This window comes from Janthinobacterium sp. FW305-129, assembly GCF_020858115.1.
GTDB lineage: Bacteria > Pseudomonadota > Gammaproteobacteria > Burkholderiales > Burkholderiaceae_D > Janthinobacterium.
In genome coordinates this window covers 344,544-399,865 of the sequence record NZ_JACYMM010000001.1, presented here as the reverse complement: position 1 = coordinate 399,865, position 55,322 = coordinate 344,544, and the positions used below count along the sequence as shown (strand labels likewise).

The following is a 55,322-nucleotide window of genomic DNA, read 5'->3' as shown; positions in this document are numbered from 1 at the left end:
AACGAGGTCGTGCCCGTTCCCGCGCCGCCGGCGGCCGGGTCCGGCGCATCCATGGCGAACAGGCAGACGAACGCGCCTTGCTGCGCGCTGCTGGCGGTGGCGCCCTGTGGCGCCAGCACCGTGAATTGCGGCGCAGTCACCAGTTGCAGCACCGGCTTGGCACCGGTGCGCAGCACGCGGCGCGGCTGGCGGCGCGGCCCGGCGCGCAGCATGGCGGCCTGCAATTCCATCGGCAAGGTGCGCGCGCGGCCGCGCGCCAGGCTATCCAGGCGCAGCGCGCCGCCGCCGTCCCACGGCGCGCGGCTGTCGCTGCCGATGCGGAATTGCGCGCTGACGGTGGCGGAAAAGCCCACGGAAATGGTGAAGCTGAAGATGCCCAGGTCGATCTTGACGCGCAGGCTGATGCGCACCGAAGCCGTCACGGACAGGGGGATGGCGCGGTAGGATTCGTAGCCGATCTGCACCGACACGGTGATATTGACGAGCAGCGAAGCGCTGATGATCTTCAAATCCACTTCGCCGTACAGCATGCCGATCACGCCGAACGTGCCCGTCAGCTTGAAGTAGCTGCTTTCCTGGACGCTGCCGGATGCGCCGGCATTGGCCAGCGCGACGGCGTTGCTGCGGTCGTACGGATGGTAGGTGGCGATCACGCCTTCGATGATGCCGAACACGGTCAGCGCGAAGCCCGCTTTCAGCGGCCCCTTGACGAAGTTGTAGCCCAGGCCCAGCTGCAGGCCCAGGCCGAAGACGATGACGGGATTGAAATACCCAAGCTCGGTTTTCGGCACCTGCGTCGCCGTCGCGCTCGACAACTTGCCGAAATACACGCCGCCCGAGCCCATCACCGGCACGCCGTAGACGATGGCGCTGAAGCTGAACGAGCGCGTAAAGTCCATATTATAGGGAAAACCGATGTCGATCAGGAAATCGCCATTCGTGTAGATCTTGATGCCGATCATCGGCAGCACCACGCTGACGGCGCCGAAGTTCAGGTTGCGTATGCTGTCGGGGAAGGTGAAGTCGATCTGGAACAGGCCCACGTCGTCGCTGATCTTCTTGTACAGGATATCGACCACCAGGCCGGCCAGGCCGCCCATCTTGGGGCTGCCCAGGGTCAGGCGCAAGCCGTACAGGTTGGGATCGTTGAAGACGATCTGCACGTCGACGGCCCACACGCCGGCGGTCTGCAGCACGCCGAAATGCGCGGCGATCAGCCAGTTGCTGTCCGGCTGGTAATACGGCTGGCCCGGCACGCCGCTGCCCGGGTTGACGGGATTGTTCTTGCCCGTGGTGGGCGGCACGCCGGCCAGCGCGTCGATGACGGCCTTGGTCGAGCTGAAGTCGGTCGCGCCGTTGATGGCCACGCGCTGGCCCAGCATCAGCAGGAAGACCTTGAAATAGCTGGAACCGGCGCCCGGCACGCTGGGCATCTCTTCCACGTCCTGGCCCTTGGCCGGGTCCAGCAAGTCGCCCATGCTGCCTTTGAGCAATGGCGGTACGCTGGCGTCCAGCGCCAGGGTCACCTTGCCGTCCGTATTGCGCTTGAAGACGATGCTGCGGATGACGATGAACCCGAGGTTGAGCGGTGAACTGAGCGTGTAGGTGGCGCTGAGGCGGTTCTTTTCGCCGCTTTTCAGCGACACGTTGATGGACAGGCCGTCCAGCGTGACCTGGTTCAGCAAGTCCCACGGCGATGGCAGCACGAAATACGGATCGCCCAGCGTGCGCACGAGCGCCTGGATCAGGCTGCCCAGCGACCAGCCCGCCAGGGTGAAGCTGAGCATCTCGTTGCCGCTGGTATAGGTTGCCGTGAAGCCTTCCCAGCTCACGTACAGCGTGTGGTTCGGCCCCTTGTCCGTCGGCTGGAACGCATAGCCGAAGCCCAGTTTCAGATTGATGGCGGTATAGATCCAGACGGCATCGGCCTTGCCCGAGAATTGCTGCGCGGCCGGCTTGGCGCCGTCATACTGCACCGACAGCGTGGCTTTCTGCAAGCCGATCTCTTGCTGGCCAAGCAGGAACAGCCAGGTAAAGGTGGTGTCGACCGTGTAGCTGGTGGCCAGGTCCGTGCTGGGCTTGCCGCTGGGAATGACCGCTTCGATGGCGAACGCGGAAATCTTCAGGTTGCCCGGCAAGAAGACGGGGAAATCATAGATGCCGCCGGCGGCAAAGAATTGCTTGATCATCTCGCCCACGTCGAGTTCTTGCGCGAGCGAGGCGGAGAGTGTCCAGCGGGGCGGCGTTTCCTGGCTGCTGTAGGCCACGCTGACGGCCGCCTGCAGGCTGGCGCCCACGCCCAGCAAGCCGGAAATGGAACCGGCCCAGGCCGTGCCGGCGCCCGCCTTGCCGGCCTCGACCAGGGCCAGCGCGCCTTCCTGCTTGTCCGCGGCCACCGTGGCGCTGATGCCCGACAGGCTGATCTGGCCTTCCGAAATGCTCAGGATGGGCGCGCCGCCCACCGTCAGGAAGGACAGGCTGATGGCGTAGTCGCTGGAAAACGCGAAGGACTGGGCCGCGCCGTCTATGCTCAGCACGATATTCGACACCTCGGCCTGGATGCTGTCGGGCAGGCTGACGAGGCCGTTCGAGACGACGGACAGGAAGTCCGACAGCGTGGCCTTGCCGGGAAAGCTGGCCTGGAACAGCTGCGCCGAGTTGAACTGCACCTCGAATTCGCCGCCCGGCGTGCCGTCCAGATTGCGAAATACCGTGGGCAACAGGGTGAAGGTGGTGCCGAACAGGTATTCATAGCGCGACTTTCCGCTGGCCTTGCTCGCCAGCGGCTGGTACGCCGTCCAGTCGAGGAAGAACGAGGTGACGGTAAAGCTCAGCTCCGGCGTGGGCGCCGGGATGGGTTGCCAGCTCAGATCGCGCACGCTGCGCAGCTGCAGCGTGACCTGGTCCACCGTGGGCGCCGCCTTGGGCGGGATGCTGCCGCTGATGGTCATGCCGCCGAGGCCGAACGACGTCAGGAACTCCTGCAGCACGGCCGGGGTGGCGCGGAAATAGCTGGCGCCCCCGCCGATCAGGCTGATGGCGGCGCCGGGACTGAGGGGCGGCCCGTCGCTACCCGCTTCCAGGCTGACCGTGTAGTTGCCGTCGCCGTCGGCGTTCGATGGCTGCAGCAGCAGCGACAGCGTGTAGTCGGCGGCGCCCGCGCCTTCCACGCTGAGCGTGGCCGTCAGGGCCAGCGTGGCGGCCTGGTCGCCGTCGGCCGCTTCCTCGTCGGCCGGTTCGCCTTCGCCGCGCAGCAGCAGCTGCATGCCGCCGTCGAGCAGCAGGGCGTCGGGCGGCGGCGCATCGACGGGCGGCGGGATCGTCACGGTCAGGCTGGGCGCGGCCACGCGCAGGTAGCCGGCGAACGTACAGTCGAGCTCGCTGAGCGTGGCCGACAGCACGCCGCTGGGCATCAGGCCGCCCAGTTCGAACGTCTTGCCGTCGTACAACGCCATGTCCAGGTAGCCGCCGATCTGCAGCTTGCCCGGCGGCGCCGCCAGGTCGGAAAACAGTTCCAGAAACGGCGTCACGAAGGCGGGCAGGGCCACACTGGCGCTGAGGTTCTGCTTGGCGCCGCCCGTGACGGACAGCGCGCCGTCGCCGCCCCATGGATAGACGCCGTCGGCGCTGGAAAACACCAGCAGCGCGCCCGACAGCGGCAACTCGCTGAACGGCCAGCCGCCCATGAAGGGAAAGCTGCTGTCCCAGTTCCAGCCGGCGGGACTGGCGGCCACCTGCACCACCAGCACGGCCGCGTCATCCCCGTCGCCATCGTCGCCCGGCGTGCGCGCGGCGGCAGGCTGCGTGGAAAACACCAGCGTGGCCGGGGTGTGCAGCAGGCCGCCGATGAAGGGCAGGCTCGCCTTGCTGACCGTAAACACGCCGTCGCTGACGGCGCCCACGTCGGCTGCCGCGCAGCTGATCAGGAACTGCGCCGCGTCGATCTGGAAGGCCTGGCCGATGATGGCGTCGAATTTTTCGGGCGGCGCGACGTCCGGGTCGGCCAGGCCCGCTGCCAGGAAGGCGGCATCGAGGGCGAACGGGCCGCTGCTGGCGGCGTTGACGATGGCTTGCTGCAGGTTTTCCAGCGCGGTATCGGTGGTGGCCATACGAACTTGCTCCTTGAATCAGTCATGATGTCCGGGGCGGACGCTCGCACCCGCCCGGACGCTCTGTCTACAGCACGGCAAACAGCGCCAGGTGGTCGCTGGTGCTGCGCAGGTAGCCGTAATTGGCCCAGCCGTTCAGCGTGCGCGCCTCGCCCACGGCATACACGGCCGCCGGCGACTGCGGCCAGGCTATGCCGGCAGGCAAGTTCGTAAATTGCGCGGGCAGGGGGCGCGTGCCGGTGGGCACGCCAGGGGGCATGGCGCCCGCCAGCGCGAACGGCGTGCCCGAGACGGGATTCATCACCGTGAACTGGTAGTTATTCGCCGGCACCAGCGGATTGACGAGCATATTGTCGATCGAGAAAAAGTTGCTCACCATATCGCTGCCGATGTAGTTATAGCCCGGATACGGCGACGCCAGCAGCGGGCCGCCGGCCGTATTGTCGGACCACAGGAAGCGCGATTGCTGCGTCAGCTGCTGCCTGGTGCGCTTGGGGCGGATATGCGTGGCCAGGTAGCCCTGGTAGGCGTCCAGCGTCAGGTTGGCGGCCGCCGGCATGACGGGCGGCGGGTCCAGCAGCGGTATGTAGTTGATCGCGCGCAACTGGTCGTAGGCCGTGGTCCGTCCGCCCGCCGCGGGCGGCTGCGCGTAGATGGCGTTCAGGTTGAAGTCGCCGCAGATCAGCTTGATTTCATTGTGCGGCGCGCCGGCAGGCGCCGCCGCCACGTCGAGCACGCCGCGCAGCAGGATATTGATGAAATTGGTGGCGCCGCCGTGGTTGGGCGGCGCATGCACGGCAAACAGGGTCAGGTTGCGCGAGATCGCGTTGGCCTGGTTGGTTTCCACGAAACTGACCATGAAGGGCTGGCGCAACCCGTTGAAATTGACCAGGCCGCCAGCGATGGGCGGCGTGGCTGGCGCCAGCGCGGGCGCGAAGGCGATGCGCGCCGCCGCCATGCCCTCGGCCAGGCCGCCGTTGTACTGCGCGCCGGCCGGGATGGTGCGCGCCGGCTGGCCCGGCGGGTTGAGCAAATCCTGGATGTTGGACGCGCCGGCGCCCCCGGCCGGGTAGGCGGCGGGCACGGCGCCGGCCGCCACGGCCGACACGCCGCCGCCCGTCCACACGTTCGGCCCCGTGAAATAGCGCCGCACTTCCGTGGGCGTGCCAACCGTGCCCGATATGCCGCGGTACAGCACGGCGACCGATTCCGTGCGCCCGCCCGTGCCCACTTTCAGCGGCGGCACCATGCGCCAGGCAGCGCGGTTGGGGTCGGCGACATCGTTGCGCAGCTGTTGCAGCAGGAAGATCGCGCCCTGCAGGCCGCCCGTGTCGGGCGCCAGGTCGCCGGCGCCGGCCGCGCTGGCCGACACCTCGATCAGGACGAAGATATCGGGCTGCGTGGCGCGCAGGATGGTCAGGATGTGGTTGCAGCGCTGCTGCGCGGCCACGGCCGGCAGGTTGCCGCCGCAGCGGCCGCCTTCGCCATAGCGGGGCCGCTTGCGGCTGGGATTGTTGACCTTGTTGATGCCGAAGTTCTCGATATTCCAGTACACGACGTTGGTCATGCTGCGCTCCCCAATGAGATGGCGGGCAATGCCAGCGCGGACAGTTCCGGCTCCTGCCGGGCGGCCGCATCGGCGATGTACGCGGCATACCAGCCCAGGCTGCCCGTATTCTTCGGGTCGCCAAACAGGAAGAACTGGATGTTCGCGTCGGGCGGCAGCTTGGCAATGCCGAGAAACTTGATGGCGATGTTGTCGAGCCGCAGACAGTAATAATAGGAGTCGCCGCCGGGCACTTTTTGCCGCATCAGCCCGATATTGTCGATGGCCAGCTTGAAGATGCCTTGCAGGCTGATCAGCCTGGCGCCCGGCGCCGCGCCGGGCAGCGACAGGCCGACGAAGACGGCTTGCTCGTCGTCGCCGGCCGTGCTGGCGGGCGACCAGGCCAGCAGCAGGGTCGAATGGAAGCCGGCGGCCGAGACGAGCGCGCCCGGCCCGCCCATGGTGACGTCGTACACGATGCCGTGCCAGGGGCCGTCGAGCGTGCCCAGGTTCAGCGCCGTGCTGACGGGCAGGAAGCCGAAATCGGCCGGCTTTTGCCCGTCGGCGGCGGCGATAAAGCCCGACAGTTCCAGGCCGAAGCCCCTGAACAGGCTGTCCGGCCTGGCCTGGCTGGCGTCGAGGTCGTAGGCCAGGCTGGCCGTCACCTCGTCGAAGCGCACGGCCGACGGCGTCGTCTGCGGATAGCGCATGTCGATCACCAGGTTGGAAAAGGCCAGGCCTGCGCCGTCCGGCGGCAGATCCGGCGACAGCGCGCCGAACGACAGCAGGTCCAGCGCGGCGCCCGTGCGGTCGTCCAGGCTGGCGAAATCCAGCGTGCCCCACACGGAAAAACGGTTCAGCACGGTCGCGCCCGCGTCGGTGGTGCCCAGGCAGTTGAACTGGATGCGCTGGAACGCCACGTGGCGCAGCAGGTTGCTGTCGAGACTGAATATCGACGGCGTGGCTTGCTCGAAGATGTAGATGCCGGTGCCATTCTGGTCGATATAGCTGCCGTCGAGGACCACGCCGTTGTTCGGCATCGCATTGCCGCCGAAGGTGGTGGCCGTCACGCGCGAGCCGAGCAGGCCGTTGACGGCCAGCTGCACGTAGCTCTTGAAGGTCTTGATGGCGGCATTGTCGAACAGCACCTGCAATTGCAGCACGCGGAACGCATAGTTGTCGGTGTCGGGCAGGGCGATCGGCGTATCGGGCGGCAAGCCGTTGCGCTGGCCGGCGGCGAAGGCCGGGTCCTGGTAGTCGACCAGGCCGAAGGTGCTGGAATTGCCGTCGAGGGTGATGCTGCCGTCGCCATGCACCGTCACGCGGCTGGCCGTGAAGCCGAAATGGTGGGCGACGAAGCGCGTCAGGTCGAGGCCTGCCGCGATGCCCTGCAGGCCAGCCGGCAGGCTGGACGGATCCAGGTCCGCCTGCAGCACCAGCACGCCCGTCCAGGCGGGATCGCTGACCAGTTCCAGGAAATGCTGGTACGGCGATTCGGGCTTGTCCGCCGCCAGCACCTCGGCCGCTTCGATGAGGTCCTGCAGCCACTGCGACAACCCCGTGTAGGCGATGCCCTGGACGCCGGGACCGGCGCCGGCGGCCAGCGAAAAATCGGGCGCGCCCGACCAGGCGTTCGGATTGGCGACGCGGTCCCTGACACTGCCGCTGCAATACTTGAGCAGCATCACGTTGCGGTAGGACGTGGGCGTCACGCCGACCCCCACCTGGGCTTGCATGGTCCAGCCCGCGATGCCGACGGTATTGTCGAAGCGCGCGCCGCCGTCCGACAGGTGGGCCGCGTTGACGGCCACGAGGAACAGCTGGTTGGTCTGCAAGGCATCCTGCAAGGTGGCGTCCGGGAAGCGGAAGCCGAACGGCAAGACCTGGCCGCCGGCGCCCAGGGTCTGGCCCAGGGTCACTGACAGGAAGGCGTCCTGGTCCTGCGCCTGGCTGGACACGGTGGCGACGGCGCCCTGCGGCGTGGTGCGGTAGTGCGGCGCTTCCGCCACCGCCTCGCCGGCGGCCAGCCCGCGCACGCGGCGGCTGGCGGCCGCGCGCGCCTGCCAGGTGGCGCTGGCGCCGCCGGAAATGACGGCCTTGCGCGTGGCGGCCACGATGCTGCTTTCAAAGCTCGACAGCAGGGCGGCGTCGATATCCAGCGGGCCGCCGCTGACGGCGCCGCCGTACGGCAGCAGGGGAAAGGCGTGCGCGGCGCCCTGCGGCACGGGCAGCGCGGGCGGGGTCGAGGCGAGCACGGTATCGGCGGCCACGGCGCGCAGCAAGGCGGCCGCCCGGGCGGCCGGCGGCAGGCCGTACATGGGACTGCCCGCCGGCTCCGCATGGTATTGCGGCATGGCCGCGCCGCCCTTGAGCACGCTGGCCCAGCAACTGAGGTAATCGGCCGTCAGCGGCGTGGCCACGTTGCCGGAATCGGGCAAGTCCAGGGTCGCGGCCTGGAACGGGAAGACGGGCGCGAAGGCGGGCGAAGCGGGCACGAACAGCAGGCTGTCATTCTCCGGCGCGGCGCCGTCGTAGGTGGTCATGCTCAGCTGTTCCGAGCCGAAGATGCCGCATAACAAGTTTATCTGCGTCCCCGCCGCCTGGCCGCTGGCGCTCAGGCCGAAGCGCCCGGCCGGCGTCACCAGGGCCTTGCTGGTCGCGGGCGCAGACGGTGAGCGCGCGGCGCAGCCAAAGGCGAGGGCGCCCGACTGCAGGCCGATCACGGGCGGCTGCCCGCTGGCGGCGCCCAGCGGCAGCAAGGCCGTCGCATGGCCCAGCGCCGTGCGGTAGGTGGACGGCAAGGCGGGCCGGCCGGCCGGCAGCAAGCCGCAGCGCAATACGCCTTCCAGCCTGGCCTGGGCGGACAGCTTCTGATTGTAGGGGTCGAGCGGGTCGACCGTGCCGACCCAGGCCAGGCTGGCGGGCAGCGCGGCGGGCGCGCTCAGCGCCGGGTAGAACAGCTGCTGCAGCTGGCCGCTGGCCGTGTCGCGCGCGCTCAGGGGGAAGCCGACGGCCAGGCCGCTTGGGCCGAAGGTGACGGCAGGGTTGACTGTGGCCGTAAACGTCAGGCAGCCCGCATTCGCGCCCGCCAAAGGCACGAAAGTGCGGATCGTATTGCCGCTGCCCGTGACGCGTATGCCGATGTCGCTGGCGTTGCGCTGGAAGGCCAGGGCCGGCGGCGTCGCCAGCGGCGCGGACAGCCGCAGGCTGCCGTTGGCGGCGTCGATGGACAGGCCGACGCCGGACAGCACGTTGAACAGCAGGTCCTGTCCCAGCCGGAAATTGACGTTGGTGCTGGTGGCAAAGCCCTTGGTCAGCGGGTTATAGCTGTAGCTGCAGCCGTAGTTCTTGAAGGGATCGGCCGGCGCCGCATCGGCGTCGCGCAGCCACAGCAGCGCGTTCAGGTTCAGTCCCGGTGCCGACGACTGCTGGTCGATATACGCGGCGAGGGCGGTGATGAAGGGGCCGGGCGCCGCGTCCAGCGCCGCCGGACGGGCGCTGGCAAACACGTAGCTGCCCATGCGCTGCGGCGACAGGCTGTCGGCATAGCTGATGCTTTCCGGGGGCGTGGCCGGCGGCGCGACGGGCGGCAGCAAATAGCCGGCCCAGGCATGACCCGCCCGCGGCGGCGCTTCATACAGGCTGACCTTGCTGGCGGAATCGGTGGCGACGAAGCTGAAACCCATGACAACCTCCACTCAAGACGCGACTCGGGCTGCGATGCGGCGGCATGGCGCGCCGCGCGGCATCGCAATCGTTTACAACGGGTGGGCCCGGAAAGGGCGTCGGATGGCCAGGCTGGCTGGGTGCGGTGGCGGGCGGCCATCCAGGGCGCCCGCCCGCAGGCGGACGCGGAACTGCCGCTTACTGCGAGTTGGAGGTAAAGGTGGCCAGCACGAAGCCCGTGTAGGTGTACACGGTGCCGCTGTCGACGATGTCGCCGGAGAGCAGCACGTTATACAGCCCCGTGCTTTGCGGCGAGTAGGTGACCGTCAGGCCGGCTTTCCACGTGACGACGCCATTGCCCGTGTCGCTGGCCAGCTTGGCCGTGGTGAAACCGGTGCTGACGCTGGGATTCCAGTACGTGGTGCGGCCCTGGAACTGGAAGGCGATGCCGGTCTGGTTGTTACTGTCGCTGCTGGCGATGGACAGCGCGAGGCTGTTCGGCGTGGTGTTGGTGGTGACGCTTTGGCCGGCGGCCAGCGTATGGTTGGTGACTTCGACGCGAGGTAAGTTAGACATGACATTCTCCATGAGGTGATATCGGCCTGCACTTGCGGTGGGCGCCCCGTGGCCGACGGGTTCGGGGCAGTTGGGTAAGTCGGTGGAAAACGGTATGGCAACGGCTTTGCGACCATGCCATAAAAATATGGCCAGACAATACGCAATTTCAAATAAAGAAAAGACATTTGATATTCATCAATCCGCAATGGATGAATATATTTCTTATTTACTTATTCAAAAAAATAGTTTCCGGCTATTCGGATATAAGCATGCCGGTTGATGCGCATCACGAGTAGCGATTCTATGCTTATTTTTTTGCGCGATTCTCTCAAATTGTCGCAAAGGCAAGAATCATGCGGCATCCGGTCGCGGCGGCAGGCAAGCCGGGGCTAAGCCGGCAGGGAATGGAATTGAATATAAACGGTTTATTGATTTAAATAGAGGGCATGCGGGGATTTACTGCGCATTTGTCGACCGTTTATGGCGCGGTTGGCGCGAGCAGGGCCGGACAGCGCTCAAAAACGGCCACCACCTTGCCAGTCAGCGTGTACTGCGTGCCGTCATCGAGGATGGGGCCGTCGATGAGGATTTGATATTGCTGCGGACCGAGCGCCTGGAAACGCAGGGTCAGACCTTTCTGGAACGTCACGATGGTATCGCCGCGGTCGGCGTCCAGCTGCAGCAGGATGGTCGCCGTCGACAATAAAACCGTCCAGTACGCGGTGCCGTTGGCGCGCAGCGCCACCAGGGTGTTGTCATTGATATCGTTGCTGGCCGTGGCGACGGCGTCGCTGTTGACCGTCAGCGCCATGGTTTGCGGCGCCCGGCATGCGGGGGCCGGTTCGGCCAGCTGGCGCGCCAGCGCCGGGGCGTCGCCACCGAGCGATAGCAGCAGCACGGCAGCCAGCCAGGGGCCGCGCCAATTCAGCTGATACATGGTGGAGGTGGTGTCCCGCGCATGCGGCCCATCGTAGCGAAATTCTGGCGGAAGAGCAAACGCATGGCGGCCGCGGCGCGTCGCCACTGCCGCCATCCCCATCTGCTATCATCGTGCCGTTTTGGCCGCGCCGCGGGCGCCGGCCCGGTATTTATGCAAGGAAAAAAATGAATAATCGCATTTCCCTGCTGCGCCAGCGCGGCGCGCAGGACAGCGGCAAGGTGGGCATGATCGAGCTGTTCTTCGACCTCGTGTTCGTGTTTGCGGTAACGCAACTGTCGCATGGCTTGCTGGCGCACCTGAGCGCCATGGGCTGGTTGCAGACGGGCCTGCTGCTGATGGCCGTCTGGTGGGTGTGGATCTTCACCTCGTGGATCACCAACTGGCTCGACCCCGAGCGCATTCCCGTACGCATCAGCCTGTTTGCGCTGATGCTGGGCGGCCTCATCATGTCGGCCTCGATTCCCGAAGCGTTCGGCACGCGGGGCCTCGGTTTCGCCGGCGCCTATGTCGCCATGCAGGTGGGCCGGCCCCTGTTCGCCTGGTGGGCCGTGCGCCATGAAGAACTGTCGCGCCGCCGCAATTTCCAGCGCATCAGCCTGTGGGCCGTGTTGTCCGGCATTTTCTGGATCGCCGGCGGCATCGCCACGCCCGAACAGCGCATCTTCTGGTGGGGCGCGGCCCTGGCAATCGACCTGGCCGGCCCCTGGATGCGCTTCGGCGTGCCGGGCCTGGGCAGCTCGTCGACGGCCGACTGGGATGTCGATGGCAGCCACATGGCCGAACGCTGCGGCCTGTTCGTCATCATCGCCCTCGGCGAATCCTTGCTGGTAACGGGCGCGACCTTCGCGGGCCTGGAATGGACGGCCGCCAACTGGCTAGGTTTCCTGGCGGCACTGGCCGGCAGCATCGCCATGTGGTGGATCTATTTCGACACGGGCGCCGAGGCGGGCCACCACCGCATCGCCCACTCGAAGGACCCGGGCCGTATCGCGCGCAAGGCCTACACGTATATCCACGTGCTGATCGTGGGCGGCGTGATCGTTTCCGCCGTGGCCGATGAACTGGCGCTCGTGCATCCGGACGAAGCGAGCTTCGCCGGCATCAGCGCCTTGCTGGGCGGCCCGATCCTGTATCTGCTGGGCAATGCACTGTTCAAATGGGTCAGCAGCGAGCGCGCCGCGCCGCCGCTGTCGCATCTGCTGGGCATCCTGATCATCCTGGCGCTGATCCCGATGGCGTATGGACGGCTGTATTCACCGTTGATCCTCGCCTGCATCACCAGCTGCGTGCTGGTCCTGGTGGCCGTGTGGGAACATATGGCGCTGCGCCGTCCGCCGCCGGAGATTGATCCTTGACGTTTGCCTGACCTTAGCCGGGCGGTGTAATGCCGTCCGGATCGCTGCGCGCATCGAGCTGCAGCTGCAAAAACGCCAGGTCCAGCCAGGCGCCGAACTTGGTGCCCACCTGGCGCATCAATCCCACTTCCTCGAAACCCAGCTGCTTGTGCAGGGCGATCGAGCCGGCATTGCCCGCCTCGATGCCCGCCACCATCACGTGCTTGCCCAGGCCGCGCGCCCGCGCAATCAATTCCCCCATCAAGGCCTTGCCCACGCCGGCGCCGCGGCGGTCGGCGCGCACATACACGGAATGCTCGACCGTATGGCGGAAACCCTCGAACGGGCGCCAGTCGCCGAACGAGGCGTAGCCAGAGACCGTTCCTTCCGCATCGATGGCGACGAGCACCGGATAGCCGGCCCGCTCGCGGTCGGCCAGCCAGGCGGCGCGGTTGGCCGCATCGACCGTCCGTTCATTCCAGATGGCCAGGGTGTTGCTGACGGCATCGTTGTAGATGGCCGTGATGGCCTCGATATCGCCCGCGTGGGCATCGCGTACGTGCATGTTGATCTCCTTGCTAGGCGTCTACTATAATGGACAAATCATAGATTGCCGTCCATTTCTTGTCCAATAAAATCAAATAAATGTCTACTAAACCAGACGAATTAAACCAGCGCATCGGCGCCAGGGTGCGCACCGAGCGGGAAAGCCTGGGCTGGTCGCTGACGCAGCTGGCGGCCCGTTCGGGCGTGTCGCGCGCGATGGTGCACAAGGTGGAGCGCGGCGATTGCAGCCCCACGGCCACCTTGCTGGCGCGGCTGTCGGGCGCCTTTGGCCTGAGCATGTCCGAACTGATCGCCCGCGCCGAGATGCGCGAGGGACGCTTGCTGCGCCAGGCAGAGCAGCCCGTGTGGGTGGACCCGCAGAGCGGCTATGTGCGGCGCCACGTGTCGCCGGCGTCCGGCATGCCGCTCGACCTCGTGCATATTACCTTGCCGCCCGGCGCCGTGGTGGCCATGCCGGCCGCCGCCTATGTGGCGCGGCGCCAGCTGATCTGGACGCTGACCGGCAGCCTCGTCTTCCTCGAAGGGGACGCCCGCCACGTGCTGGACGAGGGCGACTGTCTGGAACTGGGGCCGCCGGCCGACTGCGTGTTCCGCAATGAAACGACTACGGCCTGCACCTACGCCGTGGCGGTATTGAAAAGCGCCTGACCCTAAGCCAGTGCCGCCGCGCGCAGCTGGGCGATGAAGGCGCGCGCGGCGGGCGCCTGTTCGTGGCGGCGGAAGGCCACAGCGATTTCCGAGCTGATCTGCGGCGCAGCCAGTTCGCGGAACACCACGCCAGGCAATTGCACGCTGGCCATCACGGAATGGGGCACGATGGCGCAGCCCACGCCCAGCGACACTTCCGTCAGCACGGCCACCAGGCTGCCCGGGCGCGACACCACCTGCGCCGCAAAGCCGCCGCGCCGGCTCACCTCCAATGTGCCCAGTTCCTGTTCCGGCACGATGAAGGCCTGCTGCGCCAGCGCGGCCGGCGCCGCTATTTCCGCCACTTCCAGCCGGGCGAGCGGGCTATCGGCCTGCACGGCCAGCACGAAGCGGTCGCGCAGCAAGACCACGCTGTCCAGTCCGTCCGGCAAGTGCAGGGGCGGGCGCACGAAGGCCAGGTCGACTCTGCCCTGGTCCAGCAAGCCGGGCAGGGCATCCATCGCGTATTCGCGCGCGCCGATGCGGATGCCGGGGTGGCTGGCGCGAAACTGCGCAAACTGTCCCTGCAGCACGCCGGCATAGGCGGCCGAAGCCACGTAGCCGATTTCCAGCCGTCCCAGTTCGCCCCGTCCCGCCCGGCGCGCCACGTCCTGCGCCTGCGCCAGCTGCTCCAGCGCGCGCGCCGCTTCCAGCACGAACAGTTCTCCGGCCGCCGTCAGGGACACGGCGCGCTTGCTGCGCTGGAACAGGCGCGTGCCCAGCAGTTGCTCCGTTTCCTGCACCTGCTTGGTCAGCGCGGGCGGCGAAATGCCGAGTTCCGCCGCCGCCCGCGCGAAGTGCAGGCTGTGCGCCACGGCCAGCACGCAGCGGAAATGCCGCAATTCCATGTCTTTGTCTGTATTCACCATAGGTAAATTATAAGGCGCTTGTCTTATAACAGGAAATAACAGCAGCCTGCTTAAAATACAGGCATGAAGAATACCAACTGGACCCTCTATACCTGCTCGGGCGTGTGCGCGCTGATCATGCTCGACACCAACGTCGTCGCCGTCTCGCTGCCGTCGATCGCCCGCTCGCTCAACGCCAGCTTCGTCGACGTGGAATGGGTGGTCAGCGCCTACATGCTGGCGTTTGCCTCGTTCCTGTTGCCGGCCGGCAGCATCGCCGACCGCCTGGGACGGCGCAAAGTGATGCTGTATGGCCTGGCCGTGTTCGCGCTGGCGTCCTTGCTGTGCGGCCTGGCGTGGACGCCGTTCGTGCTCAACGTGGCGCGCGCCGTCAAGGGACTCGGTGCCGCGCTGCTGCTCACGTCCGCGCTGGCCGTCATCGGCCACACGTTTCATGCGGAAAAGGAGAGGGCGCGCGCCTGGTCCGTGTGGGGCGCGGCCATGGGCGTGGCCATGACGGTGGCGCCGCTCTTGGGCGGCCTCGTTACGAGCGCCATCAACTGGCGCTGGATTTTCTACCTGAACCTGCCCGTCGTCGCCATATTGATGTGGCTGGTAGGCAGGCACGTGGACGAGTCGAAGGACGCGTCCAACGCCAGTTTTGATCCATTGGGCGCGCTGCTGTTCTCCGCTGGCCTGTTCTGCATCATCTGGGGCTTGATCGACGCCAGCGTGGCGGGCTGGTCCAGCCATGCCACCATGCTGCGCTTTGCGGCCGGCGCCGCGCTGCTGGCCGTCTTCGTGCTGGTGGAACGGCGCCAGCGCGCGCCGATGGTCGATTTGAGCCTGTTTGGGAGGCGCGTGTTCGTCGGCGCCGTGCTGGGCATGTTCGGCTATGCCATCGCCGCGCAAGTGATGATGACCTTCTTGCCGCTGTACCTGCAGAACGCCTTCGGCTTTTCCGCCGTGCTGGCCGGCTGCGCCATGCTGCCGTTCGCCGTCGCCATGGTGGTGCTGTCAAGGCTGGCGCCGCGCGCCATGCGGGTGCTGGACGACCGCGGCATATTGGTGACGGGCTTGCTGATCGTCGCCGTGGGCAACGTCGCCACGGCGCTGGCCGCCGCCAGCCTGCAGTACGGCTGGGTGGCAGCCGGCATGCTCGTCACGGGCGCGGGCGCAGGATTACTCAACGGCACGACCCAGAAGGCCATCCTCGCCTGCATTCCGCGCGAGCGCACGGGCATGGGTTCCGGCATCAGCACCACCACGCGCTTCGTCGGCATCGTGCTGGCCGTGGGCGCGCTGGGCGCCGTGCTGGCCATGCGCACGGCCGCCTCGTTCGAGAAACTGGCGTGGCTGCACGGCTTGAAAGCCTCGCCCGAGATGATCGGGCGCATCGTCGCCGGCAACGCGACCGACGCCTTCGGCCAGCTGCCGCCCGCGTTGCAAGCCGTGGCTCAGGAAGCGGCCCGCCACGCCTTCATCGACGGCTTTGCCAGCGTGCTGTACCTGGCTGGCGGGCTGGCGGCCGTGGTGGCGGCGCTGGTGTTCGTGCTGGCGCGGCCGGTGAAAACCGTGGAGAAACAGCTGGAAAAAGTGTAACTCTTCAGCAATATTCAAGTAAACGGCCTCTGCTTGTAATATGATGCCATCGAGCAATACATGGCAATCATATAACTATCGCAGGGAGTAGCATGCGCAGAAAACGCATTATCGTGACCAGCGTGCTGGTCGCCGTCATCGGCGTGGCCGCGCCCCTGAGCCTGGCCTTCTACCTGTCGTCCGTGCGCGCCGAGCAGGGCGAGCAGGAACGCCTGCGCCTGCTGGCCGGCTACGCGCTCGAGCGCGCCCACCGTTCCATCGCCTCGGCCAGCGCCGCCCTGCGCAGCGCCGATGCGCTGGACCTGGCGCCATGCTCGGAGGCGCATATCCAGCAATTGCGCCGCATCACCATCACCACGCGCAGCATCGACGATATCGGCTACGTGGAAAACGGCTTGCTCAAGTGCACGTCCACGGGCATCGAAGAGGCGCGCATCGCCGTCACGCCCGCCGATTTCACCTTGGCCAACGGCATGGGCATCGATTTCAACCTGCGCCCCATCGTCAGCGGCGGCAAGCGCATGGTGGGACTGTCCCACCGCGCCTATAAAGTCCTGATCGATCCCGTGCGCTTTTCCGACGTCATCGTCGACAGCGACATCCAGATGGCCATGGCCATCGGCAAGGAAGGCGTGCTCGACACCTTGCACCATCCCGATCCCGCGCTGGTGCAAAGCTTGCTCGCCGGGCTGCCGGCGAACGTAGACGCCGCGCACGACGGCCACATCCATGCGACGCTGTACCGCGATGGCTTGACGGCCGTCATGATCGAGCCGCGCAGCAAGCTCAACGACAGGCTGCGGCGCGAACAGCTGCTGCTCCTGCCCATGGGTTTGTTGATGGCCGCCTTTATCGTCGGCATCGTCGTGTGGCTGTCGCGCCGCCGGCTGTCCTTGCGCGGCGAACTGGAAACGGCGGTCGAGCGGCGCGAATTCTTTGTTCATTATCAGCCGATCATCGCGCTCGACACGGGCGTGTGCGTGGGCGCCGAGGCGCTGATACGCTGGCGCCGTCCCGACGGCAGCATGATACGGCCCGACCTGTTCATCCCCGTGGCCGAGGAAAGCGACCTGATTCTGCCCATCACGGACCAGGTGATCGCCTGCGTCATCGCCGACATGCGCGCCGCGCTGCTGGCCGACCGCGAACTGCACATCGCCATCAACCTGTGCGCCAGCGATATCGAAACGGGCCGGGTGCTCGACGTGCTCGAACGCGCGCTGGCCGGCACCGGCATCGAGGCGCAGCAGATCTGGCTGGAAGCGACGGAACGGGGCTTCATCAACGTGGAAGCGGCCCGCGCCACCATCGAAAAAGCCAGGGCGCGCGGCCATGCGGTGGCCATCGACGACTTCGGCACCGGCTATTCCAGCCTGTCGAGCCTGCAAAACCTGCCGCTCGACGCCCTGAAAATCGACAAATCCTTCGTCGACACCATCGGCACGGACGCGGCCACCAGCAGCGTCACGCCGCACATCATCGCCATGGCCCGCACCCTGAACATGCTGATCGTGGCCGAAGGCATCGAAACGCGGCAGCAGGCCGATTATCTGCTGGAACGCAAGGTGGAATTCGGCCAGGGCTGGCTGTTTGCGAAAGCGCTGCCGGCTGCCGAATTCCTCGCCTTTTACGCAACCCGCCGCCTGCCATCGTCCACATGAAACAGCCGCGCTTTCCCTATCCATTGCAGCCGCTGCGCGTGCCGGGCGGCTGGCACCTCACCGTCAACACCCTGTTCGAGGTGGATCCCGGTGCCGATACCATGCAGTGGTTCAGCAGCGCATTGTTGCTGTGGGGTCATTGCCGCGACAGCGGCTACTGCTTCAATTCGCATTTCGAGCCGGAAGACGATCCCGATGGCGAGTTCGTTGTCGAATTTTGCAAAGTCGTATTTGATAGCCAAAGCAAGAAAAAAGCGAATTCTGAAGTATTTATGGGCGAATTTAGAACAAAATCCCGACTTGAATTGATAAAAGTAATCGAAAGCTATATGCTTGATGGTGAAATCTCAAAGGCATCATTGTAGACGACAAATATTCTTTCTTATCACCCTAAAATTTATTAGATTTCAAGTCCAATTCAGATGAAAATTGAAGCCCACGATAAGCAAATACAAGACATTTTCTCATTAGGATATTTCCAGATCCCGCGTTTCCAACGACCTTATTCTTGGGAAAGAGATGAGGTGGAAAATTTTTGGAACGATATAATTAATGATGTTTCAGAAAATTATTTTATTGGATCGATGGTCGTTTATCAGGAAAGAAAGCCATATTTTGGAATTGTCGATGGTCAACAGAGATTAACGACTATTACTCTTATGCTGTCTGCAATAAGAAATTCCTTTTTGAGACTGGGTGAGGACAACCTGGCAAAAGGTGTGCATAAATTTGTTGAACAGCCAAACATAGATAATGAGGCAGAGTTTATCTTAGATGCCGATACATCATTTCCTTATCTTCAAGATCACATTCAATCTTTTAATGGCTTAAAAATAGATTGTGATGTTGGCATTGAGGAGCAAAAGTTAAAAAATGCATTTGAGATTATTTGTGCGCGATTGGAGGACGAGGTTCCAACCTCCAATTCCGAAAGCGGCGGTCAAATAAGTATGTTTCCTGTAGAAGTTCCTGATCCCATTCTGAAGTTGAAAGAAATTCGGGATAAGGTACTATCTTTGAAGCTTGTTTTTATTCAGCTAGACAATAAAAGTGATGCACATCTGATATTTGAAACCTTAAATGCTCGGGGCCGTGATTTGCGCACGTCGGATTTGGTGAAAAATCTATTGCTAAGCAAGATAAAGGAAGGTAACGCGAAGTTAGATTCAGCAAAAGAATCTTGGAATTCATTGATTAGAAAATTCGATGATGCAAGTGAATCGGAAATAATTGACTCATTTCTGTTACATTTTTGGATATCCGAATATAACTACACTACTGACAAGAAATTATTTTCAGCAATTTCAAAATTTGTATCCGAGGATGAAAAAAATGCAAATGATTTGCTTAGAAAATTAAATCATGCGGCAGCTATTTATTGCAAATTGATCGATCCTGGTGCCCATGAGTGGAGCAGGGAAGAAACTGATGTCAAAGAATCCCTTAAGACATTAAGATTGTTTAAGGTAAAACAACAATCATCTATGACGCTGGCTCTGTTGCGAGCCTATTATGAAAAACGGCTCACCCTAAGAAATTTAAAGACATGTCTTAGAAAACTAGAATATTTCCATTTTGTATTTAATGCTGTTACTTCGCAGAGATCGTCAGGAGTTATCGCTACGACTTATTCAAGTCATGCGATTTCGCTAACCAGAGCGAAAGGGAATGATGATATTCAGGCTATTATATCAAGCCTCTTTTATTCCTTGAAGACAAAATTACCGCAATATGAGGAATTTGAGGTGAAGTTCTTAGAGTTGTCGTATTTGTCTAGCAAAACAAAAAACAAAGGGATTATTAAGTATTGCCTATCAAAGCAATTCGGCGATAAGTTCGGCGGAATTGATATTAATCATGATGCAATGAGTATTGAACATATAATTTCAGAGTCGACCATGAAGGATGGGAAAAGTTCTGATGTTGTTGGCAGCATAGGAAATCTACTATTGGTAGATGAAAAAACAAATTCAGAAGAGCTTATGAATTTAACAGTTTCTGAAAAAATTAAGAAATTAAAGGGGAATGGTTATCCATTGGCTAAGGCTTTAGTTGGAGAAGAATTCTCCGAAAATTCCAGAGTCCAAGATAGGGCAAGAAGTATTGCGCAACATCTTTATAATAGTGTTCAACTCTAGAAATTGTCTTTTTTATGCAGCGAAATGAATTATTTTCATTGTGGTCAAATATTTTATTTTCTTAAACGGTGCGTAGGAAGTAATTCATATCTAGTATTTATGCATTAGCGTGAGAATTGCTTAAAGATTGCAGATATAAGACCAAGCCTACAGACGAGGCTTGGTCTTATTACTCCTTGCGCGGCAAGATCACGTCCTGTCCGCCTTGCCTGAGCACGGCGCCGCCGACCTTGCCCGCCGCATCGCGCGTAAAGGCCAGGTCCGCCTCGATGGCGCGGAAGAAAAATTGGTCTTTCGCGCTGGCAAACAGGGGCGCCGAGCCGACACCGGTGCCGGACGCTTCCAGGCCATGCTTGCCCAGGCTCACCGTCAACGTGAAATCCTTGTCCAGCGGATACTCGCCCACGTACTCGGCCAGCGCGGCGCGCGGCAGCTCGATGGCGACCGGCGGCTTTTTCAGCGGCGGCAAGGGCGTGCCGGGCAGCAAGGCGGACAAGCCCAGCGCGTCGATGGTGCGCGCCGTGTTCGTCAACACCACCACGCCCCGCTTGCCATCCGTCGTAAACGCCGCATAGCTGGTGTAGCCGCCCGTCTGGCCGCTGTGCCAGGCGTAGCTTTGTCCCTGTTGCTGCTGCAGCAGCCAGGCCAGGCCGATGTGCGTGTCGCCGTCGGGCGCCAGCGGGCGCTGCGGCTTGATCGCCAGCGCATACGGACGCAACGGCCTGTGCATGTAGGCTTGCAGGTAGGAAATCATGTCGCGCGCGCTCGAATACACGCCGCCGGCCGGCGCCACCACGTTCAGCTCCCAGACCGGTGTGGGCTCGCCCGACAGCAAATGGCCGGGCGCCAGGCGCGCCAGCATGCCGTGCGTGGGCGTGTTCGACGTCGAGCGCATGCCCAGCGGCACGGTGATGCGCTTTTGCAGCAGCGCTTCATAACTGCTGCCCGAGCGCGCCGCCAGGGCCGTGCCCAGCACGGCATAGCCGATGTTCGAGTAGTCAAATGCCGTGCCCGGCGCATGCGGCAGGCGATAAGCGGCGAGAAACTGGCGTTGCTTCGCTTCCGTGTAGTCGGCATACGGATTGGCGGGGTTCTTCGGCGCGAAGTTGTCGGGCAGGCGCGGCAACGCAGAGTAATGCGTGGCCAGGTCGAGCAGGCTGATCTGCTTGCCCTCGAAGGCAGGCACCGTGTAGCCCGGCAATATTGCCGCCACCGGCTCGTCGAGTTTGACCTTGCCTTCGACGACGGCGTCGGCCAGCAGCAAGGCCGTCATGGTCTTGGTGACGGAACCGATCTGGTAGACGGTGTCGGCGCCCGGCTTGGCGTTCTTGCCGGCATGCACGCTGCCAAAGCCGTAGACGGCGCTGTCCCTGCCGTCGATGACGGCGATGACGATGCTGGCGTGCATGCCCGTGCGCGTGAGTTCCTCGGCGCGCTGGCGCACGGCGTCGTCGAGGGTGGGGGCGGCCAATGCGGCGCTGCCGAGCAGGCAAAGGGGGAGGAGGGCGAGGCGTGCGGTCATGGGAACCTGTCAAGTGATCGATGGAAAAGGCAAGTTCACGCCAGCCCCCGGATAAAGTGGCTGGGATGAATGCCGAGCATAGGCCGGTTACATGAAGGTTGCCTGAGTTTTATGTCATTATTGCTATATCATAAAGTTCCCGGCCGCAGCCGTGTCCAGCAAAGCGGCCAGCTGCGCGCGCATGCCGGCGGCCATGCCCTGCAGCAATTCGCCGCGCCGGCGCGCATCGGCGCGTTTCTTCGAGGGCACGTCGGCCAGGTCGGGTGCCCGGTAGGGGGCGCAGGGCAAGTGATAATTGCCGTCGCGCATGGGCAAGGCGTGCAATTCCTGCCACGCCAGGTCGTAATCGGCGGCGATATGGCGTCTGCGCCGGGCATTGAGGGCGATGCGGTTGTCATTGCTGATCAAGAACAGGTTATTGCAGGCAAAAAAATCGCCGAAATCGCGCAGGGCCGTGACCATCAGGTTTTTCGGGCGGCAACCGTGCAAGGCCCGCGTGGCTTCCTTGACGGCCAGCTTGCCCGCCTCGGAACGCAAGCCTTGCAGCGCGCCCAGCTGCAAGGACACGCCATCGGCACGGGGCAGGAACAGAAAGCTGGCCAGGTACAGGGGCTGGCCGTCGCGCGTCAGACGCAGGCACAGTTCGCCTTCGCGGTAGCTGTCGTGGATGGCCGTCAGCTGCAGACGGTACAGCGCCCCATCCTTGCCTTCAAACGCGGCCAGCACCACGGGCTGGCGCGCGGCCCGCTCGACCAGTGCGCGCGCGCCCGCTTGCCACAGGAAGCGGTAATGTCCTTCCAGCAATGCCAGGCGATCCGCGCAACCGAGCTGGCGCGAGGCGTACGGGCGGTAAATCTTGAAGCGCAGGCAGGGATGCAGCTGCGCCAGGGAATTCAAGCCGGGCATGCTGCCCAGAAACGCTTGCCAGCGCGTACGCTGGCGGGGAAAGAAAACGGCCCCCAGCGCCGCTTTCAGGCGGTGTCCGCTGGCGGGAGGTGGAGCCACGGCGGCGCCGCGGTGCAAGCTCAAAGCGATGTCATTCATGGTTCTGCCGGAAAATGGCAGGCGCTGCACAATGAGAGCCTTGCCAAGCTGAATGCTACGCGGGCCAGGTGAATTTCATATTAAGAAGCTATGCCCATGGGTATTTAGAGGCTGACAACTAAACATTTGCCTTCTGGCAATATAGACGGTTATGCTCGCGGCACTGTGACCCGATGAAATGATTGCATCCCATGAAACTCCGCCATTTGCTTGCCATCCCCGCACTGCTCGCCGCGCAGGGCGTCCACGCGCAGGAGCGCACGACCGATCCTCTGGCGCCGCTGGCACAATGCATCAACCGCAGCGAGTTCCAGTTCAAAACGCAGGACCGCTTGCCGGCCAGCGCGACCACGCGCGTCGTCAAGATGGCGGCGGGGGAGCGCCGGGTCTCGACGGCCGATGGCTACCGGCTGATGTTGTTCCGCAAGAGCAGCTTGCCCTTCGTGAACCTGAAGATCGAGCGCAGCGCGGATGGCCAGTTTGCCGCCGACCGCGAGACCATCGTGGCGCAAATGCAGCAGATGTCGGCCAGCAGCAAGCTGCCGCATCAGGTGCCGCTGGAAACGGACGCGCGCCAGGGCGTGGAAGTGCTAGGATCGAACAACGCCAGCATCGCGCAGGCGCAAGGCATCATCAGCCTGTATTCGCTGCTGCACGCCGCCAGTGGCACGGTCGCCACCGCCTACCTGCTGAACCAGCCCGCCGACCCGCGCGACTTTGCGACGGATGCCCAATACCAGGCCTTGCGCGACCAGTTCCTTGCCTCGCTGGTCAGCTGCATGGCCGACCCCGCGCAGTAAGGCAAGCGCACAGGAAGGAGAGGTGAACCATGAAAAAAGCAGCAGCAAGCACGCCGCCCACCGACGAAGCGGCAAGTACCGCATCGGCCGCCAGCCAGATCGACGCGAAAATCGCCTCGCTGGCCGACTGGCGCGGCAAAACCCTGGCCGCCGTGCGGGCGCTGATCCACGCGGCGGACCCGGACGTGGTCGAGGAAGTCAAATGGCGCGGCGTGCCCGTCTGGTCGCACGCGGGCATGATTTGCACAGGCGAAACCTATCAACTGGCCGTCAAGCTCACCTTCGCCAAGGGCGCCGCCTTGCCCGATCCGGCCGGCCTGTTCAATGCCAGCCTGGACGGCAACACGCGCCGGGCCATCGACCTGCATGAAGGCGAGCACCTCGATACCGCGGCGTTCAAGGCGCTGATACGCGCCGCCGTGGCGCTCAATACGGCGCCAAAACCAAAACGGACCCCGACTTGAGACATTATCTGTATATCTGGCACGCCCCGGCCGAGCGCATGATTGTCGCTTCCGGCATCGAATTCAAGGATGTGATGCACGCGCTGCTGGACGCGGACGGCATCGTGCTGCGCAAGGGCGGCGCCGGGACGGCCAGGAAACCCGCCGCCTGGCAGACATTGACGCAACAGCAACTGCCGGCCCTGGCCCGGGAAGACCTGTACGCCTGCGGCAGCCATGCCTGGGCCGATTACCGGGGCGCGCCGCCGGCCTCGGGCGACGCGGACGTCGCCGCGATGCTCGGCCACCGTGGCCCACCCGGGCCGTTGCCCGCCTTGCGCGGCCGCTTTCTCACCTTTGCGCACGACGACGGCTGGTACTTGAAACTGTTGTATGCGGCATGGGACGACGCGGCGGCCTTGCTGGCCCGCGCCATCGCGCCAGCGCTGGGCAAGCTCGACATGGACGCCCTGCAACAGGGAGGCGACGGCTACTGGCTGCAGGACGGCATGGTCGACCTTGAACTGGCAACCCACGATATCGACAGCGTGCTGAACCGGCGCCTGTGAACCATGAAAACGCCCATGAATAACGCACCCGCCATGGGCCAGATTCGCCCTTTCATCAGCACGGATATGGACTCCTGCACCGCCATCCTGGCCCTGGCCGGGCGCGCCACTTTCGGCCCGGTTGCCGGTAATGCCGCATTCACGGCCGCGACGCAGGGCGAAGACATCCTCGTTGCCGAGCGCGACGGCATCGTCGCCGGCTTTGCCGCCGTGTACACGGGCGACGCGCCCGCGTACTTCCTGCACCACCTGTACGTGCACCCGGCGCACGGCGGACGGGGCATCGGCACGCGGCTGCTGGCCGCCGTGGCGGCGCGCTTCGGTCCGCATCTGAGCCTGAAGACGCAATTGAGCAATGGTGGCGCGCGGCGCCTGTATGCGCGCGCGGGCTGGATCGAGGACGCTGGCGACGGCGGCGTGGACGCCATGGGCGCGTGGATACGCGTGCGCTACCGTCACCGGCAAGGGCTGTGACGCTCCAGGTGGAATGTGGCGCGCAGAGTAACCATTGCGTCTCGCAAGCGCGCAGCACGCCGGCAGGCAGCGCATTCTGCCCCGGCGGCTCCTGGAAAACGGCCATATAGCATGGCACGCCCGCGTCCGACTGCGCCAGCAGCGTCGCGTTGATCGGCGTCAAGGTGAAATGCTGCGCATGGTCGTCCCCGTCGGCCGTCATCGGGCAGGCGAAATAATGGGGCAAGCCTTGAAAGCTGGCCAGGCCCGTCCTGGGGCCGTCATGGAGATCCAGGCCATGCAGACGGGGTCAAACGGCGCGTTTCTCTTGGCTATCCATGAGCAGGGCCAGCCTGGCCGCCATGCCGGCATTGTCGCGCAGCAAGCTGTCGCGCTCCAGCGCCAGCGCTTCGGCGCGCTGCTGCGTTGCCTGCGTATTTTCCGCCAGCATGTCGAGCTGGCGGTCTTGGGCGGCCAGCGCCACCTTGGCGTCGTTCAGCGCCAGCAGGGCCGTGTCCAGCTTGGCCAGCAGGGCGTCCGCGGACGCGGCCGCTTGCAGATACTGGAATTCAAACTGGTCGCGCTCGGGACGCACGGTCGCCAGCGCATCGCGGTCGGCGGCCGCTGCGCTGGCCAGGCGCGTTTGCTCCGCCTGCAGTTGCGCCAGGCGCATGTCCTGCTGCACCAGGGTCGCTTGCTGGCCCTGCAGCCGTTGCTGCAGCTGGGCATTATCCTGTTCGAGACGGCTGATCTGTTGCTGCGCCTGCGCCCGTTCCTCGCTGCGCTGCGCGGCTGATGCCTCCTGGTAATGATCGAACTGCGAGCGCACCTGCGCCAGCTGGCGGTTCAGGGCGGCGATTTCCTCGCCCCGGTCGGCCAGGCGCTGCGTCAGGCCCGCGTTGTCGCTGTGCAGGGTGGCCAAGGTGACGGCCCGGAAATGGTGTTCTTCCTTCAATTGCGCCAGCGCATGCTGGGTGGCGCGCAATTCCTGGGTGAGGGCGGCGCGCGCCTCCATCAGTTTTAATCGTTCGCTTTCCGTCTTCTTCAGTGTTTCCAGCGCCGCGTCGCGTTCGGCCCGGTGTTGCTGCATGCCCGTTTCCAGCTGCTGCGCCACGTCGCGCTGCTGTTTTTCATAGACGCCGCGCATCGCTTCCATCAGCTCGGCCGGCAAGCCTGCCTCCGTTTTCACGGCGCCCGCACCCTGAAACTCTTCCTTCCAGCGCTTGAGCAGGGGCGCGATGGTGCTTTTGCTGCCCGTGCTGCCCAGCGCTTCGCGCACGCTGTCGACCGTGGGATTGCGCCCATCGGCAGCGACGATTTGGGCTGCTTTCATAACATCAGAGTACAGAATGCCGGTGCGGGCCATGAAATCACCTATAAGCGAAATTTAGTAACGTATTACATGATACGTAATATCGAATAATATTACGATATAAATTTTGATGATTTTTGAAAAATATAAGCCGCGATAAGATCGCTTATCGCGTGTTATGGGGGTGTCTGGCATGCTATTCTGCGTATCTCTTAGTACAAAACTGCGATTTCGCTGCCGCCATGCCCGATTTGCCCCTGACTAAACGCCGCCTTGCCGTGCCGAAAAGCGCCGCCCTGGCGCCTGTGCCGTTACACGGCGCCCTGGTCGATGCCGAACTGGCCGCGCGCCACCAGGCGTTTCTGGCCGCCGCCACGTCCGACAACACGCGCCGCACCTACCGCAGCGCCATCCGCCATTTCCAGGCCTGGGGCGGGGCGCTGCCCGCCGACGAATCGACCGTCATCCGCTATTTGATGGCGTATGCGGACAGCCTGAATGCGCGCACGCTGGCCCTGCGCCTGACGGCCCTGTCGCAATGGCATGTGTACCAGGGCTTTGCGGACCCCGCGTCCACGCCCACCGTGCGCAAGACCTTGGCCGGCATCGCGCGCCTGCACGGCAAGCCGAAAAAGAAGGCGAGGGCGCTGCCGCTGGAAGACCTGGAGTTGATCGTCGCCAGGCTGGGCGCTTTGGGCACGAACAAGGCCCTGCGCGACAACGCCTTGCTGCAGCTGGGCTTTTTTGGCGGTTTCCGGCGCAGCGAACTGGTGGGTTTGAAGCTGGAAGACGTGAGCTGGGAGCCGCAAGGCCTGGTGATCACCTTGCCCCGCTCGAAAACGGACCAGTCGGGCGAAGGCATCGTCAAGGCGATCCCGTTCGGCGACGGCGTCTGCTGCCCGGCCACGGCACTGCGCGCCTGGTTGGGCGTGGCGGGCATCGCCAGCGGCCCGCTCTTGCGCACCGTCAACCAGTGGGGCCATGTGGGAGGGAAGGGGTTGCACGCGAGCAGCATCAACACGATATTGGAAGGCTGCGCCCGGCTGGCCGGCCTCGATTACGTGCCGGAACTATCGAGCCACAGCTTGCGCCGCGGCATGGCCACCAGCGCGCACCGGGCCGGCGCCGATTTCCAGGCCATCAAGCGCCAGGGCGGCTGGCGCCACGACGGCACCGTGCATGGCTATATAGAAGAGGCGGGGCGCTTCGAGGACAATGCGGCGGGGAGTTTGTTGAAGGGGAAGAAGAAGGCGGCGGGCTGAGGCTGCGCGGCAGCAGCTTGCGGCGGCGCGCCGGCAAGGGTTTGAACAGTGGGTTGCGTTGACCATTCAACTGATGGCATACCCCAGCAGATACAGGAGAACGGTAAGGACGGTCAGCAGCAAGAGTCTGCGCAGTTTTTTTAATGCGGTAACGCCGGGCCGTGCGCTAAGCCATCCCGTCACCGTAAAAATGAACGATGGGCCAAGAAGATAGGCTACCAGCGCGGCAATGACCCACCAGGGCACCGAACACGGCCCAATTTCGTAGCAAGCTCCCGCGTCACGGTGCAGTAGCTTGAAATGAAACCTGAACGACATGTGACTGCCAGCGACCAATGCAGCCCAGGTTGTCAATAGTCCGGCAATGAGAAAGCCGAGCGACAAGCCTATGCGTTTCACTCGACCTCCTCAAACAGGATGCGCCTCACCTTGCTCAAGTCCGGGCAGCCAATCGAGGAGCAGGGAACATGAACGCTTGATACGCCAATTCTTTTGCCCGTCAGCGAGAAAAAAAGCATCCTGGTGCCTGTCTAGTGAAAAGCTTGAAAATCATGGGTGTTGCTGCTTGTAGAGCAAGCAGGTCAATACTGCCATGACAAGCAGGGAGAATAGCGCACTGGTGAACAATATGCGTATTGCATGAGGCTTTCCTGTCACTACGCCCAAAAGCCCGCCCCACATTATCGGCAAGGCCGCATAGATGACGACTGACACGACTTTCAGCAAGCTGGAGCATGATTCGCGACAAACGCTGGTCTTTGCAAGGATCTCAAACGCATGCGGCAGCATGGCGAAGGCGATGCCGGCCAGGAATCCGAGTGCCATAAACACTACCCTGTTAAGCATCCTTGCGCGCGATGCCGGCGGCGGCGCTGGCGCGGGCCAGGCTTGAGCGCGCGCCAGCCACGGCGCGCAGGCGTTCTTCCAGGTAGGCGCTTACGCGCGGATGCTGGCTGAAGGCGACGTTGAAGCGGATGTGCTGGTCGGGCGTGTCGTTGGCCGAGAACGCGGCGCCGCGCATCAGCAGGATCTTGTTGCGGTAGGCGTCCTGCACCAGCAAGTCCACGTCCAGCCCTGCGGGCATGCTGCCCCACAGGAAAATGCCTGCGTCGCCGGGCTGCTCGAACAGCACGCCGGCCGCGCTCAGTTGCCGCGTGCTGGCGTTGCGCGCCACCATGATCTTGCGTTGCAGCCGCTCCAGGTGCTTGCGCAGGTTGCCGGCCTTGAGCACTTCCAGCAGCACGTATTCGTTCAGCGCAGGCAAAGTCATGATGGAATGGATCTTGGTACGCATCAGCGGCTTGAGCAAGGCGGGCGCCGCGGCCAGGTAGCCCATGCGCAGGGCCGGGCTCAGCGCCTTGCACAGGCTGGAGTAGTAGATCACGCCGTCCAGTCCGGACAGCGATGCCAGCCGCGTGCTGTGGCCCGGCTGGAAATGGCCGTGCACGTCGTCTTCGGCGATCAGGAAGCCATACTGCTGCGCCAGGATCAGCACCTTGTGCAGGTTGGCGGCGCTGCTGCTCCACCCGGTGGGATTGTGCAAGGCCGTCTGCATGAACAGCAGGCGCGGACGGTGCGCGCGGCAGGCCGCTTCCAGCTCGCCCAGGTCGAGGCCATCGGGACGGCGCTGAATCGGCACCAGGCGCACGCCATCCTGGCGCAGCCGGCCGAACATCAGGAAGTATCCGGGGTCTTCCACCAGCACCGTATCGCCGGGCTGCAGGAAGGTGCGGCAGATCAGGTCGATGGCATGGGTGCCGCCGAACGTGGTGAGGATGTGGCCGGCGTCCGCGGCGATGCCGATGCCGCGCAGCAGCAGCGCGATCTGCTCGCGCAGTTCGGCCAGCCCTTGCGGCGGGCAGCGCGAAGCCATGCCGGCCGCGCTGCGCGCCAGGCCGCGTTGCACGGCGGTCGCCGGCAGCGCGTCCTGCAGCCAGGTGGGCGGCAAGGCGCCGCTGCTGGCCAGCAGCACGCCCGGCCGCTGGTCGTTCACTTGCTGGCTCAGCCAGACCGGCTCCTGCTCCTGTCCCGCTTCCAGCGCCACCTCGTCGGGAATGGCGCGGCTGGCGTCAGCCGGCGCGCAGACGAAGAAGCCCGTCGTGCCGTGCGTATCGATGACGCCGGCGGCCACCAGCCTGTCATACGCCACCACCACGGTGTTGGTGCTGACCGCGAGCTGCGTGGCAAGCTGGCGGATCGACGGCAGCCTGGTCCCGCCAGGCAGGACCCGTTGCGCGATCTGCTGGCGCAAGGCGGCCTCGATCTGTTTAAAGAGGGCGATAGGCGAAGAGCGGTCGATGGCGAACATGGTGCCAGTCTAGCGTAAAAACGTCACGGCGAGGACCAACAGGACGGCCCCCATCGCCAGATTGAAGATGCGCTGGTTGCGGGGAGCTTTCAGCACGCTGCGGATCGAGACGCCGAACAGCGCCCACATGGCGTTGCACGGCGTGCCCACGACGGTGCCGGTCACGGACACCAGCAGCGCGCTGGCGAGCATGTTGCCCTGCGCCGGCATGAAGACCGAGGCCATGGTGATCGCCTTGAGCCAGCTCTTCGGGTTCAGCGCCTGAAACAGCGCCGCCTGCGCAAACGACACGGCCTTCGGCGCGCTGCTTCCCGCCACCGAGGCGCCGGCCAGCTTCCAGGCCAGGAACATCAGGTACAGCGCGCCCGCGATCCGCAGCAGCTGCTGCGCCATCGGGTACGCGACGAACACGCTGCCCAGTCCCACGCACATGAGCATGGTCTGCACGAAGATGCCGGCCTGGATGCCGAGGATGACCGGCAGCGCGCCGCGATAACCGAAATTGGCGCCGGTGGTGGCCAGCATGACGTTGTTGGGCCCGGGCGTGGCGGACATCACAAAGCAATAACTCATCAGGGGCAGAAGTTCGGTCATGGCAGGCAGTCGCAGCGTGGAGAAGGCCCCAGTCTAGAAGCGCGGCACGGCAGCGACAAGACACAAGGCGGCGCGTACACGCACATGCTGTATCAGCCGGACGACTGCTACAGCGGAGAAACCGGAGCCCCGTATTTCAGACATCCTGGCCAAGCCAGGCAGACGTGGACACCGTGTCCGTCAGCCCGGGGAACTGATGCGCTTGTCCAGCGGCCTCGCATTGAGCGCATCGGCGGCCCGGTCCACGAATTGCCTGACGTCTCCCACCTCGGCAAACAAGCCGGCATAGGCCGCCCGTATCAGCACCGTGCACTGCTCGAATTTCGCCAGTTGCGACAAGCCTTCATCGGTGGGCATCAATAGCCGTCGCCGGGCATCATGGTCGTCGTTCCGATACCGGATGAGGCCCAGGCGTAGCAGCTTTGGTATCTTTTGCATGACCAGCTGGTGCGAATGTCCGAGTTCGCGCGCCAGATCCGAGGCGGAGGCCGAGCCGAGCGTTGCCAGAACAGTCATCAGCGAACAGGAGCGAACCGGGATGACGATCCCCATCGTATCGAAGACCGTCTTGGATTGCTCGGCGATCAGGACGCTCAGCCGTTCGACGGCGCGGCCGAGGAACACCGCGTCATCGATCTCGGCCGGGTGAAGTGTCTCTTTAGTCAAGGCGCTTGTACCTCTGGATGCTGCCATCCTTGTTCACGCGTTCCAGCTCCGTCACTTTCCCGCTTGAAACATTCAAGCGGTATCGAAAATCTGACACGCCTTCCACCGCGAACAGGTTGGGGCCGATCGGCTCAAGCGCGACCCGAAGCCGTTCGCGCCAGAGATAATAGAGCGTGCCATTGTCCAGAATGATCTGGCGGCCTTCATATTTTCCGGCCGCTTTCGCCAGCATCCGGGCATCGGCGTGCGGGCGCTCGATCGCTGCCGTCAAGCTGGGGAGCAGCCAGGCCAGTTCGGTTCGCCTGGCCTCATCGTTCTTCGCCAGATTTTCAAGCGCCAGCTTGTGCGCCAGCGGCAGCGCGCGAATCGAGGGGCTGGCGATATCGGGTTGCACGCCGGTTCCTTCGAAATCGCCATGGTCCACGGGATCCTGGATCTGACCGATCGGCACTTGCACGAAAAAATCGTCGTTGAGCGGCTTGCGCGCGACCGGATGCGCACCGCCGGCGGTCCGCTCCCCGATCAGGGTTGCGCGCCCGAGCTTCTTCATCGCATAGGAAAACCATTCTGCGGAGGAAAACGACGTGGAGCCGGTCAGGATATAGACGGGCTTGTCCACCATGCGCTTGCCCGGCAAGCCCGGCAGCACCCATTGCCCGCGCTGGATACGCTTGCCATCCTCATTATAATAATAGTCGAAGAGCAGCTGGTCTTTCTCGCTGGAAAAGAAATAGCTCGCCAGGAATTGCGCCATTTCCAGATGTCCGCCATTGTTATAGCGCAAATCGATGATAACGGCATCCGTATTGCCGACGAAACGCATAACGGACGCGGCCGTATCATAGGCAAGCTCGGGATCGGCAAAATAGCTGAACCGTATATAACCGATATTTCCCTTCAGGCGGGCGACCTCGTCGAAACCGAAATTGGTTTCCTCCAGCCTGCGCGATTCTTCTTTTCGTATACTGGCCTTGAGCGCCGGATCGGCCTTCGCCTTGAATTCGGCGATCCACTTCGCGTCGGCACCGACGAAAAAATGCAGGTCGCCGCTGACTTTGACGAGATCGTCGGTCAGCTTGCCCGCAAACTCAGCCTTCGTGGCCGCCGCGTCATAGTCTCCCTTTTTCAGACGCTCCTGAAGCACCGGCGCAATTTTTCTTGCGATGTCCGGAAACGGGTAGTTCGCATTCAGGGCGCTATCGAGGGAGGCGATGACCGCGCCCTTTTCGTCTCGCGAGATGCCCGGTGCCTCGGCAAAAGCGCTTGATGCGCAGACGATGGACAGTGCCGACAGCGTTTGAAGCAGACATAAGTGATAGCGCATTCTAATGTTCCCCCCCACGGTGAAAGCCGATCATACAATATATTGCGCAATATGTTGTATAAAATATGCGAGGTGCGCCCGGGGCAGGCTGGTGTTCGTCAAGCTCTGCTTCCGGCGGCTTGTGTCCATTGCTGCCGCCCGCAGTTAAGTTGACAGTGAAATTTGCTGTAACTTTGCTTCGATCTGATTCAACGCATTGAGCTTTTCTTCGCGATGAGACCAGTTCCCGGCGGCCAGCGCCCGGGCTCTTTGCTGCCCAATACAGTCCAATGCCAGTTGTCGCGCCTGCTGGTCGCATGCCGCTCTTAGCTTGATATCGGCAAATGCGAGAGCAATCGACGCTTCGCAGCGCACATCATCGTCCATGGCGTTGATGTCGGAGTATCCCCACTGCCTTGCCAGTTTCTCAAGGAATCGAATTGGCATGACATCCTTGTGCGTCTTGCGCCAATCGCGATAGCTCTCCAGAAGATCGGCTCCAGTATCATTGCCGTTCGGCGAGAAATCATCCGCGCAGCTCCAAAAAAATGGATCATCGAGAATTTCGCGTGCTTTGGGATGAAAGTCCTCCCAATCAATTCCCAACGCCTCCCAGGGTGACATTGCATCACGCCGGGCTTGTGCTGCTGCCTCCAGCCCCGATGCAAGGAGTTGCAGAGCTTCGCCCGAATGCGGGACGCGTTTCTTGGCGGCTTCACAGTGGTCTAGAAATCGCTCCAGGCTGAAATCATCGGTGCGCTTCAATCGCGTTCGCAATAGCCCGAGTGCATGGATGACTTCATCAACACCTGCCTTAAAAAGTGGCAAAGACAATGTTGGAGAGCGCGTCCAGTCCCGACCTTCCATCAATTCGCTGGCGATATCGATCTCGACCTTGCCCTTTGCTCTTCGATAAGTGATCTTGGGTAGCGTTGAGCGGAAACTATTGTGCGTCTCCAGGAGCGATTCCAAGGTCTTCTTTGCCGGACCAGAGTCTCCAAAGTGAAGCGTGACTGCAATTTCCTTAATCGCGTCGCCAAAACTGCCACCTCCCGCCAGAAGAAAATCCCCAATCGGAGACAACGTCGTGTGACCGCCGTAGCAATTATAGGATTTAGCGCTTACATGGAAATCCATTCGATGGTGCCTTTCATGCAAAATTCCAACCTTTCTGAATGTCGATACAGCTGAAAACTGCACAAACTAATGCCGGGCCGTATCATGCGGCCGCTTGTTCCCTGGGGCGGATGATCATGCAGGTGGCCGTCGCGTGCGCGTAGACTTTACCCGCTTCGTCGCGGATCGTGCCTTCGGAAATGACCAGGTTGCGTCCCGCATTGATGACTTTGCCTTCCGCAAAGACCGTCACGTTGAAGGGCAGGGGACGGCACATCTTGATGTTCAGGTCCGTCGTGCCATAGCTTTCGCCGGCCGGCAAGACAGTGTGCGTGGCGCAGCCCGTGACCGTGTCGAGCACGGTGGCAGCGAAACCGCCATGCACGCCGCCCATGGGATTCGTGTGGTTTTCATTCGCCGTGGCCGTGAAGATCACGCGGCCGTGCTCGATCGTATGCGCATCCATGGGCATGGTCTTGGAAATGCCGGGCCGGGGGAACAGGCCTTGCGCGAAAGCTTGCATCAGTTGCAAGCCGGTCATGTCGTTGGGGTGCATGGTAACTCCTGTGGTGGGTGGGGATCGGTCAGACGTCCTGCGCAAAACGCAGGCGCGAGGCGTGCAGCAGGAAGCGGGCGACGATGGCCAGTTCTTCCTCGCTGAAACCCGCTTTCAGTTGTTCATTCAGGCTGTCGAGCAGGGGCAGGGCGGCGGCCAGCACCTCGCCGCCCCTGGCCGACATGTGCAGGGTGCCGGCGCGCGCATCAAGCGCCGACTGGCCGCGCACGATCAGGCCGTTTTCTTCCATGCGCGCCACCAGGCCCGTGACGGCCGAGTTTTTCAGCTGCAGCGCCCGCCCCAGATCCTTCAATTGGCAGCCTTCTTCGCCCTTCAGGGCAAACAGGGCGACCACTTGCGTGCCGGAAAATCCCAGTTCGCTGCTAAACACGGCATCGGCCGAGCGAAATAAGTTCTGGCGCGCCAGGTTGAGCAGATTGAACAGGCGCGGCGAACGCTCGCCCAGCGGGCAGGCAGTTGCTGTATCGGGGAGGTCGGATTGGGGGGAGGTATTGGTACGCATGCGGAGTATACTACTACGTATGCGTAATAAATCAAGCGACTATTTTAATCGCGCTGATGGCGCCCCACGTAGCGTGCGCGCGGACGGATCAGGGCCGCGCTGTCCGCTTGCTCGGCGGCATGCGCGATCCAGCCTGCCGAGCGGGCCAGCGCAAACACCACCATGCCCGCGCCCTCGGGCCAGCCGAACGCCAGTTCCATCGCGGCCAGCGCCAGGTCGGCATTCGGGCGCGCATCGAGCAACTGGCCCGCCGCCGCGCAAACGGCCAGGATGGCGGCCAGTTCCGGTTTCTCGTGCGCCATTCTCGACAGGATTTCCAGCAGATACGCTGCGCGCGGGTCGCCGCCTGGATACAGCGGGTGGCCAAATCCGGCGAATTCCGGCGCGACGGTCTTGTAACAGGCGACGATGGCGGCCCCGGCGTCTGGTGCGGCCAGCGCCTGCGTCAACATGCGCCGGGCCGCCGCGCTGCCGCCGCCGTGCTTGTCGCCGGACAAGGCCGCCAGCCCGGCCATCAGCGCGGCGGGCAGGCTGGCGCCCGTCGAGGCGACGCAGCGCACGGCAAAGGTCGATGCATTCAATTCATGGTCGGCCAGCAATATCAGCGCGGCGCGGATCAATTCTGTTTGCTCCGCGTCGGCTTGCCACGCCCGGGCCAGCTGCAGGTGCAGCGGCAAGGCGGACGGCGCCGTCCGGAGCAAGGCGGCGGCCAGGATGCGCATCAGGGCGGGGCCGGATGGCAGCGAGTGTGCCATGTCCGCTGTCGCCAGCATGGCCAGGGCGAGCATGGCGCGCGCCAGCGGCGGCCCGTCCGGCGCGCCGGCCAGCCCTGGCGGCAGGGCAGGCGCGTCCTGCTGAAAATAGTCGCTCGCGTTGTCGTCCCACAGCAGGCCGGCGGCAGCCTCCAGCGTTGCGGATTCGGCCAATGCCGTCGCATCGCAGCCCCGGTACAGCAACCGTCCATCGAGAATATGGGAAATCCGCGTCTCCAGCACGGGCAAGCCCCAGTTTATGGCCGCCATGGCCGTCTGGCCACCGCGTTTGGCATCGTTCTTGCGCGCCGCCAGGCGCAGCACGTCTTCCCGCGGATAGCGCTTGCGGCGCGATGCCCCATTGCTGACGGAAGCGAGCAAACCCCGGCTCACGTAGGAATACAGGGTGGGCAGGCTGACGTTCAAGAGGCGCGCAGCCTCGGCAGCGGACAGATCGTTGTTCATGGCGGCCATTGTAGCGGCTGTCGCTTTATATTGATTGATGGAATCAAGATTGACGGGCCGGGCGGCGCGTCACTAGACTCATGCCTTTCCAGGAGTCTCCATGAGCATATTTACCATTCGCACCCTGCGCCCCGGCGATGCCGCGCCCTTGTTGGCTTTCGAGCAAGCCAACCGGGCCTGGTTCGAGCGCCATATCGACCGGCGCCCCGATGATTTTTACAGCCTCGACGGCATTCATGCCCACGTCGCACAATTTCTGGACGAGCACGCACAGGGCCGCATGCATCCCTGCGTCATCGTGGCTGAACACGGACGATTGATCGGGCGCGCCAACCTCAAGGACATTGACCGGGAACAACGCGTAGCCGAAGTCGGCTACCGCATCGGCGAGCAGCAGGCGGGCAAGGGCCTGGCAACGGCCGCGCTGCGCCATCTGATTGATCTGGCGCAAGACGAATGGCGGCTGGCCAGTCTGTGTGCCTACGCCATCGACGGCAATGCGGCGTCGATCCGCGTGCTGGAGCGCTGCGGTTTCGTGCAGGGAATGGCCGTGCCCGATATCGCCATGGTGGAAGGCAATGTTGTCGATGGCCATGCCTATGCGCTGGATTTGCGGGCGGCTGGGGTAGACTCTATCCTGTGAGAAATAAACAATTATCAGAGATGAATCAGGAAAGCCTCAAACGTCCAGCACGCATCGTCGTCATCGGCGCCGGCATCGTCGGCGCGTCGCTCGCCTACCACCTGGCCAGCAAGGGCGCACAAGTCACCGTGGTCGAGGCGGGCGGCGTCGCGTCCGGCGTGACGGGCACCTCGTTTGCGTGGATTAACGCGTCCTGCGCGGGGCAGGACCCCATCGCGGCCCTGCGCGGCGGCGCCATCGCGGCCTGGCGCCAACTGGAAACGCAGGTGCCGGGCCTGACGGTGCGCTGGCACGGCGCCTTGTCGTATGGCACGCAGGATGGGCGCGTGTCTTCGTCATCCATCGTGCTGGACCGCTCGCGCATCGCCCGGCTTGAACCACGTCTGCGGCAGCCGCCGGAACAAGCGCTGTACGAGCCGGAGCAGGGCGCGCTCGACGCCGTTGCCGCCACGCACGCCTTGCTGGCAGCGGCCCAGGCGCTCGGCGCGACGGTCCGCACGCACACGCCAGTGCTGGGTTTTACCGCCAGGGACGCGCAGGTGACGGGCGTGGAGACGGCCGCGGGCCGCATCGGGGCCGATATGGTCGTGCTGGCGGCAGGCACGGGCACTGCCCAACTGGCCGCGCAACTGGGCGCCAGCCTGCCGATTCACGCCTCGCCCGCCATCTTCCTGCGCTACCAGGCGCCGCCCGGCCTCGTGCGCGCGATTATTTCCAATCACGCAATGGAAGTGCGGCAAGCCGAGGACGGGACCATGCTGGCAGCGGAAGATTACCTGGACGACGCGCCGGAAAACCAGCCGGCCGCCATCGCGCTACGCACGGCCAGCGCGATCCGGGACGAACTGGAGGGGGCGGAGGCCATCGCGCCGGCATTCGCCGGCATCGGCCTGCGCCCCATGCCGCTTGACGGCGTGCCCGTCATCGGCTACCTGCCGCAGGTGGGCGGCGTGTACGTGTGCGCCATGCATCCGGGCGTCGTGCTGGCGGCCATCGTGGGTCAGCTGGCCAGCGGGGAAATCGTCGATGGCCAGCCGGCTACGGCCCTGGAGGCTTGCCGGCCCGCGCGTTTCCTGGCGTGCTGATTCCTACGGCACTGGCACCACGAACACGGGCAAGATGAACGGCACTTGCTCATCGCCGTCCTCCGACGGGGCCTGCATATAGTGCTCGTTGCGCCAGTCCCCGTTCACCACGCGTTCGGCGATCAGAGATAAATCCTGCGTTTCCTGCAGCGCGCAACGAAACGGCAGCCGGCCATGCGAGCGCGACACCAGGCTGAACCGCAACTGGCGGCATTGCGCATCGTGCCAGCAATAGAACAGCATGTCGTCGCCCTGGAGCGCGCTGCGGCGGGCCGCGATCACCTGGCCGATGAAGGCAACGATATCGGCCGCATGAATCTGCGGCGTTTCCTCGTCCGTGGGCGAAAAGCTCCACATATTGGTTCGGGCTTCGTAATTGATATCGTCGGGATCAATTTCCACGGGATCGTCTTTTGCCATGGCGAGCCAGCTGCTTACGACGGTTGAGTGCATCATGTAACGCTTTCAGTGCTTATCAATATTTTTTATTTACGCATCACCGGCTTGATTATGTCGGCGCATCCATTCATCCGCGACATCGCCCATGTTTTTGACGGCGCCATCGCCGATCCAGGCCATGAATTCACGGTCAAGCTTGAACTTTGGCCCGCACTGGGCAAGCAGGAAGCGCCTGACGTTTTGGGTGTTCCTGTAGTTGGCGTCAATGACCGTGTGCCGGGTGATGGTACTGCCATGCCAATCGAAATCCATGCTGCAATCCTTCCTGACATATGAAGCCTGGGTAGAGAACGACCTGCAGGTGAGCTTGCTCTTGAACTCAGGCCTTGGAAATACATCAATGCTCAGTTCAGCCTCATCCGACTGCAGATTCCGCATATACTATTCTAAAACCATGATGCTGAGATTGTAGTTTAATACATAATCCTTGATGAAAATTCTCCTGAGTCAAGTCATTCACAATGCAATACAAGTCAAATCCTGGTGGCCGAACGATCAATGTCAGTTGATAACTTAGAATTTCTTCATTTTTCTCGGAATAATATGTCTTCATTGCTGTGTTTTTTACATATACTCCGGATTTTCTCAAGGCCTCATTAATCAGATATATTATATTGTCATCGAGCGTCACATCTAAATTGTCATGGCCATTATATTCGCATAGTATTGACATTGGAAATTCCACCGCAATTTCAACTTCTCTTGCATAGTCGCAGCTTATCTTCATGATTTCATGCCTTGCTGGTAATTTGATTTTAAATGAGATATCAATCGTTCGAATGAAGTTCTACAATTCAAAGGCTGGCGCCGACTTTCCATGCCAGCATCTTGGTCGAGCTTTCGCCGCCGGCGTCGTCAAGCTCCGCCATGGCCACTAATCACCCCCGCGGCCCATCCGCCAGCAACTCCGCCAGCCTGTTCGTCAACCACAAACTCGTCTCGCTGAGCTTTTTCCCATGTATCGACAGCCGCCGCACCGGCAGCCTGGATAAAGCCAGCGCAGGGCAGGGCACTTCCTGCAAATACCCCTTGTAATTGTCGTAATTGGCGATGTTCAGGGGCAGAATCGCCCAGCCCAGCTCGTCGGCGACCATTTCCGCGATGCTGTAAAAACTGTCGGAGAACCAGACGGCGGGGCTGAACGCGTGTTCGCGGTTCAGCTCGGAATCCATGATCAGCTGGCGGTAGCGGGTCAGCTCGTTGCGGCTCACTTCCTGGCCGTGCGCCATCGGATGGCCTTTGGCCACGAACACGCCTTGCGCCACGCTGCCGATGTGCTGCTGTTCCAGCACGGGAGAAATCGTCCCGCGGTCAAAATGAAAAGCCACGTCGGCTTGCTGCTGCTCCACGTATTGCGCCACTTCGGACGCCGTGGCGTTGAGCATCACCAGTTCCAGCGCCGGATAGCGCGCCGCCAGCTCTTTTACCAAAGTGCCGATGGCCAGGTAGGGCAGGGCTTCGTCCAGCGCCAGGGTCAGCTGGGCTTCGGGCGCCTCGCTCAGCAGCTGGGCGCGCAGCTGCAAGCGCTCGGCCTGGCGCAGCAGTTCGCACGCTTCCAGATGCATTACCTTGCCCGCTTCCGTCAGCACGGCACTGCGGCGCGAGCGGTCGAACAGTTCCACGCCGAATTCCGCCTCCAGCAAGCCGATCGAGGTGCTGACCACCGATTGCGCGCGGCCCAGCCGGCGCGCCGCGCCCGAGAAAGAACCGGCCGCGACAGCCGCTTCAAAGTAACGCATTTGTTCCAAAGTCCATTGCATGGCATCCACCTATCTGTTTTACAGATGGATTTTAACTTGAATGCCATTCAGGGGCGACATAAAATGCTTTTACTAATTCAATAACACGAGATCCGCCATGAAAAACGCCCAAGTCCATACCCCCGCCATCAGCTTCAGCTGGTGTCACGACGCCAGCGCCGAAGATGCGCTGTGCAAGCTCTACCTTGATAACGTCAGCGCCGACTATATCTCCCATTCGGAACTGCAGGGCGAACGCGCCGACGCGCCCGGCAACTGGCGCGCGGACTTGCCTGAAGTCATACGCGGCGAAATCCGCGCCGCCCTGTCGCACGACTGGACGCATGGCGATTCGACCCTGCTGGCCGTCGCCACCGCAGGCGACGCCATCGTCGGCATGGCTTTGGTTTCCATCGATACGCGCCAGCGCGCCTCGAAATCGTTCGCCGCGCTGGACGACCTGGTCTTGCTGCCTTCCGTGCGCGGCAGCGGCATCGGCAGCTTGCTGGTGGAGTGGGTGGCCGATGAGCTGCGCAGCCACGGCATCGCCCGTTTGTTCCTCGAATGCGGCGCGCATAACCTGACGGCGCAACAATTCTTCCAGGGCCGCGGCTTCAAGCAAGTGTCCGTCGTCATGCTGCGCGAACTCGACGCAACTACAGCGAATGCCGCCGTGGATGACAAGGATGGCGACCGTGGCTGACGCCCGCCGCCCCCGACAAGCCCAGGCCCGTGGCAGCCTGGAACGTAAATATTTGCGCAGCACCAAATTTATCCAAACCGATAGTTGTTAAAAGTTACACTAAAATACATGAGTTGTTTATGCATCCAATGAAAAAATGGCTGACGCTGGCCATCGTCTCCAGCGCCCTGTTCCTGATCGTGGTCGACATGACCGTGCTCTACACCGCCTTGCCCGCGCTGACGCGCGACTTGCAGGCCACTTCCTCGCAAAAACTGTGGATCATCAACGTCTACGCGCTGGTCGTCTCCGGTCTGTTGCCCGGCCTCGGCACCCTCGGTGACCGTTTGAGCCACAAACCCGTTTTCCTTGCCGGCCTGGCCGTGTTCGGCGTCGCCTCGCTGTGCGCCGCGTTTTCGCCTGCCGCGGAATGGCTGATCTTTGCCCGCGTGCTGCTGGCCGTCGGCGCCGCCTTGATGATGCCGGCCACCTTGTCCATCATCCGCCTGACGTTTACCGATAACCGCGAGCGCTCGTTCGCCATCGGCGTGTGGGCGGCGATTGCCTCCGGCGGCGCCGCGTTCGGCCCCGTGCTCGGTGGTTTCCTGATGGAACATTACTGGTGGGGTTCCGTCTTCCTGATCAACGTGCCCATCGTGCTGCTGACCCTGGTGCTGGCCGCCGTCGTCCTGCCGAAACGGGCCGGTAACCGCGACAAGCCGTGGGACTTGAAGGGCTCGCTGCAAATCATGATGGGTCTGCTTGGCGGCGTGTATGCGATCAAGGAGCTGGGCAAGCCGCAGCCGTCGTATGCGCTGGCCGCCTTTGCTTTCGCCGTGGGCGCCTTCTTCATGCTCAAATTTGTGCGCCGCCAGAAGCGGCAAGCCAGGCCGCTGATCGACTTCGCCCTGTTCCGCGAACTGCCGTTTTCCAGCGCCGTGGCCGCCGCCATGGTAGCGTCCGCCGCCCTGATCGGCATGGAACTGGCGCTGAGCCAGCACATGCAACTGGTGCGGGAATTGTCGCCGCTGGAAGCGGGCTTGCTGCTGTTGCCGCTGCCGCTGGCGTCCGTGTTTGCCGGTCCGCTGACGGGTTTCATGCTGCCGCGCGCCGACAAGGCCAAGGTCCTGTGGGGTTCGCTGCTGCTGTCCGGCATCGGCATGGCGTCGTATCTGCTGCTGCATGACGCCGCCGTCTCGGCGCAAGTGGCCAGCCTGGTGATCCTGGGCCTGGGCCTGGGCGCCGTCATGACGGCCGCATCGAGCGCCGTGATGCTCAACGTTGCTCCCCAGCAAGCCGGCATGGCTGCCTCGATCGAGGAAGTGTCATACGAGCTGGGCGCCGTGATCGGCGTGACGGTGCTGGGCACCATCATGTCGGCCGTCTACAGCGCCACCCTGGTGATCCCGGAAAGCGCGGGCCTGTTGCCGAACGCCCATGACACCCTCGACGCGGCGCTGCTGGCCGCCGAGCAATTGCCGGCCGAACTGCGCTTGCAAGTGTCGGAACTGGCCCGCTCGGCCTTCGACAAGGCATTTATTGTCGTGCTGGCCACGGCTTCCGCCATCCTGATGGCCGCTGCTGCCACCATCCGCCACCTGCATCTGCGGGCACGCCGCGCGGTTTAAGTGCTCAACGACTGAGCAGCGGCGCCACCTGGCCGCGCAAGACCGTCCATTGGGCGTCCAGCACGGCCTGGTTGGGATCGTGCCCGGCGCGTTTTACCACCGTAAAACCCTTGGCCGGCGCCGTGATGCTGTCGAAGTAGGTGCGCGCAATGGCGGGCGAAGTCAGCAGATCCGCTTCGCCCATGATGAAGAACACGGGCAAGTCGAAGTGCGTGCCCAGCGCGGGCAGGTCGACCTTGGCAAACATGCCGTCGCCGCGCATGCCGATGAACTGGATGTACGAGTAATCATCGGCCGCCTCGGCATCGGCCAGCGCTTGCGGCGTGGCATAGAACGGCGCCGGCTGCCACCAGTGCTTCGGCGGCGCATCCGTTGCCAATCCCTCATATTTGCGGTCGAAGCGGCGCAGGATGCCGAAGTTGCGCGGATCGGTCCATGGCGGCGCACCGAGCGCCGTCAGTTTATTCACCGTGGCGCTATCGCCGGCTGCTTGCGCCAGCGCAAGCACTTCCCGGTACATGCCGCTCTCGTTGTCGCGCGCATTGACCACTTGCGCCGTGCCGATGTACGCGTGGAACAGGTCCGGCTGCGCCTTGGCCATGTGCACGCCCAGGATCGATCCCCAGGAACTGCCCATCAAAATGACTTTATCCTTGCCCAGGTGCTGCTGCAGATAGCGGGCCACGGCGATGCCGTCGTCGCGCATCTGTTCCACCGTCAAGGGCACATCGTCCGTTGGCCGCTGTTTCGCATACGTCATGCCCGCGCCGCGCTGGTCCCACTGCACCAGCGTGTAATTCTGTTGCCAGCCCGCATAGATGGCGTCCGCAAACGGACTCAAGGCATTGCCGGGGCCGCCATGGATGAAGAGGATCACGGGATTGCCGCAGGCGGCGCCCGTGACGGTGATCCATTGCCCGATGCCATTGATGGGCACATAGCCCTGTTCGCGCACGGCTTGCGCAGGCGAGGCGCAGATGGACGGCGAGGCGGGCGCCGCCTGCGCCGTGCCGATACAAGTTAACAACAGCAATGCCAGGCCTGTGATGCGCATATCGTCCTCTTCTATATAGTGTGGGGGAACTACAGCGTGCAATCCTGTGCCTGCTTGCCGGCAATAAAGCGGGCGCTGGCTTGTTCGAAACAGGCGGGCGCCGTCCACAGGATGAAATGCGGGGCGTTGTGCACGGTGGACAGCGACACCTTGCCCGCCTTGCGCTGCGTCAAGGCCTGCACTTGCGCCTGCGCACCCGCGTATGGCGTCTTCGGGTCCAGCGTTCCCTGCAGCACCAAAGTTGGCGGCACTTTCGCCGGCAGGGCGCCGAAATAGGCATCGCGCGGGTAGGTGGGCAAGCCGCCGCCCAGCAGGATGCGGGGCAGGGGACTGGTCAACAGCAAGTCCGCCTCTTCACGGTCGAGGTCGGCGGCCGTCCAGTTCGGGCGCAAGGACGGCTGCAGATTGTTTTCCGAATTGCTGATGATGCTGACCAGCGGAATCGACAGCGGCGACTGGGGATAGCTGCCCAGGCCGGCCGCCGCCTGCGTCAGGGTGGCGCGCACGGACGCCAGCTCCCCATCCTTGCCCTGGTCCAGGTCGCGCAGCAGATACGGGATGCGGGCGCGGGCGGCCGGCACGTCGAGCATGCCGCCGAGGAAGTTTTTCAGGCTCTTGCCGGGAATCTGCGCCAGCAGGGCGGGATCGGCTTGCGTCTTGTCCAGCACGCGGCGGTACAAGGCTTCGGCCGGCTCGCCCAATGCCGCATGGCAAGCCGCATCCGCATCGCAGCGGGCCAGCACCTGCATGCCGACCTGGTTGACCACGTGCGAGCGCTGGCTCAAGTCCCAGCGCGCATCCGCTTGCGGCGGCACCAGCGAATCAAAAATGACGCCCTGGACGGGCAGCGGCCCCAGCTGCAAGGTGCGCAAGACCAGCTGCGTACCATACGACACACTGTATACATACACGGGCGGCTGCTTGTGCTTGCTCCGTTCCCCCTCGATCAAGGCTTTCAAGTCGCGCGCGGCCGTGGTGATGGAAAATTGCGCCGCGTACTCGGGCATCAGATTGATGCCCTTGAAGCAGCTGGCCCATTCGGCACCTAGCAGCGCGCGGCCGGCTGGGCTTTGTTCCGACTCTTCCACCTTGCACAGGCGCGACGAATGGCCCGTGCCGCGGTGGTCGGGAATCAGGAATTCAAAGCCGGGAAAACTGCGGCGCAGGGTGGGCAGCAGGCTGTAGAACGAGGCGCCCGATTCGCCGGGGCCGCCCGCCACCAGCCACAGCGTGCCCTTGGCGGGCTTGCCGGCAGGCACATCGGCGGCAAACTTGCGCACGAAGACGTGCATGGCATCCGCCTCGCCGACGGCGCGGCCCTGGGCATCGTAGCTGCCAGGCACGTTCAAGCCCGAGCACAGGCTGCCGGGCATGGCCGTATCGGAGCAGGGCGTGAAAAACATCGGTTCGGCGTGCAGCGAAGCTCCTGCCAGCAGCGTGGCCAGCAGGGTCAGGCGGGGCAGTAAGGTCATCGGCTACTTTGGCGAAGGTGGAGATCAGCCGCCAAAGTAGCGTTTTTTATAGCAATTGTCCAGATGGAAATATTTCTGACAGGATTTAGTTGCTCTTGCTGCCACGCAACAAGCGCAGTCCATTCGCCACCACCAGCAGGCTGGCGCCCACGTCGGCGAACACGGCCATCCACAAGGTCGCCGTGCCGGCCAGGGCCAGGCCAAAGAACACGGCCTTGATGCCGATGGCAAAGCTGATGTTTTGCACGAGGATGCTGCGCGTGCGCTGGCTCAGGCTGATGAATTCAGGCATTTTCCCCAGTTCATCGTCCATCAGGGCCACGTCCGCCGTTTCGATGGCCGTGTCGCTGCCGGCCGCGCCCATGGCAAAGCCGATGTCGGCCTGCGCCAGCGCCGGGGCGTCGTTGACGCCGTCGCCCAGCATGGCGACCACGCCGAACTGCTGCTGCAAGGCCTTGATTTCATCGAGCTTGTTTTCTGGCAGCAATTCCGCCTTGACCAGGCTGACACCGACTTCATCGCCGATGCGCTGCGCCGTCAGCAAATTGTCTCCCGTCAACATCACGGTGGTCACGCCCAGCGCATTCAGGCGGGCAATGGCGGACGCTGCCGTCGGACGCAGCACGTCGGCCACGGCGATCACGCCCAGCGCTCCGGCCGGGTTGGCCAGCACCATGGCCGTGTACGCTTGCTGTTCGAGCCGCGCCAAAATCGCTTGCAGTGCCGGCGTCAAGAGCTTCAATTCCGTCATCAGGCGCGCATTGCCCAAGTAATATGTCTGGCCATCGATATTGCCTTGCACGCCGCGTCCATGCAGGGCGGCAAACTGGGTGACGGGCAAGTGGCTGCCGGCGGGCGGACCCGCCTTGACGATGGCGGCGGCCAGCGGATGGGCCGAATTGGCGTCCAGGCTGGCGGCCAGCAGCAGGATGGCGTCGCGGTCGCTGCCTTCCAGGGCCACCACGTCCGTGACGGCAGGCTTGCCCATGGTCAAGGTGCCCGTCTTGTCGACGGCGATGGCCTTGATCCGATAACCTGTTTCCAGGAATTGCCCGCCTTTCACTAAAATGCCGCGCCGCGCGGCCGCCGTCAGGCCGCTGACGACCGTGACGGGCGTGGAAATGACGAGCGCGCACGGACAGGCGATCACCAGCATGACCAAGGCCTTGTAGATCCAGGCCATGAAGGGCTGGCCCAGCAGCAAAGGCGGCAGCACGGCCACGAGGATGGCGAACACGACCACGGCGGGCGTGTAGTAGCGGGCGAAATTGTCGACAAAGCGCTGCGTGGGCGCCTGTTTGCCCTGCGTTTCCTCGATCACCTTGACGATCTTCGCCAGGGTGCTGTTGCCGCTGTTGGCCGTCACGGTGACGTCGAGCAAGCCCCGTTCATTGATGGTACCCGCATACACGACGTCGCCCACGGCCTTGTCCACCGGCATGCTTTCACCGGTGATCGGCGCCTGGTTGACGGACGACTCGCCGCTTTGCACGATGCCGTCGAGGGCGATGCGCTCGCCCGGCTTGACGCGCATCACCGTGCCGATGGCCACCGTGGCGACGTTCACCTGGCTCCAGGCGCCGCTGGCGTCGGCAACGGTCGCCGTGTCGGGCGCCAGCTGCATCAGGCTTTGCACGGCATTGCGCGCGCGGTTCAGCGACAAGCCTTCGATCAACTCGGCGATGGCGAACAGGAAGATGACCATGGCCGCTTCCGGCCACTGGCCGATGGCGATGGCGCCGAAGACCGCCAGGCTCATCAGGAAATTGATGTTCAGGGTGAACGTTTTCAGCGCGATCCAGCCCTTTTTCAGGGTCGGCCAGCCGCCCGTGGCGATCGACAGCAGGGCCAGGGCGATGACGAGGGGCGAACTGTCTGCGTGCGTGGTCCACGCCAGCGCCTCGGCGCCGGCGGCAGCCAGGCCGGAGACCACCAGCAAGCCCTTTTGCATGCCGGACAGATTGCCTTCGTTCGGGTCGCGCGCGACGGCAGCGTCCGCTTCCATGGGAATCGCCTGCATGCCGATGCCGTGCAGGGCCGCTTCCACCGTGGCCAGCGAGGCCAGGGTGTGATGCACGTCGAGCACGCGGTTCATCAGGTTGAAATCGAGGCCCACGACGCCCGCCATATTGGCCAGCTTGTTGCGGATCAAGCGTTCTTCCGTGGGGCAATCCATGTTGGCGATACGGTATTTGGCCGTGTTGGCGCCCGCGATGGGAGCGCTGGGCAGGGCTGGCGCGGCCGCAGGCGTGGACGAGCACGCATGCTGGCTGGAACAGCAGCTGGCCGCCTTGGGTGCAGGTGCATGCTCATGCTTATGGTCGTGCTCGTGGGTATGATCGTGGCTATCGTGCGGCATCGCATTCGTCCTTCCGGTTTCGTGTATGCTTCCATTAGAAACCCTGTAGCCGCTACAGGGTCAAGCGGAATTTGCAAGAAAGAATGAAAAGGGGATGCCATGCGTATCGGAGAACTGGCCAAACGGACAGATTGTGACGTGGAAACCGTGCGTTACTATGAAAAGGCGGGCTTGCTGCAGGAACCGGGGCGCAACAGCGCCGGCTACCGCGAATACCGCGAAGAACACCAGGAACGGCTGCAATTCATCCGCCATTGCCGCTCCTTGCAGATCGGCTTGACCGATATCCGCGCCTTGCTGGAATTTAAGAACAATCCCGCCGAAGGCTGCCAGAGCGTCAACGAATTACTCGACCACCATATCCTGCGCATCGCCGAGCAGATGGCGAATTTGCAAACCCTGCAGCAGCAACTGGTGACCCTGCGCCACCAGTGCGACCAGCCCCAGCCGTCGCAAGACTGCGCGATTTTGCAAAACCTGTCCGAGGCGGCCAGCGGCCACGACTGCGCCTGCCATACCGAACTTCATTGAACCGATTGCTGCATGCTGAAACTGTTACCTAAAAAAACTTTACTGACTTTATCCCTGCTGTCGCCGCTTTGCCATGCGGCCGATGTTCCTGCCGCCGCCGGCCATTACCTGACCCTGTACGCCGCACCCGGCGTGCCGCAAGACGATGATCCCTATACCTGGAGCACGGTGGGCGGCAAGCAACTGACGAAAGGCGTGACCAAGGCGGACGGCCGCGCCTATCTCAAAGGGGAAGAGGGCGAAGAAAACTATATCTTGAAAACCGTCAGCATGCGCTGGCAGCTGAAGGTGCCGGCCCGGTGCTGGCAGGGCTCGCCCGAGGCTTTCCTGGACTGCGTCAAGCTGGCCAAGACCACCAGCCGCTATGACGAGGAGCAAGAGGCGCTCAAGCTGGCGGAACAGCAGAAAGAATTGAAAATGCAGGCCAGAATCGCCGCCTATGCGGTGGAAGCCCAGGCCAACGACGATGCACTGGCCTGGCTGGGCCGCTTGCCTTCGAGCTGGACCCTGGAAGGCTATGGCAAGCGCCTGCTGGGCATCGGCGACAAGATCTCCAGGTACATCGCCGACGAAGTGCCGCAGGACGGGCCCGACGCGCGCCAGTTCGTCTGCCGCGCGCCGGCCTTCTATGGCCCCGTGCCGGACCAGGCAGCCGTCGAGGCCTGGCTGGGATCGCCTGATGAAGTGGGCAAGGTACGCACCGGCCCCGCCTGGGATGCGCTGGTGGCGGCAGGCGAAAAGGGCAACTGGATGGCCCGTCTGGAACTGTATTACGCCTTGTCCGGCGCCAATGTCAGCGAACTGAGCCTACTGGAACAGTACCGCATCGTGCAATTGATGGAATGGCTGCACAAGAAGAAGATTAGCGGCCTGTACAGTTATTTCATCGGCGCCATGCCGGTCGCTCCCGGCAGCAACTACAGTGCCGTCTGGCGCAGGCGGGATCAGGTTTTCCTGTATTCCGCGCAACTCGGTGATTACCATCAACAATTCCGCATGGGCAATGTTTTGCGGCGGGAAACCGACCCCGCGCTGGTCGAGACAGGCAAGGCCATGCAAGCCTGTTCCCGGGCCGCCATGCCGCACCGGCGCTAACGCGGCAGCAGCGGCGGGCCACCGTCGCCCAGGCGGAAGGCGTCGACCACGCGCAATAGATCATGCGCCTGGTCCTGCATGCTTTGCGCGGCGGCCGCCGATTGCTCGACGAGGGCGGCATTGCGCTGGGTCAATTCATCCATTTCCGTGATGGCATTGTTGACTTCCTCGATGCCCTTGCTCTGGCGCTGGCTGGCCGCCGTGATGTCGTTCATGATTTCCGTCACCTGCTGCACGGAGGCGACAATATCTCCCATGGTGCGCCCGGCGCTGTCGGCCAGCTCGCTGCCTGTTTCTATCCTGGCAACGGAATCCTCGATCAGTTGCTTGATTTCGCGCGCCGCCGTGGCCGAGCGCTGCGCCAGGCCCCGCACTTCCGTGGCGACGACGGCAAAGCCGCGTCCCTGTTCGCCCGCGCGCGCCGCCTCCACGGCCGCGTTCAGGGCGAGGATATTCGTCTGAAACGCGATGCCGTCGATGACGGCGATGATGTCGACGATGCGCCCGGAGCTGGCCTTGATCGAGCCCATCGTCTCGACCACCTGGCCCACGACGCGCCCGCCTTCCAGCGCCACGTTCGAGGTCGACAGCACCATCTGGTTGGCCTGGTGCGCATGGCTGGCGTTTTCCTTCACGGTATCGGTCAGGGCATGCATGGATGAGGCTGTTTCCTGCAAGGAATGGGCTTGCGACTCGGTGCGGGCCGACAAGTCCGCATTGCCGAGCGCGATTTCGCTCGCTTCCACCGTGATGGTGGAGCCGGCCTGGCGTATGTCGCCCAATAAGGTGTTCCAGTTTTTCAGCACGGTGGCCAGGGCGCGCGACAGCTTGCCCACCTCGTCGTTGCCCTGCGCCTCGATGCGCATGGTCAGGTCGCCGGCGGCCAGCGACTCGGCAGCGCGGCAGGCTTCATCGATGGGGCGCACGACGGAACGGGCCACCCAGGTGGCGATCAGGGCCAGCAAGGCAAAGCCGATGGCCATGGTGCCCAGCGACAGCCAGCCCGCGCGCTGGCCCGCATTTTTTGTCTCCTGCAGCGCGTCGACGGTGCGGTGGTCGAGATTCTGCAGCACCTGGCGCAGCTGGCCCCGCACTTGCTGGTAGTGCGTGGCGGCATTTTGCATCGCCGCCACGCCCGTATTCGGGTCCATCGACGCCAGGTCCAGCGCCTGCGCCACGCTGGCGCGGTAGCGCTCAAGGCCTGGCAGGGCCTGGGCCGCTTCCGTGGCGGCGCCCGAGAATTTCTGCAGTTCCTTCAATCCTTGCGCAATGGCATTGAGCTGGCCATCCGTTTGCGTGCCGAATTGCTTGAACTGTTCGTCCGACAGGCTGGCGGCGATGGCGATCTTTGCAAACGCATCGGCATGCACCTGGCCCAGGGCAATAGCTTGTTGGTTGGCAAGCCGCTCGGCCGTCAGGGTGACGTCTTTCAGGTCGCGCATGCGGCTTTCGTTTTGCTGCATGGCGAAGTAGGACAAGGCCCCCATGGCCAGCAGGCAAGCCAGCGCAACCACCGGGACGATCAACATCTTCTGTGCGATTTTCATCGGAACCCATATCGTCAAGAGAGCGGAAAACCATCCCGGCGCTGGCGGCGCGGCGGCTGGCTACAGGTAAATGCCGCCGCAGACGACGGTGTCGGCCAGTTTTTCGCAGTACATGGCCTTCGGTTCGATCTTCTTGTTTTCCGGATTCGTGAATTTGTATTCCTGCCAGAACGTGCCCTTGCTCTTGGCCAGGTCGACTCTTTCCTTGACGAAGGCCTTGCCGTCGATATCCTTGAGTTCGATCAAGTTCTTGCCCACCATTTTCGGGTTGGCGCCATGCGCGACGACCGTGCCGTCGAGTTTATACACGACCAGGTACAGGTCGTGCAGGATGAATTGCGGCGCCTTGGCCGTGATCTCGCCATATGCCTTGGCGTCGCCGGCGCTCTTGATGTAGGACACGCCTTTCTTGACCATGGCTTCGGCGTCGGCGCGCGTGGCGCCGCCTTCGGCAGCGCTGGCCGTGCTGGCGGCAACGATAAGGGCCAGGCAAAGGGCGGGGGTGAACTTGGGCATGAGTGTCTCCTTCAAATTGCGGCAAAGGGATGCCGGCGGGGAACCGGCGCGGTGGGGGAGTGCCGACGGTTCATGGTAGCGCGATGCCAGCGGGCATGCGCTGGTGCAACAAATTTTTTTTCAGTGGGGCGTTTTCGCAACATCGCGTGCACGTTGCCGAAACGGATCTTTCATAGGGGAAAGGCCACTACGGGCTATCGATACGCTAGTGTGGCATCCGCACCGCGCTACCAGGTGGATTGGTCTTCCGCCGCCGCGCGCGCCAGGTCGTCGCGCCAGTCCTGCTGCACCAGCCGGTAGATATCGGCAAAAAAGGCGCGCGGATCGGCCATTTCATCCCACATGGCGGGCAGGGCGTGCGTGCTTTCGGGGTCGTGCTCGAGGATGGCCTGGAAATCGTAGGCGGGGTCTTGCAGCGCCTGCGCCAGCACGGCCACCAGCGCGTGGCGGTGGCGGTAGCTCAGTTCCTTGTATTGCGAGGTGATGTCGCGCCGTATCAGGGCCGCGCGCTGGACCGGGTCGTTCATGTCCCAGGTGTCCAGCTCCACACCCATGGTTTCTTCGCGGTCATACACGTCGAAAGGGCCGAGAAAATGGTGGAGCGTGGGAAGATAGGGAGCGTCGCTCCAGGGGCCTCGCAGCATGGGAGTCTTTCGTTCGATTGCTAAATGTTTACGCGCATTCGGGCAAGGTCCAGCCTTCGTCGCCCATGTCCGTCGGGTAGATGGCGCGGGTCTGGTTCTGGCCCCAGCGCGCATGGTCGAGAATGCCGTCTTCATGCATGTCCAGCACCCATTCGGTGCTTTCCAGCAAGGTGCCATCCTTGTGATAGACGCGGAAGAAGGTGGAAGTGCTGAGGGCGCGCACGATGTTCTGCGGCACGCCGTCGCCATAGTGGGGCACATAGGTCTTGATCACGCACGTGCCCTGGTCATTCCATTCCTGGGCATACACGGTGGCATTGCGCGCCGCGCTCACCTTGATGAATAGCCAGGCTGCCAGCAAAATGGCGAACAGGAGGGCGGCGGCGATCAGGCCGGTTTTCTTGAGTAGCTGCATGTGGTCATGGCGGAGCCAGAAACTGAGTTGCCGCATTGTATGTCAAGTGCGGAAATACTTGCCGTACAGCACGTACGGCAAGCATTTATCCGTTTATTGCCGGGTATGGCCGTCTATTTCGCCAGGGACGCGTGCAGCGCGTTGGCCATTTCCAGATGATGTTGCAACGCTGGCAATGTTTTCGCGGCAAAGGCCTTGATGTCGGGATCGCTGGCCTTCTGGCTGGCGTCCGTGAACAGCTTCACGGCTTCCTTGTGCGCCGCCACCCCGATGCTGGCCGCATATTCCTTGTCGAACTGCGCGCCTTCCAGGCGGCCCAGCTTGTCGAGCTGCGCCTGGTGCTTCTTGCCGGGCTGGTCGCTGACCTCGATCTGCTTGCTGCTGGCCAGCTGTTTCAGCTCGTCCGCCACTTTCGTGTGATCCGTGACCATGGCATCGGCGAATTTCTTCACTTCCGCATTGCTGCTTTTACTTTGCGCCACTTTGCTGGCGGCAATTTCCGTGCTGCCCGCGTCGGCCGCCTTGCTGAGGAATTGCTTGTCGTACGCACCGGGCGCGGCGGCGGCGATGCTGTTGATGGCGATGCCGCTCAGCAGCGCCACGGCAGCGCCGATGGCGACGCTTTTCAGCGAGGGCGCGCGGGAACTGGTGGTCGAAATGCGCATGGGAACTCCTTTCGGGTATGGTTTTTAATGCAAGCTGAGGACAATGTTAAGCCAGCAGCCCGCGCACACCCATAGGACACTTTCGAAGCTGCCAGTAGGACTAGTCCTGTTCGTTAGCGCACAGTTCGACTTGTTTCAGGGCAAACAAGGCGGCGATGCCCGCATCGCGGCGCCAGGCGGGCATGCCGATATCGAGCCATTCCGCCATCGCGTCCAGGTGCGATGGCTCCGAAACGCTGTGTTCGATTTCATCGAGCACCGTGTCGCGGTCAATGTACAGGCTGTCCAGCCAGGCGTCGAACGAGGGCGCCAGTTCCATCAGGCCGTGGGCGCGCTTGCCCGTCCAGTCCGGCAACTCCTGCACATAGGCCAGCACGCGGCCGCCGCCTTCGTCCGTCAAGTCCAGGTAAAGCATGGAATTGCCGCCATCGCGGGCGAAGGGCAGGATTTTCACGGGCATGTCCGCATGCTGGCGCGCCGCGCGGATTTCGCCGACCAAGGTTTCATCGCAGAAATCGCCTTCGTCGGCGCTGAAAAAGGTATTGAAGCCCATTTTTTCCACGCCGCCATTGCCGTCCGGCACATCCGTGGTGTAGTCGAACCAGGCGCCGTTGGCCGCTTGCAGGAAAGCCAGGAAGGCGGGCGGCAACGGTGCTTCCAGCAAGGTTTCGATGGCGGCGATCTGCTGCGCCGTGGGGGCAGGCTTGGCGCCCTCAAGCGCCAGGTGGCGGTACTGCGTGTAATAGGTCATCGATTATCCTTGTAATTTTCTTGCGGCCGCCACGCCATCGTCGCAGCCCGTCTCCACCTTGGCCAGTGCATCGACGAGGCCGGCCCGCAGCACGGCCATCGAGCGGGCCTTGTCATCGATCTGCGCGATCTTCGTTTCCAGCATGGCCCGCTTGGTGGCCGCATCGAGCGCATTTTCCTGCCATACAGCAATGACTTCGGCGATTTCCTTCAAGGTAAAGCCCAAGGCCTTGGCGTGGCCGATCAGCTCGATCCGCCGCAGGGCCTGCGCCGAGTACTCTTTATAGTTGTTCGTCATGCCCGGCTGCGGCGCTTCGTCCAGCAGCCCCTGGCGCTCGTAGAAGCGCACCGTGTCCTTGCTGACGCCCGTCAGGCGGGTGATTTCTCCGATGCGCATCGATTTCCCTTGACCGTAGACTAAAGACCACAGTTTACATTAGAAACACTTTCAACTACGACACTTTTGCCATGCTCCCATACGACTACACCAAGCAGACCGTGCTGATCACGGGCGCCTCGTCCGGCATCGGCCGCGTCTTTGCGGAAACTCTGGCCGCGCGCGGCGCGCATTTGCTGCTGCTGGCCCGCTCCGGCGCCGTGCTCGAGACGCTGGCCGCCGACCTTGCCAAGCGCCACGGCATCCGCGCCCACGCGCTGGTGGCGGACCTGAGCCTTCCTGGTGCCGCCCAGAACGCCCATGCGCAGGCCTGCGCGCTGGGCATGCCGCCCGACGTGCTGATCAATAATGCGGGTTTTGCCACGCATGGCAGGTTCGAGACCATCCCTCTCGCGCGACAGGCGGCCGAAGTGACCGTCAATTGCACGGCCCTGATGGAACTGACGCACTGCGCCTTGCCGCACATGCTGGCGCAAAAGCGGGGCGCCATCATCAATGTGGCGTCCACGGCGGCCCTGCAGCCCGATCCCTACATGGCGGTCTACGGCGCCAGCAAGGCTTTCGTGCTGTCGTTTTCGGAAGCGCTGTGGGCGGAAAACCGCAGCCGCGGCGTGCGCGTGCTGGCCCTGTGCCCGGGCGCCACGGAAACGGCCTTCTTTGACGTGGTGGCCGCGCCCGAAGCTGCCGTGGGCAAGCGCATGGATCCGCAAGCCGTCGTCGACGAAGCGCTGCGCGCGCTGGACCGTGGCCGCAGCAGCCACGTGGCGGGCCGTCCCAACCGCCTGCTGGCATGGCTGCCGCGCTTGCTGCCGCGCCAGACCGTGCTGGGCATCGTGGAAGGCATGCTCAAGCCACGGACTTGATGCGCATCAAAACGCCATCGTGGCGAACATGGCCAGCACGGCCGTCGCCATGACGCTGGTCGCCAGCCAGCCCAGCGCCCGCAGGCGGCGCGAAATGGTGAGCGTGCCCATGATGGCGGGGCGCGACGCCATCACCATCATCAGCACCATGATGGGCACGGAAATGACGCCATTGATGACGGCGCTCCAGTACAGGGCCTTGATGGGGTCGAGCGGCGAAAAGCACAGGGCGGCGCCCAGCATGGTGGCGCCGATGATGATGGCGTAGAACTTCTTGGCGGCCCGGGGCGCCAGTTCCAGGCTGTTTTTCCAGTGAAAGGCGCCCGCCATGGCGTAGGCGGCCGAGCCGGCCAGCACGGGAATGGCCAGCAAACCCGTGCCGATGATGCCCAGGCTGAACAGGGCGAAGGCGAACTCGCCCGCGATGGGGCGCAGGGCGGAAGCGGCCTGGGCGGAGGTATCGATGTGCGTGATGCCTTGCGCGCCCAGGGTCACGGCCGTCGTCAGCATGATGAAGAAGGCCACCAGATTGGAAAAACCCATGCCGATGGCCGTGTCCATCTTGATGCGCTGGAATTGCCGTGGCGCCTGTTCCGGCGCGCGGCGCAAGGCCTGCGCGCTGGCATCGGCCTGCAAGTCTTCCACTTCCTGCGAGGCTTGCCAAAAGAATAAATAGGGACTGATCGTGGTGCCGAACACGGCCACGATCATGGTGACCGAGGCGGCCGACCAGGCGAATTGCGGCCAGACCGTGCGCAGCGCCACTTCGCTCCAGGGTATGTGCACGGTCAGCACGGTCGCCACATAGGCCAGCAAGCCCAGGGTCAGCCATTTCAGGATGCGCACGTATTGTTGATAGGGAATGAAGACTTGCAGCAATAGCGACAGTAAACCAAAGCCGACGGCGTACAGGTGCGTGGGGCCGCCGATGATCAGGGTCAGGGCATCGCCCATGGCGGCCACGTCGGCGGCAATATTGATGACATTGGCCAGCAGCAGCAAGCCGACGATGGCGTACAGCAAGGATTTCGGATAGTGGCGGCGGATATTCGTCGCCAGTCCATGGCCGCTGACCCGGCCGATCTTGGCGCTGATGACCTGGATGCCTAGCATTAGCGGAAACGTCAGGCACACCGTCCACAGCATGCCGAAGCCGAACTGGGCGCCCGCCTGCGCATACGTGGCGATGCCGCTGGGATCGTCATCGGCCGCGCCCGTGATCAGGCCGGGGCCCAGCTTGCCCAGCCAGGTGTCGGATGGGTCGGCCCGGCCGCTGTCGGTCTGCATGCGTCGCTCCTGCGTGATGGAGCGAGCAGCGTATCACAGGCGGGCGGCGGCCAGAAGGGGCACCGCCCGGGAAATTCACGCCTCAGTAGCGGGCATCCTTGGGTTTGCCGCCCTTGGGCCAATCCTTGACCTTGTCGGGGAAGTCCG

General features: G+C 63.3%; 55 protein-coding genes (2 of these 55 cut by a window edge). 19 read left to right on the top strand and 36 right to left on the bottom strand.

All coding sequences use genetic code 11. The features are described from left to right. The 4 genes from IGS61_RS01775 to IGS61_RS01760 form a co-directional block, all read right to left on the bottom strand. On the bottom strand, nt 1-4,109 hold the start of the coding sequence (locus IGS61_RS01775; RefSeq protein WP_230538013.1) for a LysM peptidoglycan-binding domain-containing protein. It extends 6,409 nt beyond the left edge of the window; only the first 4,109 of its 10,518 coding nucleotides appear in the window; it begins with the start codon at nt 4,107-4,109; its stop codon lies beyond the left edge, outside the window. 67 nt (nt 4,110-4,176) lie between these two features. Then, entirely contained in the window at nt 4,177-5,676 is a 1,500-nt protein-coding gene (locus IGS61_RS01770) for a hypothetical protein (protein ID WP_230538012.1), read from the bottom strand. Beyond that, on the bottom strand, nt 5,673-9,341 hold the full coding sequence (locus tag IGS61_RS01765; RefSeq protein WP_230538011.1) for a hypothetical protein: 3,669 nt from the start codon (nt 9,339-9,341) through the stop codon (nt 5,673-5,675). Before IGS61_RS01765 ends, IGS61_RS01770 begins: the two co-directional genes overlap by 4 nt. A gap of 178 nt (nt 9,342-9,519) precedes the next feature. Continuing rightward, complete coding sequence (locus tag IGS61_RS01760; RefSeq protein WP_230538010.1) at nt 9,520-9,897, bottom strand: hypothetical protein; 378 nt, start codon at nt 9,895-9,897, stop codon at nt 9,520-9,522. Nucleotides 9,898-9,991: 94 nt separating this feature from the next. Here IGS61_RS01760 and IGS61_RS01755 point away from each other — a divergent pair, with 94 nt between their 5' ends. Then, complete coding sequence (locus IGS61_RS01755; RefSeq protein WP_230538009.1) at nt 9,992-10,159, top strand: hypothetical protein; 168 nt, start codon at nt 9,992-9,994, stop codon at nt 10,157-10,159. A 198-nt stretch (nt 10,160-10,357) separates the two neighbouring features. Here IGS61_RS01755 and IGS61_RS01750 read toward each other — a convergent pair whose 3' ends face one another. Next, nucleotides 10,358-10,816: a hypothetical protein gene (locus IGS61_RS01750; protein WP_230538008.1), complete on the bottom strand. Its 459-nt coding sequence runs from the start codon at nt 10,814-10,816 to the stop codon at nt 10,358-10,360. Between the two features lie 167 nt (nt 10,817-10,983). On the opposite strand from IGS61_RS01750, the gene IGS61_RS01745 reads away from it, so the two are divergent. Beyond that, nucleotides 10,984-12,174 (top strand): low temperature requirement protein A, encoded by a 1,191-nt coding sequence (locus IGS61_RS01745; RefSeq protein ID WP_230538007.1) that lies wholly within the window; start codon nt 10,984-10,986, stop codon nt 12,172-12,174. Nucleotides 12,175-12,187: 13 nt separating this feature from the next. Here the strand turns inward: IGS61_RS01745 and IGS61_RS01740 are convergent, their stop codons facing one another. After that, the gene (locus IGS61_RS01740) at nt 12,188-12,718 is read right to left on the bottom strand and encodes a GNAT family N-acetyltransferase (protein WP_230538006.1); all 531 of its coding nucleotides are present in this window, start codon (nt 12,716-12,718) and stop codon (nt 12,188-12,190) included. Nucleotides 12,719-12,798: 80 nt separating this feature from the next. On the opposite strand from IGS61_RS01740, the gene IGS61_RS01735 reads away from it, so the two are divergent. Then, nucleotides 12,799-13,368 carry a helix-turn-helix domain-containing protein gene (locus IGS61_RS01735; protein ID WP_230538003.1) on the top strand — a complete coding sequence of 190 codons (570 nt, stop codon included), beginning with the start codon at nt 12,799-12,801 and terminating at the stop codon, nt 13,366-13,368. 2 nt (nt 13,369-13,370) lie between these two features. Here the strand turns inward: IGS61_RS01735 and IGS61_RS01730 are convergent, their stop codons facing one another. Continuing rightward, nucleotides 13,371-14,276 carry a LysR family transcriptional regulator gene (locus IGS61_RS01730; RefSeq protein ID WP_230538001.1) on the bottom strand — a complete coding sequence of 302 codons (906 nt, stop codon included), beginning with the start codon at nt 14,274-14,276 and terminating at the stop codon, nt 13,371-13,373. A gap of 63 nt (nt 14,277-14,339) precedes the next feature. On the opposite strand from IGS61_RS01730, the gene IGS61_RS01725 reads away from it, so the two are divergent. The 4 genes from IGS61_RS01725 to IGS61_RS01710 all read left to right on the top strand — a co-directional run bounded on the left by IGS61_RS01725 (nt 14,340) and on the right by IGS61_RS01710 (nt 19,656). Beyond that, entirely contained in the window at nt 14,340-15,857 is a 1,518-nt protein-coding gene (locus tag IGS61_RS01725) for an MFS transporter (RefSeq protein WP_230537994.1), read from the top strand. A 92-nt stretch (nt 15,858-15,949) separates the two neighbouring features. After that, a complete protein-coding gene (locus IGS61_RS01720) occupies nt 15,950-17,518 on the top strand; it encodes an EAL domain-containing protein (protein ID WP_230537987.1) in 1,569 nt (522 codons plus the stop codon). Next, on the top strand, nt 17,515-17,883 hold the full coding sequence (locus IGS61_RS01715; RefSeq protein ID WP_230537985.1) for a hypothetical protein: 369 nt from the start codon (nt 17,515-17,517) through the stop codon (nt 17,881-17,883). Before IGS61_RS01720 ends, IGS61_RS01715 begins: the two co-directional genes overlap by 4 nt. A gap of 57 nt (nt 17,884-17,940) precedes the next feature. Next, the gene (locus tag IGS61_RS01710; protein WP_230537983.1) at nt 17,941-19,656 is read left to right on the top strand and encodes a DUF262 domain-containing protein; all 1,716 of its coding nucleotides are present in this window, start codon (nt 17,941-17,943) and stop codon (nt 19,654-19,656) included. Between the two features lie 169 nt (nt 19,657-19,825). On the opposite strand, the gene IGS61_RS01705 is transcribed toward IGS61_RS01710, so the two are convergent. Together IGS61_RS01705 and IGS61_RS01700 are read right to left on the bottom strand one after the other, a co-directional pair. Next, nucleotides 19,826-21,178 (bottom strand): serine hydrolase domain-containing protein, encoded by a 1,353-nt coding sequence (locus tag IGS61_RS01705; protein WP_230537969.1) that lies wholly within the window; start codon nt 21,176-21,178, stop codon nt 19,826-19,828. A gap of 123 nt (nt 21,179-21,301) precedes the next feature. Then, entirely contained in the window at nt 21,302-22,222 is a 921-nt protein-coding gene (locus IGS61_RS01700; protein ID WP_230537961.1) for a VirK/YbjX family protein, read from the bottom strand. 191 nt (nt 22,223-22,413) lie between these two features. On the opposite strand from IGS61_RS01700, the gene IGS61_RS01695 reads away from it, so the two are divergent. From IGS61_RS01695 to IGS61_RS01680, 4 genes are read left to right on the top strand one after another with little or no spacing between them, the layout of a single operon-like run. After that, nucleotides 22,414-23,022 (top strand): hypothetical protein, encoded by a 609-nt coding sequence (locus tag IGS61_RS01695; protein WP_230537959.1) that lies wholly within the window; start codon nt 22,414-22,416, stop codon nt 23,020-23,022. 29 nt (nt 23,023-23,051) lie between these two features. Next, a complete protein-coding gene (locus IGS61_RS01690; RefSeq protein WP_230537957.1) occupies nt 23,052-23,486 on the top strand; it encodes a DUF1801 domain-containing protein in 435 nt (144 codons plus the stop codon). Continuing rightward, entirely contained in the window at nt 23,483-24,034 is a 552-nt protein-coding gene (locus IGS61_RS01685) for a hypothetical protein (RefSeq protein ID WP_230537955.1), read from the top strand. The genes IGS61_RS01690 and IGS61_RS01685 overlap by 4 nt, the downstream gene beginning before the upstream one ends. A gap of 15 nt (nt 24,035-24,049) precedes the next feature. Continuing rightward, on the top strand, nt 24,050-24,508 hold the full coding sequence (locus IGS61_RS01680; RefSeq protein ID WP_230537945.1) for a GNAT family N-acetyltransferase: 459 nt from the start codon (nt 24,050-24,052) through the stop codon (nt 24,506-24,508). 289 nt (nt 24,509-24,797) lie between these two features. Here the strand turns inward: IGS61_RS01680 and IGS61_RS01675 are convergent, their stop codons facing one another. Beyond that, entirely contained in the window at nt 24,798-25,820 is a 1,023-nt protein-coding gene (locus tag IGS61_RS01675) for a DNA-binding protein (RefSeq protein WP_230537937.1), read from the bottom strand. A gap of 221 nt (nt 25,821-26,041) precedes the next feature. Here IGS61_RS01675 and IGS61_RS01670 point away from each other — a divergent pair, with 221 nt between their 5' ends. Further along, a complete protein-coding gene (locus IGS61_RS01670; RefSeq protein WP_230537931.1) occupies nt 26,042-27,061 on the top strand; it encodes a site-specific integrase in 1,020 nt (339 codons plus the stop codon). Nucleotides 27,062-27,127: 66 nt separating this feature from the next. Here IGS61_RS01670 and IGS61_RS01665 read toward each other — a convergent pair whose 3' ends face one another. The 10 genes from IGS61_RS01665 to IGS61_RS01620 form a co-directional block, all read right to left on the bottom strand. Beyond that, on the bottom strand, nt 27,128-27,460 hold the full coding sequence (locus tag IGS61_RS01665; RefSeq protein WP_230537929.1) for a hypothetical protein: 333 nt from the start codon (nt 27,458-27,460) through the stop codon (nt 27,128-27,130). A gap of 150 nt (nt 27,461-27,610) precedes the next feature. Then, nucleotides 27,611-27,886 (bottom strand): hypothetical protein, encoded by a 276-nt coding sequence (locus IGS61_RS01660; RefSeq protein WP_230537927.1) that lies wholly within the window; start codon nt 27,884-27,886, stop codon nt 27,611-27,613. A 13-nt stretch (nt 27,887-27,899) separates the two neighbouring features. After that, nucleotides 27,900-29,369, bottom strand: coding sequence for an aminotransferase-like domain-containing protein (locus IGS61_RS01655; protein WP_230537925.1), 1,470 nt, complete (start codon nt 29,367-29,369; stop codon nt 27,900-27,902). Between the two features lie 9 nt (nt 29,370-29,378). Further along, on the bottom strand, nt 29,379-29,963 hold the full coding sequence (locus IGS61_RS01650) for a LysE family translocator (protein WP_230537923.1): 585 nt from the start codon (nt 29,961-29,963) through the stop codon (nt 29,379-29,381). A gap of 180 nt (nt 29,964-30,143) precedes the next feature. Further along, complete coding sequence (locus tag IGS61_RS01645) at nt 30,144-30,629, bottom strand: MarR family winged helix-turn-helix transcriptional regulator (protein ID WP_230537915.1); 486 nt, start codon at nt 30,627-30,629, stop codon at nt 30,144-30,146. Beyond that, entirely contained in the window at nt 30,622-31,953 is a 1,332-nt protein-coding gene (locus IGS61_RS01640) for a S41 family peptidase (protein WP_230537914.1), read from the bottom strand. Before IGS61_RS01640 ends, IGS61_RS01645 begins: the two co-directional genes overlap by 8 nt. 144 nt (nt 31,954-32,097) lie before the next feature. Continuing rightward, complete coding sequence (locus tag IGS61_RS01635; protein WP_230537912.1) at nt 32,098-33,069, bottom strand: hypothetical protein; 972 nt, start codon at nt 33,067-33,069, stop codon at nt 32,098-32,100. An 82-nt stretch (nt 33,070-33,151) separates the two neighbouring features. Continuing rightward, nucleotides 33,152-33,604, bottom strand: a complete 453-nt coding sequence (locus IGS61_RS01630) for a PaaI family thioesterase (RefSeq protein WP_070288367.1) — start codon at nt 33,602-33,604, stop codon at nt 33,152-33,154. A 28-nt stretch (nt 33,605-33,632) separates the two neighbouring features. Continuing rightward, a complete protein-coding gene (locus IGS61_RS01625; protein ID WP_230537903.1) occupies nt 33,633-34,127 on the bottom strand; it encodes a MarR family winged helix-turn-helix transcriptional regulator in 495 nt (164 codons plus the stop codon). A 44-nt stretch (nt 34,128-34,171) separates the two neighbouring features. Next, entirely contained in the window at nt 34,172-35,344 is a 1,173-nt protein-coding gene (locus IGS61_RS01620; RefSeq protein ID WP_230537897.1) for a citrate synthase family protein, read from the bottom strand. A 100-nt stretch (nt 35,345-35,444) separates the two neighbouring features. Between IGS61_RS01620 and IGS61_RS01615 the strand changes: the two genes are divergently transcribed. Next, entirely contained in the window at nt 35,445-35,987 is a 543-nt protein-coding gene (locus IGS61_RS01615; RefSeq protein WP_230537895.1) for a GNAT family N-acetyltransferase, read from the top strand. Between the two features lie 20 nt (nt 35,988-36,007). Further along, nucleotides 36,008-37,072, top strand: a complete 1,065-nt coding sequence (locus IGS61_RS01610) for an NAD(P)/FAD-dependent oxidoreductase (RefSeq protein ID WP_230537893.1) — start codon at nt 36,008-36,010, stop codon at nt 37,070-37,072. A 3-nt stretch (nt 37,073-37,075) separates the two neighbouring features. Here the strand turns inward: IGS61_RS01610 and IGS61_RS01605 are convergent, their stop codons facing one another. From IGS61_RS01605 to IGS61_RS01590, 4 genes are all read right to left on the bottom strand, one after another. Beyond that, complete coding sequence (locus IGS61_RS01605; RefSeq protein ID WP_230537891.1) at nt 37,076-37,528, bottom strand: hypothetical protein; 453 nt, start codon at nt 37,526-37,528, stop codon at nt 37,076-37,078. A 33-nt stretch (nt 37,529-37,561) separates the two neighbouring features. Then, complete coding sequence (locus IGS61_RS01600; RefSeq protein ID WP_230537889.1) at nt 37,562-37,783, bottom strand: DUF6434 domain-containing protein; 222 nt, start codon at nt 37,781-37,783, stop codon at nt 37,562-37,564. A 103-nt stretch (nt 37,784-37,886) separates the two neighbouring features. Beyond that, nucleotides 37,887-38,258: a hypothetical protein gene (locus IGS61_RS01595; RefSeq protein ID WP_230537885.1), complete on the bottom strand. Its 372-nt coding sequence runs from the start codon at nt 38,256-38,258 to the stop codon at nt 37,887-37,889. 151 nt (nt 38,259-38,409) lie between these two features. Then, entirely contained in the window at nt 38,410-39,291 is an 882-nt protein-coding gene (locus IGS61_RS01590; RefSeq protein ID WP_230537883.1) for a LysR family transcriptional regulator, read from the bottom strand. A 97-nt stretch (nt 39,292-39,388) separates the two neighbouring features. Here IGS61_RS01590 and IGS61_RS01585 point away from each other — a divergent pair, with 97 nt between their 5' ends. Beyond that, on the top strand, nt 39,389-39,973 hold the full coding sequence (locus tag IGS61_RS01585; RefSeq protein WP_230537882.1) for a GNAT family N-acetyltransferase: 585 nt from the start codon (nt 39,389-39,391) through the stop codon (nt 39,971-39,973). Between the two features lie 128 nt (nt 39,974-40,101). Next, nucleotides 40,102-41,580 (top strand): MFS transporter, encoded by a 1,479-nt coding sequence (locus tag IGS61_RS01580; protein ID WP_329958036.1) that lies wholly within the window; start codon nt 40,102-40,104, stop codon nt 41,578-41,580. 4 nt (nt 41,581-41,584) lie between these two features. On the opposite strand, the gene IGS61_RS01575 is transcribed toward IGS61_RS01580, so the two are convergent. From IGS61_RS01575 to IGS61_RS01565, 3 genes are all read right to left on the bottom strand, one after another. Then, on the bottom strand, nt 41,585-42,634 hold the full coding sequence (locus IGS61_RS01575) for an alpha/beta fold hydrolase (protein ID WP_230537877.1): 1,050 nt from the start codon (nt 42,632-42,634) through the stop codon (nt 41,585-41,587). A gap of 29 nt (nt 42,635-42,663) precedes the next feature. Then, nucleotides 42,664-44,106 carry an alpha/beta fold hydrolase gene (locus IGS61_RS01570; protein WP_230537870.1) on the bottom strand — a complete coding sequence of 481 codons (1,443 nt, stop codon included), beginning with the start codon at nt 44,104-44,106 and terminating at the stop codon, nt 42,664-42,666. 85 nt (nt 44,107-44,191) lie between these two features. Next, the gene (locus IGS61_RS01565) at nt 44,192-46,465 is read right to left on the bottom strand and encodes a heavy metal translocating P-type ATPase (protein WP_230537863.1); all 2,274 of its coding nucleotides are present in this window, start codon (nt 46,463-46,465) and stop codon (nt 44,192-44,194) included. A 99-nt stretch (nt 46,466-46,564) separates the two neighbouring features. Between IGS61_RS01565 and cadR the strand changes: the two genes are divergently transcribed. Both cadR and IGS61_RS01555 read left to right on the top strand, forming a co-directional pair. Beyond that, on the top strand, nt 46,565-46,996 hold the full coding sequence (cadR, locus tag IGS61_RS01560; protein WP_034787498.1) for a Cd(II)/Pb(II)-responsive transcriptional regulator: 432 nt from the start codon (nt 46,565-46,567) through the stop codon (nt 46,994-46,996). 12 nt (nt 46,997-47,008) lie between these two features. Further along, on the top strand, nt 47,009-48,091 hold the full coding sequence (locus tag IGS61_RS01555) for a hypothetical protein (RefSeq protein WP_230537862.1): 1,083 nt from the start codon (nt 47,009-47,011) through the stop codon (nt 48,089-48,091). On the opposite strand, the gene IGS61_RS01550 is transcribed toward IGS61_RS01555, so the two are convergent. The 7 genes from IGS61_RS01550 to IGS61_RS01520 all read right to left on the bottom strand — a co-directional run bounded on the left by IGS61_RS01550 (nt 48,088) and on the right by IGS61_RS01520 (nt 53,025). Then, nucleotides 48,088-49,638, bottom strand: a complete 1,551-nt coding sequence (locus IGS61_RS01550; RefSeq protein WP_230537860.1) for a methyl-accepting chemotaxis protein — start codon at nt 49,636-49,638, stop codon at nt 48,088-48,090. The two genes, IGS61_RS01555 and IGS61_RS01550, sit on opposite strands and share 4 nt — an antisense overlap. Nucleotides 49,639-49,698: 60 nt before the next feature. Next, nucleotides 49,699-50,154, bottom strand: coding sequence for a cache domain-containing protein (locus IGS61_RS01545; protein WP_230537857.1), 456 nt, complete (start codon nt 50,152-50,154; stop codon nt 49,699-49,701). Between the two features lie 227 nt (nt 50,155-50,381). Continuing rightward, nucleotides 50,382-50,798 (bottom strand): hypothetical protein, encoded by a 417-nt coding sequence (locus tag IGS61_RS01540; protein WP_230537843.1) that lies wholly within the window; start codon nt 50,796-50,798, stop codon nt 50,382-50,384. A 28-nt stretch (nt 50,799-50,826) separates the two neighbouring features. Beyond that, nucleotides 50,827-51,213, bottom strand: coding sequence for a hypothetical protein (locus tag IGS61_RS01535; protein WP_230537841.1), 387 nt, complete (start codon nt 51,211-51,213; stop codon nt 50,827-50,829). 113 nt (nt 51,214-51,326) lie between these two features. Further along, nucleotides 51,327-51,878: a DUF4142 domain-containing protein gene (locus tag IGS61_RS01530; RefSeq protein WP_230537839.1), complete on the bottom strand. Its 552-nt coding sequence runs from the start codon at nt 51,876-51,878 to the stop codon at nt 51,327-51,329. A gap of 100 nt (nt 51,879-51,978) precedes the next feature. Then, nucleotides 51,979-52,629, bottom strand: a complete 651-nt coding sequence (locus IGS61_RS01525; RefSeq protein WP_230537832.1) for an SMI1/KNR4 family protein — start codon at nt 52,627-52,629, stop codon at nt 51,979-51,981. Between the two features lie 3 nt (nt 52,630-52,632). Then, nucleotides 52,633-53,025 carry a MerR family transcriptional regulator gene (locus IGS61_RS01520; RefSeq protein ID WP_230537831.1) on the bottom strand — a complete coding sequence of 131 codons (393 nt, stop codon included), beginning with the start codon at nt 53,023-53,025 and terminating at the stop codon, nt 52,633-52,635. Between the two features lie 71 nt (nt 53,026-53,096). Between IGS61_RS01520 and IGS61_RS01515 the strand changes: the two genes are divergently transcribed. Beyond that, nucleotides 53,097-53,888 carry an SDR family NAD(P)-dependent oxidoreductase gene (locus IGS61_RS01515; RefSeq protein WP_230537830.1) on the top strand — a complete coding sequence of 264 codons (792 nt, stop codon included), beginning with the start codon at nt 53,097-53,099 and terminating at the stop codon, nt 53,886-53,888. Between the two features lie 6 nt (nt 53,889-53,894). Here the strand turns inward: IGS61_RS01515 and IGS61_RS01510 are convergent, their stop codons facing one another. Next, nucleotides 53,895-55,175 carry an NRAMP family divalent metal transporter gene (locus IGS61_RS01510; RefSeq protein ID WP_230537829.1) on the bottom strand — a complete coding sequence of 427 codons (1,281 nt, stop codon included), beginning with the start codon at nt 55,173-55,175 and terminating at the stop codon, nt 53,895-53,897. Nucleotides 55,176-55,257: 82 nt separating this feature from the next. Then, nucleotides 55,258-55,322 carry the end of a c-type cytochrome gene (locus IGS61_RS01505; RefSeq protein ID WP_230537827.1) on the bottom strand. Its footprint extends 2,020 nt past the window's final position, so the window shows 65 of its 2,085 coding nt (coding positions 2,021-2,085); the start codon falls outside the window, past its right edge; the stop codon is at nt 55,258-55,260.

Excerpts from the sequence above, each read along its gene's own strand:
- IGS61_RS01555 (WP_230537862.1), top strand. The coding sequence starts at position 47,009 with ATGCTGAAACTGTTACCTAAAAAAACTTTACTGACTTTATCCCTGCTG.
- IGS61_RS01700 (WP_230537961.1), bottom strand. The coding sequence starts at position 22,222 with ATGAATGACATCGCTTTGAGCTTGCACCGCGGCGCCGCCGTGGCTCCA.
- IGS61_RS01600 (WP_230537889.1), bottom strand. The coding sequence starts at position 37,783 with ATGGATTTCGATTGGCATGGCAGTACCATCACCCGGCACACGGTCATT.
- IGS61_RS01630 (WP_070288367.1), bottom strand. The coding sequence starts at position 33,604 with ATGCACCCCAACGACATGACCGGCTTGCAACTGATGCAAGCTTTCGCG.
- IGS61_RS01750 (WP_230538008.1), bottom strand. The coding sequence starts at position 10,816 with ATGTATCAGCTGAATTGGCGCGGCCCCTGGCTGGCTGCCGTGCTGCTG.
- IGS61_RS01760 (WP_230538010.1), bottom strand. The coding sequence starts at position 9,897 with ATGTCTAACTTACCTCGCGTCGAAGTCACCAACCATACGCTGGCCGCC.
- cadR (WP_034787498.1), top strand. The coding sequence starts at position 46,565 with ATGCGTATCGGAGAACTGGCCAAACGGACAGATTGTGACGTGGAAACC.
- IGS61_RS01610 (WP_230537893.1), top strand. The coding sequence starts at position 36,008 with ATGAATCAGGAAAGCCTCAAACGTCCAGCACGCATCGTCGTCATCGGC.
- IGS61_RS01545 (WP_230537857.1), bottom strand. The coding sequence starts at position 50,154 with ATGCCCAAGTTCACCCCCGCCCTTTGCCTGGCCCTTATCGTTGCCGCC.
- IGS61_RS01520 (WP_230537831.1), bottom strand. The coding sequence starts at position 53,025 with ATGCGCATCGGAGAAATCACCCGCCTGACGGGCGTCAGCAAGGACACG.
- IGS61_RS01655 (WP_230537925.1), bottom strand. The coding sequence starts at position 29,369 with ATGTTCGCCATCGACCGCTCTTCGCCTATCGCCCTCTTTAAACAGATC.
- IGS61_RS01550 (WP_230537860.1), bottom strand. The coding sequence starts at position 49,638 with ATGAAAATCGCACAGAAGATGTTGATCGTCCCGGTGGTTGCGCTGGCT.
- IGS61_RS01740 (WP_230538006.1), bottom strand. The coding sequence starts at position 12,718 with ATGCACGTACGCGATGCCCACGCGGGCGATATCGAGGCCATCACGGCC.
- IGS61_RS01530 (WP_230537839.1), bottom strand. The coding sequence starts at position 51,878 with ATGCGCATTTCGACCACCAGTTCCCGCGCGCCCTCGCTGAAAAGCGTC.
- IGS61_RS01625 (WP_230537903.1), bottom strand. The coding sequence starts at position 34,127 with ATGCGTACCAATACCTCCCCCCAATCCGACCTCCCCGATACAGCAACT.
- IGS61_RS01640 (WP_230537914.1), bottom strand. The coding sequence starts at position 31,953 with ATGCGCTATCACTTATGTCTGCTTCAAACGCTGTCGGCACTGTCCATC.
- IGS61_RS01735 (WP_230538003.1), top strand. The coding sequence starts at position 12,799 with ATGTCTACTAAACCAGACGAATTAAACCAGCGCATCGGCGCCAGGGTG.
- IGS61_RS01680 (WP_230537945.1), top strand. The coding sequence starts at position 24,050 with ATGAATAACGCACCCGCCATGGGCCAGATTCGCCCTTTCATCAGCACG.
- IGS61_RS01570 (WP_230537870.1), bottom strand. The coding sequence starts at position 44,106 with ATGACCTTACTGCCCCGCCTGACCCTGCTGGCCACGCTGCTGGCAGGA.
- IGS61_RS01710 (WP_230537983.1), top strand. The coding sequence starts at position 17,941 with ATGAAAATTGAAGCCCACGATAAGCAAATACAAGACATTTTCTCATTA.
- IGS61_RS01730 (WP_230538001.1), bottom strand. The coding sequence starts at position 14,276 with ATGGTGAATACAGACAAAGACATGGAATTGCGGCATTTCCGCTGCGTG.
- IGS61_RS01660 (WP_230537927.1), bottom strand. The coding sequence starts at position 27,886 with ATGGCACTCGGATTCCTGGCCGGCATCGCCTTCGCCATGCTGCCGCAT.
- IGS61_RS01605 (WP_230537891.1), bottom strand. The coding sequence starts at position 37,528 with ATGATGCACTCAACCGTCGTAAGCAGCTGGCTCGCCATGGCAAAAGAC.
- IGS61_RS01590 (WP_230537883.1), bottom strand. The coding sequence starts at position 39,291 with ATGCAATGGACTTTGGAACAAATGCGTTACTTTGAAGCGGCTGTCGCG.
- IGS61_RS01615 (WP_230537895.1), top strand. The coding sequence starts at position 35,445 with ATGAGCATATTTACCATTCGCACCCTGCGCCCCGGCGATGCCGCGCCC.
- IGS61_RS01650 (WP_230537923.1), bottom strand. The coding sequence starts at position 29,963 with ATGACCGAACTTCTGCCCCTGATGAGTTATTGCTTTGTGATGTCCGCC.
- IGS61_RS01705 (WP_230537969.1), bottom strand. The coding sequence starts at position 21,178 with ATGACCGCACGCCTCGCCCTCCTCCCCCTTTGCCTGCTCGGCAGCGCC.
- IGS61_RS01675 (WP_230537937.1), bottom strand. The coding sequence starts at position 25,820 with ATGAAAGCAGCCCAAATCGTCGCTGCCGATGGGCGCAATCCCACGGTC.
- IGS61_RS01725 (WP_230537994.1), top strand. The coding sequence starts at position 14,340 with ATGAAGAATACCAACTGGACCCTCTATACCTGCTCGGGCGTGTGCGCG.
- IGS61_RS01515 (WP_230537830.1), top strand. The coding sequence starts at position 53,097 with ATGCTCCCATACGACTACACCAAGCAGACCGTGCTGATCACGGGCGCC.
- IGS61_RS01720 (WP_230537987.1), top strand. The coding sequence starts at position 15,950 with ATGCGCAGAAAACGCATTATCGTGACCAGCGTGCTGGTCGCCGTCATC.
- IGS61_RS01635 (WP_230537912.1), bottom strand. The coding sequence starts at position 33,069 with ATGGATTTCCATGTAAGCGCTAAATCCTATAATTGCTACGGCGGTCAC.
- IGS61_RS01510 (WP_230537829.1), bottom strand. The coding sequence starts at position 55,175 with ATGCAGACCGACAGCGGCCGGGCCGACCCATCCGACACCTGGCTGGGC.
- IGS61_RS01575 (WP_230537877.1), bottom strand. The coding sequence starts at position 42,634 with ATGCGCATCACAGGCCTGGCATTGCTGTTGTTAACTTGTATCGGCACG.
- IGS61_RS01525 (WP_230537832.1), bottom strand. The coding sequence starts at position 52,629 with ATGACCTATTACACGCAGTACCGCCACCTGGCGCTTGAGGGCGCCAAG.
- IGS61_RS01755 (WP_230538009.1), top strand. The coding sequence starts at position 9,992 with ATGGCAACGGCTTTGCGACCATGCCATAAAAATATGGCCAGACAATAC.
- IGS61_RS01540 (WP_230537843.1), bottom strand. The coding sequence starts at position 50,798 with ATGCTGCGAGGCCCCTGGAGCGACGCTCCCTATCTTCCCACGCTCCAC.
- IGS61_RS01585 (WP_230537882.1), top strand. The coding sequence starts at position 39,389 with ATGAAAAACGCCCAAGTCCATACCCCCGCCATCAGCTTCAGCTGGTGT.
- IGS61_RS01715 (WP_230537985.1), top strand. The coding sequence starts at position 17,515 with ATGAAACAGCCGCGCTTTCCCTATCCATTGCAGCCGCTGCGCGTGCCG.
- IGS61_RS01565 (WP_230537863.1), bottom strand. The coding sequence starts at position 46,465 with ATGCCGCACGATAGCCACGATCATACCCACGAGCACGACCATAAGCAT.
- IGS61_RS01745 (WP_230538007.1), top strand. The coding sequence starts at position 10,984 with ATGAATAATCGCATTTCCCTGCTGCGCCAGCGCGGCGCGCAGGACAGC.
- IGS61_RS01535 (WP_230537841.1), bottom strand. The coding sequence starts at position 51,213 with ATGCAGCTACTCAAGAAAACCGGCCTGATCGCCGCCGCCCTCCTGTTC.
- IGS61_RS01690 (WP_230537957.1), top strand. The coding sequence starts at position 23,052 with ATGAAAAAAGCAGCAGCAAGCACGCCGCCCACCGACGAAGCGGCAAGT.
- IGS61_RS01770 (WP_230538012.1), bottom strand. The coding sequence starts at position 5,676 with ATGACCAACGTCGTGTACTGGAATATCGAGAACTTCGGCATCAACAAG.
- IGS61_RS01765 (WP_230538011.1), bottom strand. The coding sequence starts at position 9,341 with ATGGGTTTCAGCTTCGTCGCCACCGATTCCGCCAGCAAGGTCAGCCTG.
- IGS61_RS01595 (WP_230537885.1), bottom strand. The coding sequence starts at position 38,258 with ATGAAGATAAGCTGCGACTATGCAAGAGAAGTTGAAATTGCGGTGGAA.
- IGS61_RS01580 (WP_329958036.1), top strand. The coding sequence starts at position 40,102 with ATGAAAAAATGGCTGACGCTGGCCATCGTCTCCAGCGCCCTGTTCCTG.
- IGS61_RS01620 (WP_230537897.1), bottom strand. The coding sequence starts at position 35,344 with ATGAACAACGATCTGTCCGCTGCCGAGGCTGCGCGCCTCTTGAACGTC.
- IGS61_RS01695 (WP_230537959.1), top strand. The coding sequence starts at position 22,414 with ATGAAACTCCGCCATTTGCTTGCCATCCCCGCACTGCTCGCCGCGCAG.
- IGS61_RS01670 (WP_230537931.1), top strand. The coding sequence starts at position 26,042 with ATGCCCGATTTGCCCCTGACTAAACGCCGCCTTGCCGTGCCGAAAAGC.